Here is a 57,671-nt window from a genome sequence, read left to right on the forward strand (position 1 = left end):
TAATCCTTTTCTTTTAAAAACTTTCTAACAACACTTGCGGATATTATTTCCCCATCTACTCTGTATCTTTCAATTTCCACAACTTCTACTCCATACATAGGAAGTATACTTTTCATTTTGTCATTATATTCTTTGGTAACTATATCAGTAACTTCAGTCCCCACAAATCTCTTTTTAATATTTAAAGCCTCTACAAAGTACTTGGCAAAAATAGTAATATCCAAAGAAGTGTAGCTTTCTATTATTGTTTGAGTATCCTTATAAAAATAAGTTGGAAAAGTATTTTTAGATATAATGTATTCATTTCCTCTGTGTAAAACTACATTTTTTAAATGAGCAGTAGCATTTTTAACTACATTGTACCTAAACTCATAAGGAAAATCACTTTTATCTTCAATTACCATAAATAAATTAAGTCGTTTAACTTGACTTGCCGCCTCTTCAATAAGTTTTAAATGTCCCAAAGTCATGGGATTTGCATTTAAAACTATAACACCTGACTCCAAATTCTCAGGGTTGGTATTTTTTAAATCTTCAACTATTTTATAAAGTTCATCTATTTTATTATCTAAAAGAGCTACTTCCTCCACTTCTGCAACTAATTTAAATCCGAAGTCCGTAAATATTTTCTTATTACCTGGTTTAGTGAAAATAAATAAATGGGTTATTCCTCTATTGTATTGGTATTCTATTAATTTGGAGACTATGGTATTTGTAATAGCCATATTCCTATATTCTTCATCTATGGCAAAACACTTAAGAACATTACCGCTTACAGAACCTGTTGCAACTATTCTTGAATTTTCCTCAGCTATTACAGTATATTCTACGTCTTTTTCCAGTGTTAAATTATTTTCGTTTAAAAAGGATTCAATTCTCTTTCTATCTATTAAATAAACAGCTTCTTTATACTCAATCATAGTATTCCTCCAAAAAATAAAAATATAAAGTCAATGCTAAATAGTCAGCACATCCTCCGGGACTAATGTTTCTTAAAATAAATTGATCATTCATTTCGTAGATATACTTCCTTCCCTCTTCCGTATGCATTCCACCTAAAGATATGGCTTTATCTGCACTGTTTTTTACATATTCCAGACCTTTTAAAGAAGAACGTTTAATAGTATTTGAATCATCTATTTCTCTTAGAAAGTACATCAACACCTCTACAAGACTGTCATTTAAATCCAAAGTTTCTAAACATCTCTTTAAATTTTTTAGGCCAATGGTTACAGCTTTTCTAAAACCTTCTTCAGCCTCGCCTCTAATACCTTTTAAACCATACTTTCCATATTGTATCTGTCCCTGTGTCTTTAATGTATTATTTTCCAATTCCGAACTAATACCGCTACAAATTCTTTTTACTTCTTCAGTTATTGTTAATGGATTAAATTCAATATCCGAACTTTTTACAACTGCTGTTGAATAAACAATCATTCCAAGAGAAAAAATTGCCCCCTTATGAGTATTTACACCCTTTGTAGCATTAAACATTCTAGCTTCATACTCCATTCCAATTTCTCTTAACCTCTTAAAATTCTTTTCATTGTTCCCTTTCTTCCCTAACATATAAACTTCTTCAAAATAATCGGGAAGTGAAAGTGCACTATTTATGAAAGTAAAATAATTCATATCAGTATGGCTTCCATTATCTTTTAAATCTACTAAACCCGGTTTAGGAGTTACTGAGACTTCATATATTAAGGCATAAAATGCCATCCTTTTAACAATTTCTGTAGTTAATTTACTCATAAAATCTCCGAATAATCAGTTTAAAAAATAAAAGTTCCTTTAAGGAACTTTTATTTAATTATAATCTTACACTTTTTGTAACTATGCTTCTTTGAAAATTAGAATCATGCTCAACAAAAATTAAAGTCGGTTTATATTCCAACAACAAATCTTCTATTTGCATACGCGAAAAAATATCTATATAGTTTAGCGGTTCATCCCAGATATATATATGTGCTCTTTCACTTAAACTGGCACCTATTAAAACCTTTTTCTTTTGACCGCTGGAAAACTCAGCAATATCTTTTTCAAATTGTACTCTATCAAAACCCATTTTCCTCAAGATTGTTTTAAATAGACTTTCATCAATATTCCGACTTGCTGCATATTCAGTTAATGTTCCCTTTAAATTTGAAGTATCCTGAGCAACGTAAGAAATTTTTAAATTAGAAGCTTTAATAATTTCTCCGCTGTATTCTATTTCACTTCCTACTAATAAATTTAATAACGAAGACTTTCCACTTCCATTAGGTCCTATAATATTAACTCTATCTCCCTGTGTTACGTTGAAACTAACAGGACCACAAACTTTTTTATTGGAATAAAACAGCTCTATATTTTCTAAAGTAAATAGCATACTTGAATGGTGAGCTAAAGGTTTAATAATTAAATCTTCATTTACTTCTATATTTTTTAATAATTTAGATTTTTCATCAATGGATTTTAATTGTCTCAACTCTAAAGATTTGGACCTTTTCATCATTTTTGCAGCCTTATGTCCTACATAGCCCTTATCTTGTTTGTTACCTGAGACCTTTACATTTTTACTTTTTTCAACTTTGTCAGACCATCTTGATGTTCTATCAACTGAATCCTTTAACCTGCTAATATCTTCTTTTAATTCTCGATTTTTTCTCAGTTCAAATTCATCTATCCTCTTTTTATTTTCCCACCAAGTAGAAAAATTTCCTTTTTGAACTTCTATATTAGACTTATTTATTGATAGTATATGATCTACACAATTATCTAAAAAATCTCTATCATGCGACACTAAAATAAAACTTTTTTTGTTTTTCAAATAATCAGCCACAATCTTTCTACCTTCTAAATCTAAGTGATTAGTAGGCTCATCTATCAGAAGAAAATGACCTTCATTTAAAAACAAAGCTGCTAAAAGAGCTTTGGTTTGTTCTCCTTTTGATAGAGTCTTAAAAGGTCTATATAATATTTCACAATCCACATTTAAAAGAGACAATTCTTTTATAAATTCCCAATCTTCAGACTGTGGCGAGATTTCCTGTAAAACATCTAAAGTAAAAACACTTGTATCACTTACTTTAAAAGGAAAATAATCAAAGATTACTGAGGAATTAATTTCTCCACTATATTCATAGTTACTTAAAAGTAAATTTAGAAAAGTGGTTTTCCCTCTACCGTTTCTTCCAATGAAGCCCAACTTCCAATCAGTATCTATTTGAAAACTTACATTTTCAAATATTTTATCGTAACTTCCATCATAGGAAAAGTTTAAATCCTTAACCTGTATCAACGACATAATATCACTCCTTAATATTCAATTTTAGTAACTACTGCCTAGGAGTAATAATTACATCTTAACACCTCCAAACTCCTTATTTCTGCTATTATTATAACATATTTCACAATAAAAAATAACCACTGTCAGTGGTTATTCAGTGGTTTTATTCATTGGCTAATATAGATATAGCACATTCTATTCTCTTTTTTTCCATTTCACATCCTACGGCATAAGGCTTTTGAATGTTCCCGTTTGAATAATAAGCATTTGCATGGCAACCACCGCTACAATAATATCTTGCCCAACAATTATAGCAGTCTTCTTTTGTAAATACATTGGAACATTTAAAATTTTCTCTTAAATCATAATTCTCAATGCCGCTAAAAACATCTCCCAGTTTAAATTCCACTTCCCCTACAAATTGGTGACAAGGATATATATCACCTTCAGGTGTAACAGCAACGTACTCGGAGCCAGCTCCACATCCCACTGTTCTTTTTATTATGCAAGGACCTTGAGTTAAATCAATCATAAAATGGAAAAAGAGAAAGTCTCTGTCTTTTTTGCGAATTTTAATATAATCCTTACTCATTTTTTCATATTCATTTAAAATTTCTTCAAGATGTTCCTCTCTAATGGCATATTCTTCTTTTTCATCAGTAACGACAGGCTCAATAGATGTCATTTTAAATCCAAGATTGTAATACTCCAATAAATCTTTAGAGAAATCCAAATTCTTATTAGTAAAGGTGCCTCGGATATAATAGTCCTTATCCCCTCTTTTATCTACTAACTCTTTAAATTTAGGCACTATTATGTCATAGGAACCCTTACCGTTAGTAGCAGGTCTCATATAGTCGTTTATCTCCCTTCTGCCGTCAAGAGATAAAACTACATTGTCCATATTTTCATTTATATAATCTATTATTTCATCATTTAATAAAACGCCGTTAGTAGTTATGGTAAACCTAAAATGTTTATTATATTTTTTTTCTTCTTCTCTTCCATATTCAACTAATTTTTTAACTAATTCAAAATTCATAAGAGGTTCTCCACCAAAGAAATCCACTTCTAAATTTCTTCTGTTTCCTGAGTTTTGAAGCAGAAAGTCCAAAGCTTTCTTTCCCACCTCTTCATCCATTAAAAGCCTTTGACCTTTAAAGTCCCCCTGTGACGCAAAACAGTACCTGCATCTTAAATTACAATCATGAGCCACATGTAAACACATAGCCTTAATTATGTTTTCAGGATTATAAGAAGGCTTTAACAGCCTTTCATCCTTAGTGTATAACATACCCTCATCTTTTAATTCTTCTATTTCAGAAAGAGCTTCTTCTATAATATCTTTATTATACTTTGAAGAGTATTTTCTAATTATTTCCTCCCTAGTAAAATTTAAATAATCATCTACTAAGTCATAAATAATTTCATCAACAACGTGGACAGAGCCACTGGCTATATCCAATACAATATATTTGCCATTTAAATAAAATTTATGAATTTCCGACATCTTTATTCTCCCATTAATAAAATAAAAGGGTGGATATACCAACCCTCTTACTTATAATTACTTTCACATTTTTGATTTCCCACTGTACAGGATGTTTTACAAGCAGATTGACAAGATGTTTGACATTCTCCACATCCGCCCTTTGCATAAGTATCTTTTAATCTCTTATTTGTAAGAGTCTTTATATGTTTCATGTCTACCTCCTAATCCTTTAAATCTTCAGTTTTTTTAACTACAGAGTTAATTCCCCATTTCATTATATCAATTCTAGACTTCTCCCCTGAAGTTTCAAGACATACATAATCATCTTTAATAATTACAATTTTACCCATGATACCACCAATAGTTATTACATTGTCTCCAACTTTTAAATTGGCAATCATGTCCTTAATCTGTGCTTCTTTTTTCTTTTGTGGTCTTATCATTAAAAAGTACATAACTGCAAATAAAATGATAATAGGTACAAAAGTAGCAAGCATTGAAGTTGTATTAGCGTCCATAAAAACTCTCCTTTCTTAACTATTATAACCATATTTGCTATAAAAGTCATCTTTAAATTCCAAGAAATTGTCATTTCTAATGGAAGTTCGTATATTTTCCATTAATTTTAAAAGAAAATATAAATTATGAATTGTAGCAAGTCTTAATCCTAAAATTTCATCTACATTAAATAAATGTCTAATATACGCTCTTGAATAATTTTTACATACATAACAATCGCATTCCTCATCAAGAGGTTTAAAGTCGGCCTTGTACTTTCCATTTTTAATGACAAGTCTACCCTTAGATGTCATAACAGTTCCATTTCGTGCAATTCTTGTAGGTAGTACACAGTCTGCCATATCTATTCCTCGCTCAACTGCTTCAAATAAATAATCAAGAGTTCCCACACCCATTAGGTATCTTGGCTTATCCTTTGGCATAAAATCTGTAGTATAATCTAAAATTTCATTCATTAAATCCAAAGGCTCACCAACACTTAAACCTCCCACTGCATATCCTGGAAAATCCAGTTCAACTAAGGCCTTTGCGCTTTCCTCTCTTAAATCCTTAAACATTCCGCCTTGAATAATTCCAAATAAAGCTTGATTATCAGTGTTTTTATGGTGTTCTTTACATCTTTTTGCCCATCTTGTAGTTCGATTCATAGAGTGTTCAATATATTCATAAGTTGCAGGATAAGGGGCACATTCATCAAAACACATAATAATATCTGAGCCTAGGATATTTTGAATATCTATAGAAACTTCTGGTGATAAAAACTTTTTAGAACCGTCAATATGAGATCGGAATTCAACTCCCTCTTCAGTGATTTTTCTATTGTCACTTAAGCTGAAAACTTGAAACCCGCCACTGTCAGTTAAAATAGGCTTATCCCAATTCATAAACTTATGAAGTCCCCCGGCTTCCTTTATTATATCTGTTCCGGGTTTTAAAAATAAATGATAGGTGTTAGACAGTATAATTTGTGCTCCAATGACCTTTAACTCCTCAGGAGCCATTGTTTTAACTGTAGCTCTAGTCCCCACAGGCATAAAAATAGGCGTTTCAATTTCTCCATGATTTGTCTTTATCTCCCCCAATCTAGCCTTACACTCTTTAGATTCTTTTAATAGTTCAAATTCAAACATAATTTCTCCCATCTATATTTATAAGTAAAGATTTTAAAATTAACAAAGACGCAATGAGTTAATACAAAAACATTGCATCTCCAAAACTAAAAAATCTATATCTTTTCTCTACTGCTTCTTTATAGGCATTTAAAACCATATCTCTAGAAGCAAAGGCCGACACTAACATTATAAGTGTGGATTCAGGTAAGTGAAAATTTGTTATTAAAGCATCTACACATTTAAAATTATATCCGGGATATATAAAAATATCCGTCCACCCCTTTGATTCTTTTACAAATCCATTTTCATCTGAGGCTGTTTCAATTGTCCTAACTGAAGTAGTACCTACTGAAATAACTCTTCGATTCTCACTTTTTGCTTTATTAATCTTACTTGCAGCATCATTGTTAATAATATAAAATTCTGAGTGCATATTGTGATTTTTTACATCATCTACTTTAACCGGTCTGAAAGTTCCCAAACCCACATGTAAAGTAATATACGCGATTTCAATACCTTTGTCTTCAATTTTTTCAAGAAGCTCCTTTGTAAAATGTAAACCAGCTGTAGGAGCTGCGGCCGAACCTTCAATTTTAGAATAGACAGTTTGATACCTCTCTTTGTCCTTAAGCTTTTCCGTAATATAGGGAGGTAGTGGCATTTCACCTAATTCATCTAACAACTCCTCAAATATTCCGTTATAGGAAAATTCAATAAATCTATTGCCTTCTTCTGAAATTTCCACTACTTCAGCCTTTAATTTATCTGAAAAAAATACTTTCGTACCAATTTTTGCTTTTTTACCGGGTTTACATAGACATTCCCAAATATCCCCCTCTACTCTTTTTAAAAGTAAGAATTCAATACTCTCTTCTTTTCCCTCCCTACTTCCAAATAGCCTTGCAGGAATAACTCTTGTATCATTTAACACCAATAGGTCTCCCTTGTTTAAATAATCAAGAATATTATAAAAATGACTATGTTCTACTTCTCCCGTTCTTTTATTTAATAATAAAAGTTTAGATTCTGTTCTATCTTCCAAAGGATGTTGTGCTATTAAGTCCTTTGGAAGATTGTAATTGAAATCACTTGTATTCATTAACTTACCTTCTACATTATTTATTTAAAATTACACCCGGAAAATAAAATGAAATTATATCGTTAGCGGTTTTCCCGGTTTTCGCCATTTCCACAGCTCCTAACTGACTCATTCCCACTCCGTGTCCAAAGCCTTTCCCTTTAAATATCACTTGATCGTCCTCAATAGTAATATTAAATAAAGTGCTTTTTAGTTTCATGTTACCGAAAATATTTCTAAAATTATTTCCAGTCACTGCGACAGTATTCTCTGTGCCAATTAATTCTATAGTTTTAATTCTTCCTGAACTGTCAATTTCCTTAATATTAAAGTTTAGAAAATCTCCTATCTCATGACTAGCAGATTTTATTGCCTTATTTACTTCTTCAACACTTAACTTATGCTCCCAAGTGTAGTTATTTGAATAGGGATCTTCAAGGGTTTTTAAATATTCAACAGCATCTCCGCTCCATACATCATCTGCATTGGCAGTAACTCCTCCCGAAGATGCCCCATAAATAGTATTGGCTATTTTCCCGTTATAAAGAGCATATATCCCCTTCGTCTCATCTACAGCCTGATTGGTTTTTTCATTTTCTATGGTCTTTCCCTCATAGGCTTGGCAATTAGTAGTATCATCTAAATTGTAACCGTATTTTTCATATTTATTTATATTTTTTAAAGCAAAACTTCTTGAACAAATTGCTTGGGCCTTTAAAGCCTCTATAGGATAACTAGGTGATAGCTCTCTTGGTACTACTCCCTTTAAATAATCTTCAAGTTCCAAAGAATTTATTACCAAGAGTTTATTTTCCACTACTCTAAAAGAAATGTAACCTCTATATTCATTTTTCAATTTTAAGTATCCATCTGTAGCTAAAAGCATACTACCATCTTGAGGAAAATCAGTGGAATGAGTCTGGCTTTGACCTTTTAACTCTATCTTTCCCTCTTTTAAAGTTACATCTACTGAGCTGGTATTAAGATCCAAAACCTTATTATAATCAGCGTCAACCAGATAAATATTTTTTGTAGATACTATGCTTACAACTTCATTTTCACCATAGGACTTTCCAATTTTTACATCTAAGTAAGTCTGGCCTTCCTGTGCATAATTTTTAATTGGAAGTATTAATGAAATAGCTATCAATGCTAAAAAAAATATCTTTTTCATAAAAAATTCTCCTGCTCTCTATATTCTATACCAAAGTGTTTATATGCGGCTTCCGTTGCAATTCTTCCCCTAGGCGTTCTGTTTATAAAGCCTATTTGCATTAAGTAAGGCTCATAGACGTCCTCTATTGTTATTCTCTCTTCTCCTACAGATGCAGCAATGGCATCTATACCCACAGGTCGCCCTGAAAAGTTTTCAATCATTGTCAAAATAATTCTTCTGTCTAAATTATCTAATCCAAGCTTATCAATTTCCAACAAATTAAGTCCATTTATGGCAACTTTTTTAGTTATTACTCCATTTTCTTTTACTTCAGCATAATCTCTAACTCTTTTTAAAAGTCTGTTTGCTATTCTTGGAGTCCCTCTGGATCTTTTAGCAATTTCAAAAGCGCCTTCTCTTTCAATTCCAATATTTAAAATTTTAGCTGACCTCATAATTATCTCTGTTAGACTTTCAATATCATAGAGTTCTAAATTTAAAATAACTCCAAATCTATCTCTTAAAGGAGAAGTCAGTTGTCCTGAACGAGTGGTAGCTCCTATTAAAGTAAATTTCTCAAGATCCAATCTAATTGATCTTGCCGAAGGCCCTTTACCGATTATTATATCTAAAGCATAATCCTCCATAGCAGGATATAAAACCTCTTCAACAGACCTATTAATTCGATGAATTTCATCTATAAATAAAACATCATCAGAATTTAAATTGGACAATATACTGGCTAAATCTCCAGGTCTTTCAATAGCAGGTCCGCTAGTTACTTTTACATTTACTCCCATCTCATTAGCTATTATATAGCTTAAGGTAGTCTTTCCAAGTCCCGGAGGCCCATTTAAAAGACAATGGTCCAAAGGTTCATGTCTGTTTTTAGCCGCTTCAATAAATATTTTTAATTTTTCAACAGCCTTATCCTGTCCTATATATTCACTTAACCACTTAGGCCTTAGATTATTGTTATCAAAAGAGTTATCAAAAGAAGTCAAACTTGGTTCTACAATTCTTTCTTCATCCAAATATACTACCTCCCAAGATTTTTCAAAGCTTCTTTAATTTTCTGCGATATATCTAATTCCTCATCTACTCCAACTAAAGCTTTTTTAGCTTCATACATATTGTAACCTAAAGTCATAAGCGCTTCAATAGCCGGCGAATCATCAAGAACTTCTTCAACTTTTACACTACTTGTCAATTGAACTTTTGAATCAAAGGAATACTTTGATATCTTGTCCTTTAACTCTAAAATAATTCTTTCCGCCGTTTTTTTCCCAACACCAGGCGCAGCAGTTAAAACTTTGTAATTTTCTTCAGTTATAGCTGCTATTATCTCTGAATTTAATAGAGCGGATAAAATTCCCAAACCTACCTTTGGACCTACTCCACTTACAGTTGTAAGCAAATCAAATAAAACTCTGCTGTCCTTATGGATAAAACCATACAAAGATACATCGTCTTCTCTCAATATCATTTTAGTCATTATTCTTACTTCTTCTGAAATTTTCAATTCTTCAATTTCTTTTGAAGACATATTAATTTTATAACCTATGTTGTTATTTTCAATTACTATAAAATTATCTGAAATATGATTAACAATGCCATATATAAAATCTATCATAATTATTTCATCCTAAAATTATCTTTAAATTTAATACTTGAACCGTGAGTAATGGCAACTGCTAAAGCATCCGCTACATCATCAGGCTTAGGTATATCATTTAAATTTAATATTATTTTCACCATTTCTTGAACTTGCCTTTTTTCAGCTCTTCCATATCCCACTACAGCTTGCTTAATCTGTAATGGAGTGTATTCAAATATTTCCTTATTGTTTATTTTAGCACAAAGCACCTCAACACCTCTAGCATGAGATACATTTATAGCTGTCTTAACATTTTTATTAAAAAACAACTCTTCAAAAGCAATATCCTCCGGATTATATTTTTCAATTAACTGATTTAAATCCCTATAGATTTTTTCCAATCTATTTGGCAACTTCATTTTTGAATCCGTAAGTATGGCCCCATAATCTAATACTCTGTACTTGTTTCCAACTAATTCTACAAATCCATAACCCACTATTGCAAGGCCCGGATCTATTCCACAAATTACCATATTTCCCCTTAAAAAAAACTAAGATGTAATCTTAGTTTTATTTATATCTCTTCATTAGTTTATCATTAATTCCGTCCCAAAAGGCATTTTCAAAAATTTTCATACCATCTAAGTATAAAAATCTCACAATTTTTTTATTTAAACCATGTAATTCCTCTTTACTCAAGTGAGAATTAGTAACTACAAATTGTTCACCTTTATTCTTTTCATCTTCATCTAAATTCAACATTAACTGTTTATCAATATGCGAATTCAAATTGTATATTTTACGCTTAAGTAGACGTAAGTTAAAACGAAAAACCACATTATGAATATATTTTTTTACTTTTCTATCTCTTCTAATTTCCTTAAGCAAATTTTCCTTTAACCTTAAGATATCAGTCTTACTTATATCTGTATTAAACATTTTTTTTCGTATATATAAATCTTCTATGTCATAGTACTTAAAAGTCAACATTTCAAGCTTATTAACGCTTTTATTGGCATTTAAACCGGCTCTATAACCCTCTAAATACAAAAGTAACTCAAATCTATTTACATCATCATGAATTAAATTACTGAGATTATAAGCTATTAATTCCTTACCTTCTTTATTTTTTAAAAACTTAATAATGTCTTTTTTCAAATGTTTTAAAGATAGGTATGTAGGATAAATATTTTCTACAGAATCTTCAAAATTATAAATGTTCAATAATATATTTATTGATTCCGGATCATTATCATATAGAAACTTTTCAATTAAGAATCTTTTTATGTCTTTAAAGCAAAAGTTTAAATCTTCAGTCTTATTCTTTTTTGCCATTGCTTCCATAATCAATTCCTCCGTATCTAATAGTTTTATTATACTATATTTTGTAACCAATTTGTTAAAAATATAAAAGTTTAATTAATTTTATAGTAAAAATATTTCCTTCTCTTCACATTCTCTTATAGTATCTTCATCCCATACAGAAGCCTGAACTTCGCCAATATGTCTCTTTTCCAAGAAGAACATACACAACCTTGATTGGCCGATTCCTCCCCCAATAGTTGGTGGCAATTCACCTTTCATCAATTTTTGATGGTAAGGCAGACTCAGTCTATCCATCTTATCCGATTCTTCCAGTTGCTTCATTAAACTATCACTATTTACTCTAATACCCATACTTGAAAGTTCAATTGCATTGTCAATCATCTCATCCCAAAATAGAATATCTCCATTTAAATCCCAATCGTCATAGTCAGGGCTCCTTACATCGTGAGGTATTCCCGACTTTAAATTTCTCCCAATCTTCATAATGAAAACCGCTTTTTTTTCTTTGGCAATTTCCCTTTCCCTTTCTTTTGCAGTTAAATTAGGGTATAGATCTTCTAAATCCTGAGCTGTTATCATAAAAATATCCTCAGGTAATTTTTTACTAAGAGCATGGGGATATACTTGGTTAATATATTCCTCGGCTCTTTTAAAAACTTCAAAAATCTCTCTTACAATTAATTTTAAAAATTCTTCAGTTCTATCTTCTTCTTTTATAATTACTTCCCAGTCCCATTGATCTACATAGACCGAATGAATATTATCCAACACTTCGTCAGGTCTGATAGCATTCATATCCGCATAAAGTCCTTCGTAGGATTTAAAATTATATTCCTTTAAAGCATTTCTCTTCCATTTAGCCAAAGATTGTACTATCTCTACATTTATTCCGTAGTTTCTAATATCAAAATTCACAGCTCTTTCCGAGCCGCTTAGATTATCATTTAAACCTGTTTCAGGTCTCACCATTAGAGGTGCTGAAATTCTAGCTAAATTTAAAGTATTGGCTAAATCTCTTTGAAAATAATCCTTTAATGACTTAATAGCCATTTGAGTTTCTTTTAAATTTAGTTTGTTAACTTCTGAGTTGTTTCTCATTACTTCCTCCTATAATTAAAAATTCTCTCATCAAATGATGAGAGAACTTAAATTTCAAACTTTAATTAAATTGATATTCCACTTCTTCAGAATAATACAAGATCATTTCAATAATAAATAAAGCTACGTTAGAGCTTAATTTTAAAGCATAATCTAAATCACTGGAAAAGGACTTTTCATCTTCCATGTATTTTTCTACTACATAGTTAATGTATTCCTTTACTATATCTGCTAATTTTTTAGAATCATCACCGTATAGATTTAAATTCTCAATATTTAAATTTTTGTCCTCAAATTTATGACTTGGAGCGTATTCATTTAAATCAGATTCATACTTAATATGACTTTTCATATCATCCATAAAAGTAACTCTGTAAGCATGTGGATAACAAGTGTAGTCACAAAGATAGTGAGATATAATTCCCATTTTTTTACTCAACTGCTTAACAAAAAAAGATTTTTTGTTATTTAAGTTGGAATATCTGCCTAAAAAAATTAAATTAACTATCTCTTTTGATATAAAGTCTATGCTCTCATCTTTATAGTGACGCTTAAGTTTATAATAGGGTAATATATCAGGTGCAATACTTCCCCATTGTAATTTATCTATATCTAAATCAACGTTATATTCTAAAACAATTTTTTTATGAATTTCTCGTGCAATTATTTTATGTGTTTCTGTTAAAATTTTGAACACCTCTTTTAAAACTCAAAGTTAACTAAATATTAACTCATTCTAATTGCTTTGTCAATAAGAACCGACTAATTATAAGCAGATATTGTATTATCTAAAGTACTCCAAATATCATCTGTTTCAAATCCCTTTCTCCAACTTGCAACACCTGCTAAATTATATTTATTTACCAGTGAAGTCTTCCACTCTATTGAATCGGAATCTTCTATCCAGATTTTATATTTTTTATTATTTTCAGAATATTCTGCGTAATTTTGTTTTGACTCCTCATCCCATTTCGGATTTAAGGATTTTGTAGCTAATAAGTTTTCAGTTTGGTACATGGAAAGTACCGATGATTTAACCTCACCTGAACTTTCACTCCAAAGTCTTGTATATAAGGGTACTCCTAAAATCATTTTTTCATGTGGTATTTGTTTAAATAAAACATTTAAGTTCCCTTCAACCCATTTATATTGAGCTACAGAGCCTGCCTTATCTGAAGAAGACCAATGTTGATCATATGCCATTAACATAACATAGTCACATACGTCAGCCAAAGCCTTTCTATCATATAATTCATTTTTTACATTACTTGAAATTTGAGGAGTAACATCTACAGATACTAACAGATTTTCTTGTTTAAAAACTCCGGAAAGTTCTCTTACAAATTGAGTAATATTATCTCTGTCATCTACAGTAGTGTTTTCAAAATCTATATTAATTCCCTTAAGCCCGTATTTCTTCGTTAGCTCCAAAGTTTTTTTAATTATTATGTCCCTTGATGAGCTTTTAGATAATACCTTCTGTGTTAGTTCCGGATCAAAAGAATTATCCAAGTAAGCCCATACATCAATTCCCAAACTATTGTATCTATTTACATATTCCTGATTTCCTCTATCTATTATATTTAAATCAGTATCCTTAATAGAAAACCAAGTTGGACATATTACATCTAAACCCTTAACATTGCCAATAGCTTCTATACTTTCCTCACTTTGAGGCCCATAAGTATAGTCCCATGTTAAATTGAGAGGCTTTTTAGCCTCTCTTTTTTCACTTTCATTTTTGACTTTTAATCTTTCTTGCGGAAATTCCACATCAAGTAAATCTTTTTTAATGTATCCTGCATAACCTTCTATTTCTCTTACCTTATAGAAGTCTCCCTTTTCACCATAGACATAAACTTTTGAATCTTTGTTTAAAATAGAAACTATTGGCGAATTTAAACTCGCAGTTTCACGCATGTTTAACCCATCACCTGTGGAAACTCCCACAGCATAATCAACATCTGTATAGTCCATTAAAAGAAGTTTCTTATCTTGAATGTAAGTCAATTCAACAGGATAATCATAGATAAATATCTCAGAAGGAATTAAAATTTTTCCGTTTTTTTCAACTATGGGATCTCTTATCCCAAATTTTTTAGTATTAATAACTCCTTCAGTTTCTCCCACTTTAGCTCTTCTTGTACCTTTATCATTAGTAAAAATAACTGTCTTTTCAGCTTTATCATAGGCAACTGTATCATCAATGTGTTCTTTTATAAAATCTAATGAAAGATAGTACTGACCGTCAATTCTATCAAAATCATCTTTATCTATATCCTTATCTTCACTTATAAAGCTAAATTCATTGTACTTAGTGGAAGTTTCACTTGAACCTCTATGTTTAAATAAATAAAATCCGCCAACTCCAACTGCCAATATTACTAATGCTAAAAACCCTATAATAAATTTTTTCATTACACCATCCTCGTCAATTTTAATATATACATTATATAATCTGTATAAAAAAATTGAAAGTCATTTCAAAAAAAATAGGACTTTTAAAGTCCCATAATTTTAATAATCTGCTTTTTCTCTTACCTTAGCAGCTTTACCTTGTCTATCTCTTAAGTAGAAAAGTTTAGAACGTCTAACTTTACCCTTACGAGTAACTACTAATTTAGCAATTCTTGGAGAGTTTAAAAGAAAAGTTCTTTCAACTCCAATTCCGTAAGACAATCTTCTAACTGTAAAAGTTTTTCTTGAACCAGTACCTTGAACCTTTATAACAGTTCCTTCAAAAACTTGAATTCTTTCTCTAGTTCCTTCTATAATTCTATAGTGAACCTGTACTGTATCCCCTGCACTTACCACTGGTAAGTCTTTATTTATTTGCTCTTCTTCAAGCGCTTTAATTATATCCACTTTAAGTTACCCCCTTTCGCTTTCTAGGTATTTTAAATATTCTTTTTCAATATCTGTTAATTTTGACTTGTCAATTAAGTCAGGTCTGTTTTCCAATGTTAATTTAATAGATTGGAAAATTCTATATTGACGAATTTTCTCATGGTTTCCACTTAATAAAATCTCAGGCACTTCCAACCCATTAAATCTTTGAGGCCTAGTGTACTGTGGATATTCTAACAAACCACTGTAATGCGACTCAATGCTATAGGACTCTTCAGATGATAATACACCCGGAATTAATCTTGTAATGCCGTCTATTAAGACCATGGAAGGTATTTCTGCCCCTGTTAGGACATAATCTCCTATGGAAATCTCCTCATCTATATAATTTTCAACTACTCTATTGTCAATTCCCTCATAGTGTCCGTTTAATAAAATCAGATGATTTTCCCTTGAAAGCTCAATTAATTTTTTTTGGTTAAGAACCTTCCCTTTGGGAGATAGATATATGACCTTTGAATTATCATTTCTAACAGATTCAATAGATCTATATATCGGTCCAACTTGCATAACCATCCCCGGACCTCCGCCATAGGGATAATCATCAACCTGTCCATGTTTGTTTTCTGAAAATTCTCTAATATTTACAGTTTCTAACTCTATTATTGATTCTTTAATTGCTCTACCTACTATACTATAGTCTATCAAACAATTAAAAAACTCAGGAAAAAGTGTGAGAATACTAAATTTCAATTAATCAACCCCTCTATAGGATCAATTATAATAAATTTACTATCTATATTTATTTCTTTTATAAATTGCCTAATCGCAGGTATTAAATGCTGTCCATTTTCATTTTCCATAGCATATAAATCATGTACCGGGTTTTCAATTACATCTACTACCTTCCCCAGTAAAACATTTTCTGTATTATATACACTACAACCTATAATGTCACTAATGAAATAAGTTCCCTCTTCAAGTTTAATCCTATCACTATCTTTTACATATAAGTACTGATCTTTAAACTTTAAAACATCGTTTATATTATTAAACTCTTTAAGCTTTAAATACACGAATTTTGACTCATATATAACTTTTTCTACACTACAGGCTTCCAAGCTTTCTCCCACAAATACAGTTTTTAATTGCGAAAATCTCTCAATTGAACCTGTCATTGGAAAAATTTTCAATTCTCCCTTAATACCTCTAGTATTAATGATTTTACCAATTATGGTATGTTCACTTGATTTCTTCAATTTCTAAATTAACCTTTATATTTTCTTTAAGAGAAATTGCTTTTAAAATAGATCGAATAGCTTTTGCAATCCTGCCTTGTTTACCAATGATTTTCCCCATGTCGCTTTGCGCAACTTTAAGATAAATATTTAACTCATCGTTTTCTTTTTCTGATGAAATAGATACCAAATCAGGATTATCAACTAAAGATTTAGCAATATATTCAACTAATTCAACCATTTGATTCCTCCATACAAAAGACGATTAGTTTTCCACATCTTCTGTTTTTACTTCTTCCACTGTTTCTTTTTCAACTTTATATACGTTGTTTTCTCTAAATAATCTATCAACTGTATCTGTAGGCTTAGCTCCATTTTTAATCCAATTATTAGCTTTTTCTGAATCTACAACTACTTTTTTAGGTTCAGTTAACGGATCATAGTAACCAATCTCCTCAATGAATTTTCCATCTCTAGGGCTACGAGAATCAGCTACAACTATTCTATAAAAAGGGTTTTTCTTAGCACCCATTCTTCTAAGTCTAATTTTTACTGCCAATTTATTCACCTCCACATATATATTAATTTATATAAAATAAATTTTAACTAATTAAAAAGGAAAGGGCATTTTAAATTTCTTTTTATTCATTTTACCCATATTCCCAAACTGCTTCATCATTTTTCTCAATTCTTTAAATTGCTTTAAAAGTTTATTTACTTCAACTGGTGTAGTACCACTTCCATTGGCAATTCTCTTCCTTCTTGAGATATCAATTATTTCCGGTTTTTGTCTTTCTTCCTTAGTCATCGATCTAATAATTGCTTCCAGTCTTGCAAATTCTTTTTCATCGACATTTATACCCTTTAACATTTTGTTGTTCATTCCGGGAAGCATTCCTAAAATATCTTCAAGAGGTCCGAGATTTTTCATCTGTTCCAGTTGATCTAAAAAATCATCAAAGGTAAAACTTTGAGTTCTAAGCTTTTTCTCAAGCTCTATGGCCTTCTGTTCATCTACTGCCGATTGTGCCTTTTCAATTAAACTTAAAACGTCTCCCATGCCAAGAATACGTGATGCCATCCTATCTGGATGAAAAACTTCAATTTGATCCAGTTTTTCCCCCATTGCGGTAAATTTTATTGGAACATTTGTAACTGCTCTTATGGAAAGTGCAGCACCACCTCTTGCATCACCGTCTAACTTTGTAAGTATTACTCCCGTTAATTTTAATCTCTCATCAAAAGCAGCTGCTACATTTACTGCATCTTGACCCGTCATTGCATCTAAAACTAAAAGTATTTCTGAAATATCTAAGGCATCATTAATTTCTATTAACTCTTCCATTAAATTTTCGTCAATATGAAGTCTACCAGCAGTATCTATTAAAACTACATCGTTACCGTTCTTTTTGGCGTGTTCCACAGATGCTTTCGCTATATCTACGGGCTTTATCTTATCTCCCATAGTAAATACAGGCACATCAATACTTTCTCCTACAACCTGCAACTGCTTAATGGCTGCTGGTCTATAGACGTCACAAGCCACTAATAAAGGTCTTTTACCCTCTTTTTTCATTAGATTTGCAAGTTTTCCTGAGGTAGTAGTCTTACCTGCCCCTTGAAGTCCACACATCATAATTACTGTAGGTTTTTTAGAATAATCAATTTTAACTTCACCAGTTCCCATTAAACTGGTTAATTCCTCATTAACTATTTTAATAACTTGTTGTCCAGGTGTAAGACTGTTTAAGACTTCAGATCCTAGTGATCTTTCCTTTACAGTATTTATAAAATTTTTTACTACTTTAAAGTTTACATCTGCTTCAAGTAAAGCGAGTTTTACCTCTCGCATAGCAAGGTCAATATCCTTCTCAGACAACTTACCCTTACCACGTAACATCGACAGTGTACTTTGTAATTTATCCGATAGAGATTCAAATATCATAATAAACCTCCTCTTCATTAAAAATAATGGAATATATCTTTCTCAATGTAATATCATCTAATTCTTTTGAATTGCTTTTTAAACTTTTAAACAAATTTTTTAAATCTTCAGATTTCTTTTTGTTTTCTCTATTTAACTCAATTAATCCAAGTTTATTTTCAAATTCATTTAAGTTTATCTCCGCCCTCTTTAAATTGTTGGAAACGGCTTGCTTTGAAATATTTAACTCCTCAGCAATTTCATTTAATGAATAATCATACTTATAGTACATTTCCATGGCTTTTAATTGTTTTTCAGATAACAACTTGCCATAAAAATCTAAAAGCATATTCATTTTTATTACATTTTCAATCATATCATCACCATATTCTAGTGTCAATCTTTTTCATTGACCTTGATTATTATACTTACTAAATTTATGAAAGTCAATAAAAAAAGAATAAAAACCAACGTTTTTATTCTAAATTTATATCATATATACTTTCAACTTGAGAGTTTTTAATGTAGACTCTTGGCAATCTCATTGAAAAGTGACAGGAAAAAGACGTATCGACTTCTCCGGCCTTTTCTGCTAACTCTCCAATTGAAATTTCCTCTTCACCTTGTTTCCCTAAGAGAACAGCCTCATCTCCTATTTTACAGTTGACCTTAGATACATCAATCATCATTTGATCCATACATATTCTTCCTATTTGGGGACATCGCTTACCTCCAATAAGTACATCTATTTTTCCGCTTAACTGTCTTATTATTCCATCAGCATAGCCTATGGGAAGAGTTGCCACCCTTATGTCGTCTTCGGCTTCATAAGTAAGTCCATACCCCACTTTTTCACCTTTTTTAACTATCTTTAAATGAGAAATTTCGGCTTTTATTTCTCCAATATATTCTACGTTAAAATTCTCATACCTGCTAGCCACTCCCTCAGTAGATCCATATTGAACTATGCCGGGTCTTACTCCGTCTAAGCTGTATTCTCTATAATTAATAACACCTTGTGAGTTGTTAATGTGTCTAATACCCACATCAACTCCCTTGTCCTCCACTGACTTAACAAAAAAAATAAAATTTCTATATTGGCTTTCAGTATAGTCAAAATTACTATCTGCAGCGGCAAAATGAGAAAAGATTCCTTCAATTTTTACATTGTTTAATTTGCTTATTTCTACTACCTCATTAATACTGTCCTCGTTTACTTTAAAACCTATTCGGTTCATTCCGCTATCAACGACTAAGTGTATTCTTGCAACTTTATTTAATGAAACAGCTATCTTACTTAATATTTCAGCCGTTTCTAAACTATAGGTAGCCATGATAATATTATTTTCTATTGCATCAGCCATAACATATTCGGGAGTATAACCTAAAATTAATATATCAATGTCTTTAAATTTTCTTCTAATTTTTATAGCTTCACTATTAGTTGCAACTGCAAAGAAATTAATTCCCTCTTCTCGTAAAGTTTCAACTATTTTTAATGAACCGAATCCATAGGCATTACTCTTTACTACAGATATAATTTTTACATTCTTATCTAAAATACTCCTTATTTGCTCTATATTGTAAACTAATTTATCTAGGTTTACTTCCAGCCAAGAAGATCTTGTCAGCTTCATCCTGTTCCCCCTAGTCAAAAATTGCATCTATAAAGGAATCCATATTAAATTCCTGAAGGTCGTCAATTCCCTCTCCCACACCAACTAATTTTATTGGTATTTGAAGTTCACTTTGTAATGCTATTACTACACCGCCCTTAGCTGTACCATCTAGCTTTGTAAGCACTATTCCCGAAAGTTCTGTAACTTCCATAAAAGTCTTAGCCTGATTCATGGCATTTTGACCAGTTGTAGCATCTAGAACCAAGAGAGTTTCCCTATTTGCCTCAGAATATTCCCTATCTATAATTCTGTTAATCTTTTCCAGCTCCTGCATTAAATTAACTTTGTTATGCAAACGACCTGCCGTATCGCAAATTAATATGTCACAATTTCTAGATTTTGCAGCAGAAATTCCGTCAAAAATTACTGCTGCCGGATCAGCGCCTTCCTTATGGGATATAACATCTACCCCGGCCCTATCTCCCCAAGTCTTAAGTTGATCTATAGCCGCGGCTCTAAAAGTATCTCCTGCTGCTATAATAACCTTTTTATCCTTCATCTTTAATTTGTTTGACAGCTTACCTATTGTTGTAGTTTTACCAACTCCATTTACACCTACAACTAATATAACAGTAGGCTTTTCTTCTGAGATTTCGGTAGGCAAATCTTCATTCATAAGTTTTTTAACTTCTTTTTTTAATAGATCCTTAACTAGAGAAGGGTCATTTATTTTTTCTTCAATTATTGTATCTCTTAAATTATCAATTAATTGCATAGTAGTCTTCATACCAATATCAGCAGAAATAAGAATGTCCTCTAAATCTTCAAGCATTTCATCGTCAATTTTAACGTAAGCGCCCAGAACTGTATTTATTTTTACGCCCATCTCATGTCTGGTCTTACTTAAGCCCTGTTTCAACCTTTGAAATAAAGATACTTTCTCCTCTGCCTTATCTTCTTTTTCTTCCACTACCTCTTCAACTGATTCTACTTTTACTTTATCAAAATCATCTTTTAAATCTTCCTCAGTTGTAGTCGTCTCTACTTCTTCCTCAATTTCTTCCAAGTCATTTTCCCGTAACTCTACGTCCTCAGAAATACTCTCTTCTATATTTTCTACTACATCTTCTTTTTCACCTTCAATTATTTCTTCACTTTTATTTTCTTCCACTGAAGGCGTTTCTTCTGTACCATTTTTAGCTATTTTGTCTTTAAACCACTTGAACACTTAAATCCCCCTTAACTTTTTAATTCTACAGATATAATTTTGCTAACTCCTCTTTCCTCCATAGTAACACCATAGAGAACATTTGCTATTTCCATAGTCAACTTTCTATGGGTGATTATTATAAATTGAATATCATTAATGCTCTTTAAATAATCAGCATATCTTTTAATATTTGCATCGTCTAGAGCTGCATCTATCTCGTCAAGAATACAGAAAGGAGCCGGCCTTACTTTTAATAATGCAAAGAGTAAAGCAACTGCAGTAAGGGACCTTTCACCTCCTGAAAGAAGAGATAAGGACTGAAATCTTTTACCCGGAGGTTGTGCTTTAATTTCAATTCCGCTATTTAAAACATCCTCACCATCTATTTCAATTTCCGCTCTACCGCCATTAAATAAAATTTTAAATATTTCATCAAAGTACTTTGATATTTTAGAAAAAGACTCTTTAAATCTAACTTTCATTTCATCATTTAACTTTTTTAAAATAGATTTAATTTCTTCTCTGGAATTTAATAAGTCCTCTTTCTGTTCTAAATTAAATTTTAACCTCTCACTAACTGTCCTATATTCATCAATGGAAAATAAATTTACTTCACCAAGTTTATATATTTCAGTTTTCAAATTCTTAATTCTGTCTGTTAACTCTTTATTAGTAATGTTTTCAATTAAATTTGAAATTTCAGACTTACTTACTCCATATTCAAGGTTCATTCTATCAACAATTGAATCAATATTAAAACTGATTTTTTCCATATCTGATTTTACTTTGGTAATCTTATTTTCCAATTCATAGTTTGTATTTTGAATTTGATAGGATTCTTCTAAATACTTAGAATGTAAAGATTTCTTCTCATCTTTAATTTTCTTTTTTTCTGACAATTCATTAGAGAAATTATCAATTTTACTGTGAATTTCCGATAGTTTTTTTTCAAGTTCCACTTTACCTATTTGTAAATCTTCAATGCTAACTAAAATTGTTTCATTTTCCTTTAAAGCACTTTCAATCCTTTCGCCATCAGCTAAATTACTATCTTCAATTCTCTTTATTTCCTTTTCAATGTTCAATATTTCATTTTGAATTTTTACAATCTCTAACTTTTCATCATTATTTTTTTCAATTTTATTATCTATCTCATTTTTTAACTCATTTAACTGTTCTTCAATTTCATCATTTTTATTACTAACATTTAATAACGCTTCTTCTACTTTTTTTAATTTTTCGGTATTTTCAGCTAAGGATATTCTATCTTCTTTCATAGAACCTTCAATACCTATTCTATCTTCATTGTATTTTTCCATATAGGAATCATTATTTTTCATTGAGTTATTAATATTCTCAACAGTTCGCTCTAAACTTAATATTTCCTCTGAAGTTTTAAAAATCTTTTCATCTGTTGAGACTAAATCTGATTTTAACTTTTCCAGTTTAGATTTGCTTTCATTAAAAATTTCCAAACTTCTATTGTAGAGGTTTTGTATTCGCCTTACTTCTTTCTTAGCAGCTTCTATTTCATTTTTTCTTCCCAAAATATCAGTGTTGTTTTTAGGTAGATTACCTCCCGTTATAGATCCTCCAATATTTAAGCTGTCTCCTTTAAGTGTAACTATTCTATAACTGTTTTTTAACTTTTTAGACAAACTTAAAGCACTATCAAAGTCAACTGCTACTATAGTTCTTCCCAAAAGGCTTTTAAAAATATTTTTATATTTAAAATCATAATCTATTAGTTCATCTCCATAGCCTAAAATCCCCTGATCTTTATACTTTGACAAATCTAAATTCGTCTTTTTAAATTCAATTTTCCCAATGGGTAAAAAGGTTATTCTGCCAAGTTTTTCTCTGTTTAATAGGTTAATCATTTCCTTTGCATCATTTTCATCTTCCACAATTATGTTTTGCGAAGAGCTACCCAATGCTACGCTTATAGCTTTTTCATATTTACTGTCCACTTTAATATTATCGGCAACAGGCCCTATTAATCCATCGGAAAATAAATTTCTCTTCTTTGTAAAATTCATAAAAGATTTTACACTTTTATTATATCCTTCAAAATTATCAGCTAAGTTTTTTAAAGCTATGTACTTAGCATTTTCTTTTTCAAAATTAGATTTATAGCTCTGTAACTGTTCCTCAACAGTATTAACTTCATTTTGTAATTCTTCTACAGCTTTAGTTAAGTTAATTTTTTCAGTTTTTAATAGTTTAGATGTTTCATATACCTTAGCTTTTTTTTCATCTGTTTGTCTTAGTGATCTTTCAATTTCTAAATTATTTTCTTCTAAAATCGCTAAATTTTTATTTATACTTTTTAATCTATCTTCTTTTTCTTCTATTAAAGAAGTTTTAATTGAAATCCTAGATTCTATTTCAGATTTTTCTCTATGCAGTTCAATAAGCCTTGAATTATCCAAATCCAATTTTTTTTCTATTTCATTACGACGTTCGACGCTTATCTCTAAGCTGTCTTTTAACTTATTTAAGTTAATATTTTTTTCTTCCTCTAAGTCCCTAATATTTTTTAATTTATCAATTAAATTATTCTTCTCAGCTTCACGATTTTTAATAATTGCTTTTAACTCATCTATAGTATTAAAATTTCTATTTAAATTTTGTTCTAATGTTTCTTTTTTCTCGACAATTAAATTTAACTGAGAAATTTCTCTCTCATATAATTTATTATCTTCTAATTCTTCTTTTTGAAGTTTTTCAATTTCCAATTCAATTTCATCTATTTCTTTGGAAATCAAAGACTTTTGAACTTCTAACTCCTCTAACTTAATCTTTAATTTTCCAACTTCAGTTAAAAATTCCTCTTCTCTTAATATATATTTTTCATTATTTTTAATATGTTTTTCAATTTCATTAAATGCATTAGTTATTTCCAATGATTTAAGCTCTTCAAAGAGGTTCTTATACTTAATTGCATTTTCAGATTCTATCCTTAAGACTTTTTCTCTCTGCTCTATCTCTGAAATTATATCGTTTAACCTTACAATGTTTTCCTCTGTTTTTTTTAGCTTGTTTTCAGATTCAAGTTTACGCATCTTATATTTTGAAATACCTGCAGCTTCTTCAAAGACAGCTCTTCTCTGTTCAGGTCTATTACTTAAAATACTTTCAACTTTACCTTGTCCTATCAAAGAATATCCATCTTTTCCGATACCAGTATCCATAAATAACTCTTTAATATCTTTTAATCTACATTTTACACTGTTAATTAAAAATTCACTTTCCAGAGATCTATACATCCTTCTGGTAACAGATACTTCATTGTATTCTAAAGGTAAGGTTCTATCTGAATTATCAAAAACAATAGTAACTTCAGCAAAGCCAAGCGGTCTTTTCTTATCTGTTCCGGAAAATATTACATCTTCCATTTTAGTTCCTCTTAAAGTTTTTACACTTGTTTCGCCAAGTACCCACATAATAGCATCAGAAATATTACTTTTACCACTACCGTTAGGTCCTACAATTCCTGTTATTTTATGGTTAAATTCAATTTTAGTTTTTTGTGCAAAGGACTTAAATCCCTGAATGTAAAGTGTTTTTAAATACATGTTCTCTCCAAAGTAATAAAATCTAATATTTTTATTTCTTTTTCTAAATTATTGTAATTCAATATTAAATTTTCATTTCCAATATTTTTTTCTCTTAATTTTAATCTCTTTAAATTAAGGGCATCTGTTATTTTTCTCTTAATAGTTCCCTTTTGGCCGGATAAACTTGAAATATTTTTCCCCGAGGCAAAAATACTTAGTACTCCATCTTCTACTTTTAAATCATTAAAATAATTTTTCAATACTTCAAAAAGTATTTCACCTTCAACTAATTGTCTTATAGAAGGATGAAAAGGTCCTGTTACCACATCCTTATTTAGTTGTATATTATCTGTAGGTTGTAGACCTATTCTAATTACGGGAATGTTATTAATAATATAGACTTTAAGTACTTCCTTAGACATATTAACCGCTTCTTCTAAAGTTAAAGCACTATAAAGTCCATTTTCCAAATCCTTTAATAGCTGTGTTTCTTTTATAACTAATGTTGGGTAAATCCTTACAAAATCAGGATCAATTTTTATAAATTCTCTTGCAGTATATAAAGACTTTTCTAACGTATCTCCCGGCAATCCCAACATTTGTTGCAATCCTAAATTAAATCCATATTCTTTTATTAATTTTGAAGCCCTGTAAACACAACTTGAATCATGACCTCTATTTGACCTGTTTAAAACATTTTCATCTAAACTTTGAACACCAAGTTCAATAGTATCAACTAAGTAAAATTTCAATATATCTAAAACTTCATTATCTATGCAATCAGGTCTGGTGGAGATTCTTATTTCACTGATTATTTTCTTTTTTTTGTATTCTTTTATTACAGTTAACAGTTCTCTTTGTATATTTTGATCGATGGCAGTAAAACTACCTCCATAAAAAGCAACTTCTATATTTTTCTTATCTTTAAAATATCCCAAGTATTCCTCAATGATACTATAGACATCTTCAGTGCTTACATTAGTAGAAACAGCTGTTATTTTCTTTTGATTGCAAAATACGCAATCATTTGGACAACCTAAATGAGGGACAAAGATTGGAATTATATTTTTCTTAGACATCTTCTTCTCCTAATTTAACTAAAGCCTCTTTGGCAGCCATTTGTTCGGAAAGTTTTTTTGTACTTCCACTTCCTCTGCCTAATATCTCTCCATTTACTCTGACCTCAGAATAAAAAACCTTGTCATTATCCGGTCCTGTTTCATTGTACAAATTGTAATTTAAAGTGACTCCATTAGTTTTTTGTAATATCTCTTGAAGTCTTGATTTATAATCTCCGTTCAATTTAAATTCCTTGGCTTCAATTAACTTTTCTTTAAAAATATTTAAAACCACTTTTTTAGTTGCCTCATATCCTCCATCTATAAAGACTGCTCCTATTATAGCTTCTAAACAATCGGCAATTATAGATTTCCTTTTCTTACCTCCAAATTTTAACTCGCCTTTACCAAATCTCATATAATCTCCTATAGAAAATTTAACTCCTATTTCAAAAAGAGTTTCCTCATTTACTACAGAAGATCTTAACTTTGAAAGCTTGCCTTCAGAAGTATTTTTTAAATTGTAAAAAAAATATTCACCTACAATTAAATCTAAAACGGCATCACCAAGAAATTCAAGTCTTTCATTACTGATGCCGTTTTTATTATTATGCTCATTTACATAGGATGAATGAGTCAAAGCAGTCTTTAAAATATTTATATCATTAAACTCATATTTTAAATTTCCACTTAACCTTAATATGTCCTTAAACATAATAAACCTACTCTAATTCTTCAATATAATCAATTACATCTCCAATAGTAGACATTTTTTCTATTACTTCATCGTCAATTTCCAAATCAAGTTCATCTTCAATGGTCATTACAAATTCTACTATATCAATGGAATCAGCATTTAAATCATCTACAAAAGACATATCTTCATCTAATTCTTCAACTTCTCTATTAAATTGAGTAGCTATCAATTCCAATATTCTTTCTTTCATTAATTGTCCTCCTTAAATACTTTTTCTATCTTATCAATTATATTATTTCCAATAGCATCTATTGCCACTTTAGTTGCATTTTTAATAGCTTTTGAGTTGGAATTTCCATGTGCTTTTATTACAACTTCATTAAGCCCCAATAAAAGTGCCCCTCCAACTTCATTTGCATCAAGTCCCTTTGAAGCATTGTTTAAAAGCTTACTTATATTTAACTTTATCTCATCATCTATATCTGAATTTTTTATAAATTCACTGAAGTACTTAACAACAAAGTAGGCTACACCTTCAGTATTCTTTAATATGACATTTCCTACAAATCCATCACATATAACTAAATCACAATCGCTTAATGTAACGTCTCTAGCTTCAATATTACCCATAAAATTAAGTTCTGATTTTTCAAGGAGTTCATAGGTTTCTTTAACTAAAGAATTACCCTTGCCTTTTTCACTGCCAATATTTAAAAGTCCAATTTTCGGATTTCCCACTTTAAAGATTTCTTCTAAATAGACTTTGCCCATTTTCGCAAATTGAAGTAACATCTCAGAAGTGCAATCTACATTTGCTCCTGAATCAATTACCATGGTCTTTCCTTTTAATCCAGGTAATGACGTAGGTAAAACCGCTCTTTTTATATTTTTAATTCTACCAATTATAAATAAGCCTCCTGCCAAAAGAGCGCCTGTGCTTCCGGCAGATATAAAAGCATCATATTCTTTAGCTTTTAAAGCACTTAACCCCATTACTGTTGAAGAATTCTTCTTTTTTCTTAAAGCAAAAGCAGGTTCTTCATTATTTTCAATTTTTTCTTGAGCATCTATTATTTCAAGACCACCTTTAAAATCAAGTTCTAAAGCAGTTCTTTCAATTTCTTCTTTTTTACCGACAAAAGCTATTTCAATGCCGTGCTCTTCTCTTGCGTCAAAGGCACCCTTCATAATTTCCAAAGGTGCATTATCTCCGCCAGACGTATCAAATAATATCTTCATTAAGAAGCCCCCTTTATCTTAAATAAATATATAGTATATCTTTAAAAAAATCAATAAATAAGTTGTTTTCTACAAACAAAAAAGTAGTTAAGAAACCTCAACTACTTTTAAAATCATTATGGGGTGGATAGTGGGATTCGAACCCACGACCTCAAGAGCCACAATCTTGCGCCCTAACCAACTAGGCCATACCCACCATGCAATAAAACATTGTATTAATAATAACAGAATCTTTGTAAAATGTCAATGTCCTATTTTATTTTCAAACCACTCTATCATATATAACACTTGTTTTATCTTCCGTAAGTCCCTTTCCTATAAAGCCCTGTGAAATTAATTCACGTTGTTTCTCAATATCTAATCTGTTAACTTCTAAATTAATGTTTTCCATTTTAAGGTTGGATTTTTCATCTAAATAATTAATATATCTCCAATATCCTTGCGGTTCCTTTTCATCGGGGTACTTTTTTTCCAAACCTCTAATTTTTAAACCGCCCCTTAGTGCATTTTCAATGCTGAATAAATTATAGGGTGAAATTGTAGATATATATTTATAATAATTTTTTTCATTCATTAATTTTCTTAATACTTCAAAAGTTCTATATTGAAGTTTGTTTCCTGTGTAGTTTCTATCAACTAAAATGGATTTTAAATATATAATACCTTTTCTTTCCTCCAAAGGTAAATTTATATCGTCCATTAAATCTGAATTATAACAGTCTAAAAACACTATATACCTTTGAGCTACAAGATTTTCATCTTCATCAAACAACCCTAAAATCTCGCCGCCCTTGTAATAAGGCTTAAAGGTATCTTCCTTAGATTGAAGTAAAAAGGTTTCTTTGTTTTCCAGTAAACTATAACTTTTTAAAATAAACTCATATACTAAATCAAGTTCACTGTCTTTTATCCATCTTAACTTTAATTGCTTCTTTACTTTAATGCCCTCTTCAAGCTTATAAGCCTCCATATAGCCTAAAGTCATAAGTTCCTCCAGTTAGTTATTGCCATACTTATTAATTAAAAATTCTTTTAGCTTGTCAACAGCTCTTTTCCTATGGCTTATTTTATTTTTTTCTTCAAAACTCATTTCTCCAAAGGTCTTATCATAGCCTTTTGGAATAAAGATACAGTCATAGCCGAAACTCTTATCTCCCCGTTCCTCTTTTGAAATTTCTCCGTCACATATTCCCTCAAATATATTTTCTACTCCAAATTCATCTATATAGACTATAACTGTTTTAAAATAGGCACTTCTATTATTTACTCTATCTAATTTTTCTAATAGCAACTCTCTGTTTTTCTTGTCGTCATGTTCTCCTGCATATCTGGCTGAGTGAACTCCGGGTTCGCCTTTTAAAGCTTCTACAAATAAACCTGTATCATCTGCAAGAACACCAAAATCTGTCCTTTCTTTTATGGCTAAAACTTTTAATCTCGCATTTCCTTCTAAAGTATCTAAATTTTCATCTACTTCCACACCAAAAATACCTGCCTGACTTTTAGATAGAACTTTTAAGGGAATATCAGATAAAATCTCCTTAATTTCATCAACTTTATGTTTATTGTCTGTAGATAGAATAATAATATCTTCAGTTTGAAATATTTTTTTCTGACTTTTAAAAATTTCCTCAATTCCTACTTCTGCTAGATCTAAAAGTTCATTTAAATCTTTTCTGGAATATAATTTTCCTTCAGCTGTACCTTGAATTTCCACAATTTCTTTTTTAGAGTTCATTACTACATTTAAATCCACATCAGCCATAAAATCTTCTGAAAAATCTAAATCAAGTAACTTTTCTCCTTTTACAATTCCCACACTTATAGCTGCAATATCATTTATTATTGGATTCTTTTCAATTTTATTAGCCTTTAATTCTCTTTCAACTGCCAATTTTAAGGCTATAAATGCACCATTTATACTGGCGGTCCTCGTTCCTCCATCTGCTGAAATTACATCGCAATCTATCCAAATGGTCCTTTCACCTAAAAGTTTTAAATTTATAGCAGCCCTTAAACTTCTACCTATTAATCTTTGAATTTCTTGACTTCTTCCATCAATTTTCCCCTTTGAAATATCTCTAACTTTTCTATTTTTAGTTGAACTTGGCAACATTGAATACTCACAGGAAAGCCATCCGCTATTAGTTCCTTTTAAGAAAAACGGAACCTTGTCTTCAATCATAGCTGTACATATTACCTTTGTATTTCCACATTCAATTAGAACAGATCCATTGGGATTTGGCGTATAATCAATTTGAACTTCAATTTCTCTAATTTCATTTTCTTTTCTGTTTTTTCTCATATAATCTCCAACTATAAAGAAAAGAGGCCTAGCCCCTTTAATTTATTATCACATAATTATCTATATAATTTACTAAGCCATTATACAGTCCATTAACTAATTTTTCAATAAAATTATCATTTTTTATTGATTTTAAATCTTCTTCATTTGAAATAAATCCCAGTTCCGCTAAAGCAGAGACATTTTTTGTCTTGCTCAATACCACTAAATCAGACCTATTTTTAACACCTCTACTGTTTAAACCAGTCTCTTTTGTCAATGATTTTAATAATTCATTTGCCAGTGTTTTTTGTTTAACCGTCTTTATTAATACGTCATCTTCAGAAGCATAAAGTACCTCAATACCCTTTGCATCTTCAATTTCAGAACTATTAAAGTGAATAGATAAAAATATTTCCGCATCACTATTGTTAGACTCGCTAGCTCTATCAAGAAGTTTTACATACTCATCAGAAGTTCTAGTTAAAGTTACATTGTATCCGTTAGCTTTTAATTTATCATATAGCTCCTTAGAAACTTTTAAATTCAACTCTTTTTCATAAGTTCCGTCTAATGCTGTCGCACCATTATCCTTTCCACCGTGTCCCGGATCTATAACTATATTTAATGGTCCTTCAGCAGTTATTTTATCAGTTACTTCAACGGTTCTCTTCTCTTCTTCAATTGTTACGTCTAAACCTGCAGCGGTGTAGACGTCATCTTTATCTCTTTTTCCAATATTTTCAGCTTCTTCTTTTTCAAAATTGGAAAAGTAGGAATTATTATCAGTTGAAATAGATTCTGTCTTTACGGTTTCCTCCATATCTTTCTCAATTTTTAAATCCTCTTCTTTCTCCAAGGATTTTCCCTCTTCAGTAATAATGCTAGCCAAGTTCGATTTGGATTCCCATAAAACCTCATATCCAAAGGCTTCGGATATAAATCTCAAAGGTACCATTGTCTTTGTTTCACTATTTGGAAGAGTATAGGATACAAATTTAGGTATTGAATTATCATCTATTTTAGATTTAGTACCGTCAACATAGATAATGTTGCTATCTATTTTTAATTTAATTTCTTTTTCATCTAATTTAATAGTTGCACTTTTAACTTTATTGTCCCAGTCAACTGTGGCTCCTAAACTTTCACTTATTTCTCTAATAGGTACAAATGTCCTTCCATTTACTACATAAGGAGCAAAATCACTTATTAAAGGTTCATTGTCTATACTTACTTTCACCATATTAACAGTAGTATTTTTCCCATCTAATTTCACATTAAAGGACGAATTTGCCTCTACAACACCGTTAAGAAGAAAGAACAGTGTCATAAATATAAATAAGAATTTTTTCATAACTTCCTCCTTGAAGTAAATCATAATGCAGAGTTAAATTATACGACTTTATACAATTCATCAACAGTAGTATTTGTAATTTCCTCCAAGGCGCCATCTTTTACAAAAAAGCCGCTACCCTCTTTTATTTCACCTATTTTCGTTATTTCAATACCTTCCAAAGCACTTTTTTTCCTAAATTCCTCATAATCATTTTTATTTAATATAAACACCATACTACCACTTGAAATCAATCTATATACATCTAATCCGTAAAAATCAGCAATTTTTCCAGTTACCTTTTTTATAGGTACTAATTCCTTATCCACTATAATTTTCTTATTTACAACCTGTGCACTTTCCCAAAGAGCACCATACAATCCACCTTCGGTAATATCATGCATATATTTAACATTGTACTTTTTGGCAATTTGTGCTTCCTTTACCACAGATAACATATTAGAAAAATTATTTACTTCACTTTTCTCCTCTAAAGAAAGAACTCCTTCCAACTCATTCATTTTCTCTTTATAGATAATGGAAGATCCCTCTATTCCAATAGATTTAGAAATGGCAACTATATCATCGTCATTAATATCCTTGATTTTAGGCAGTTCATTTTCGCTTACTCTTCCTATTACTGTAGTAGTAACTACTATTCTATTAACAGCATCAGTAATTTCTGTATGGCCACCAACAATATCCAAGTTTAACCTGTCACATTCTTCTTCCGCATCTCTCATAATCTCATCTAATTCATCTAAAGTTGCAGTGGGCGGCAACAAAATACTCATAAGCATTGCCACCGGCTCTGCACCTCCACATACCACATCATTACAGGATATATTTACAGAAAGCTTTCCCAAATCCTTAGTTGAACCAGTAATTGGATCTATGGAAATTACAACTAAATCATCATCTAAATCTAAAACAGCCGTATCTATTCCTATTTCAGAACTTACTAATACTTCTTTTCTCTTATTTATAATATTTTTAAAAACGTGATTTCTCAATTCCTCATTTGATATCTTTCCTATCTTCAACTCTTAGCTCCTAACTCAATTAAAATTTTAAAGTTTATAATTCCGTCTATTGAATTATTTTCTATTATTTTACTTTTATAGTTAATTTCTTCTAATATTTTATTTACTACTTCCAAGTCTTTTGATAATCCCATAATATATAGGTTAGGATTTTCAAATATATAGTCGGTAAACAAAACATTTTCATTTACTTTAGACTCCATATCTAAAAAAATCTTTTCAAACATTTTTAAGTTATTAGAAATTTCCGTAAGTCGTCTTTCTTTTTCCAAGTTCAACTTTATCTTATTATTATCCTCAATAATCCTATTAAAATCAAGTTCTTTAATCTTTAAATCAATATTAATTTCTTCAGACTTAAGACTTTCAAATTCATCTTTTCCCATATTAACTTTATAATTTAAATCCTTATAAACTAGAAAATTAAAAATTAAAAAGGCTAGGACTACAAATAAAATTTTATAATCTACTTTATTTTTATTTGATTTTTTAGTTTCAAAAAAATTTAAATCTTTATTTAATTTTAAAGTTTCATAATCCATATTAAAATATAATTCTCTGTTGTCAAAGTTTCTTTGCAAATCCTCTTTAATTTTATCTGTTATAAGATTTCCTTCAAATAAAATTGAACCTTCTGCTAAATCTCTTTCTACAATAGAAAATCTTTCCATTCTATTTAGAATTTCAAACTTTTTAAATTTCTCTTTAATTTCTGAACTTGTATTATCATATTTCCCATCTAATATATTTAAAGCGTTGTAGTATTCTAAATTATGATTGTTTAAAAAACTTAAATAATCATTTAAAAAATAATTTTTTATTTTAAAACTGTTTTCTTTTTGATTTAAAATGGAAAGAGTATTAAAACTAAATAATACAATATTTTCACATTTCATATTTTCCGCTAAGACTGAATTTAAATAGTATAGACCGGAAATTTTCAAATTTAAGTTTTTAAATATGCTAAGATACTCTTCAATTAATAATTTAGGTACTAAAAATACATTTATATTATAATTTTCTCCATTATAGAACTTGTTAAATCTAATATAAAAATTATCATAATTTTCAGACAATGATATTCTCAACTGATATTCAACGGCGCTTTCTATTTCCCTTTCCTGTAATTTAGGCAAGTTAATATTTAGTGTTAAAATTTTTGAACTGTTAAAGAAAACTACAATATCAGTTTTCAATGAAATTTCCTCAACCTTTAAAAATTTTTTTAATAAATAAAATATATGATGGTAATCCTTTATTTCACCATCTGTAATTATATTTTTAGGAATATTAAATTCTCTTACTTCTTCTCCTCTTATAAATTTTATAACGTAATCATCTAAAATTAAAAATATTTCCTTTTTTGATTTTAATTTTTTTATTTTCACAATATCTCCTTAATTATCCCAATTACTATGTATGGTGCAAAGGCAATTGCATCTTCTTTCTTTTTTCTTTTTAAAATCAGTAAGATTATAGCCACTAAAGCAGCAATTATGAAACTATTTCTAAATAAGATAAAGCCTTCATATAAATTATTTGTAAAAAAACCAGATATTGCACCAAGATAAATATCTCCCTCTCCAATACCTCCACTAATAAAATATATTAATAAAAAAATTACCAGTAACATTACCATTGGATACAATCCCTTAAAAACATTTTGATTTTTCATATATTTATAAATAACTTCCGAAATTAACAGCAAAACTAAATCAAAGGTGTAAATATATTGTATTTTTAAGTCAGTAAAAGCTATTGTCAAAAGTATGGTTATTTGAATTGCTCTAAGAAAAAACTCTATAGATAAGCCCTTATTTATAAATACAATTAAAAATAAGGATCCCATAGTGATTTCATAAAATAAATTATAAATCGGAATTTTTTCTTTACAATTATGACACTTACCCCTTAGAAATATATATGAGAAAATAGGAATATTATAATATATTGGTATGTAACTCTTACAATTTACACAATAAGATCTTCCCAATAAAAATTCTATTAATCTACCTCTTCTTTCTATAAAGGCTCCCATCAAGGAGCCTATTATCGAACCAAAGTAAAACACTGAAAAACCAATTAACATTTTATTTTTGACCTTCAACAAGTTTAATTTCATTTCCTACAACTTCTACAATTCCCGGTGTAACTTTTATATTTCCTGATGTATCCACTGACACTTCAAAGTTTTCTCCCATACTTTTAGCCGGTTTCGGAAACTCATTGTCAAAATAATCTTTTAAATCTGCCATACTTATTGCCGTTATTTTTTCCCTTTGTTTATCTGTCATATACATTATGGCTGCATTTTTAACTTCTCTTACATTTACATTATGGGCAGTAGCTTGAGCTGATAAATTTGATTTACCAAATCTTGGTATTGCAATAGCTACTAAAATTGCAAGGATTGCAATAACAATTACTAATTCAATTAAAGTAAAGCCTTTATTTTTCCTTTTCATTTTACACCTCATATTCTATTTGTAATATCAAACATAGGTACTGCTATAGATATGACTACATAACCTACAATTATAGATAATATCACTATAGTTATCGGTTCAATTAATTGGATTAACCTGTTTTCTTTTAATCTTATCTCATGTTCATAATATTCTACCAAGGATTTTAGGATTTCTTCAAAATTTGACGATTCTTCCCCTACTTGCAACATTGAAATTACCATATTAGGGAAAATTTTTAAATTTTTAAAAGTAGTGGAGAGTTCCACTCCCTTCTTTAAATCATCCATAGAAGATTTTAATTTTTCCTCAATAATTACATTTTCTACAGACTTACTTACTATATTTAGTGTGCTTGAAACAGTAGCTTTGGACTTAATTAAGAAATACATCATATTCAATATTTTGTTTCCAAGTATTAACCTATAAAAGGAACTTTTAAGCTTTACGCTATCCCTTTTTCTCTTTCCAAGTTCACTTTTAAAAAAGATAATTAAAACTATTAATATAGATATAATTATTAATAAAATGATAATAATATTTGCGTTTATAAATTTTGAAATATTGATTAAAAAAGTTGTCATCTTAGGCAGGTCCACATCCGAGTTGTTAAAAATATTCTCAAAAGTTGGAAGTATGTTAAATACTAAAAAATTGACTATTATAACTGTAACTAAAATTAAAATGATAGGATATATTAAGGCACCTTGAATTTTTTTATTTAACATGCCTTCTTTAATATAATAATTAGATAGGTTTTTGAAAATTATTGAAATGTCAGAGGAATTTTCTCCTATTGAAACCATATTTACAATAAAACTGGGAAATAGTTTTGATTTTTGCATAGATTCACTTAGAGGTATCCCCCTATTTAAATCTTCGTAAATGGAAATTAAAGATTCTCTCTTCTTACCCTTTTCCTGTAATGAAAGTATTTTAAATGATTTGGGTATTGGTATTTTTGATTTTGTCATAACGTAAAGTTCATATAATAATATTTGAATATCCTCACCTGAAAATATTTTTTTAGATATTTTAAGCTCTCTATTCCCGTAACTTTCTCTTTCTATAGTTATCGGTTTTAAATTTCTATCTCTTAAAATTTCTAAAACCAACTCTTTGGAATCTGTTTCTATAAATTCTTCAACCACTTCGTTAAACTTATTTATGACCTTACACTTATAAATCATACACTACACTCCTATAGTAATTAAATTTTTATATATTTCTTCTACAGAAGTTTCGCCTTTTAATAAAAGGACTTTCATCGCATCTTTCAAAGTTACCATACCTCCTTTTTCAGCAATGGATTTTAATTCACTTAGGGAAGACCCTTTGTTTATAGCCTGTCTTAACTCTTCATTAACTACTAAGATTTCAAAGACGGCTCTTCTTCCACTATAGCCATTGTAACAACTTGAACACCCTACTGGCTCACAAACATCTAAATATTCTCCATACAAATCCACATAGGTTTTCACTCTCCTTTTACAATTACAAAGCTTCCTAACTAACCTTTGAGATACTATACCTATTACGCCTGCAGATAGCAGGTAGTTGTCAATACCCATATCTAACAATCTATAAATTGCTGATACACTACTATTGGCATGAATCGTACTAAATACAAGTCTGCCGCTTATTGAAGATTTTATTGCAATATCCGCAGTTTCTAAACTTCTAATCTCCCCAACCATAATTATATCGGGATCCAATCTTAATATGGCTCTTAATCCGCTTTCAAAATCCAATCCTACCTTTTCTTCTATTTCAATTTGATTTATTCCCTCAATTTTATATTCCACAGGATCTTCTACAGTCATAATATTTATCTCATCTGATTTAAGAGATTTAAGTAAGGCGTAAAGCGTTGAAGTTTTTCCACTATTTGTGGGGCCGCAAATTAATAACAGTCCACTTGGCTGAGAAGTTAACTGTTCCATTAGATATAAGTCATTTCCCTCCAATCCTATTCCACTCTTGCTATAATCAATACTTTCTTTATTTAATATTCTAAAAACAATTTTCCCACCACTGGAAGTTGGCGTTATTGCAACACGAATATCTATATTTTTCCCCATGTATTTATATGTAAATCTTCCATCTTGAGGAATGTTTTTAACTGTGTAATCCAAGTTGCATAGAACTTTTGTCCTAATATGTATTCTTTGATTTGCCCACTGAGGAACAGGACATAAGTCCATTAAAACTCCGTCAATTCTAATTCTAATAAGAGCTCCTTCTTCGTCACTGTCAATATGTACATCTGAACCGTTGTTCTCTATTGCATAATTTAAAATTAAATTTAAAAATCGTACAATTGGAGAATCTGTTAAATCTTCCACATAGTCATCTTCTAAAGAAATGTCCCTTTCTAAGTTGTTCAATTCATTTATAATAGAAGATTTATCTTTTTTCCCATAGACTTTATTTCTATATGCTACAATTTCTTCACTACTGCAAATTTTAAAGACTATGTTTTTTCCGGTAATTATTCTCAATAAAACAGAAGTATTTTGATCGTCTTCCAACGACCAAAATACTATACTGTCTTCGTCTTCACTTATAGGTACAACATCATACTTCATAGATAGGTCTATATTGATAACTTCTAAGGTTTTCTTCCTTAAAATTTCACACATTTTAATCCCCTTCTACTTCTTCTCTATAGCTACAAGTTTTATTATTACATTTTAATATGTGTTCTTTTCTGTTATTAACCTCAACTAAAATTTCATTACACTCCGGACACTTCTTATCAACAGGTTTGTTCCATGTTACAAAGTCACATTCCGGATAGTTGCTACATCCATAAAACTTTCTTCCTTTTTTACTTCTCTTAACAACTATATCTCCATCACACTTAGGGCATTTTACATTTATCTTTTCTACTAAAGGTTTTGCATTTCTACATTCAGGAAAACCTGGACACGCTAAAAATTTACCATATCTTCCCATTTTTATAACCATATTTCGTCCGCATTTTTCACATTTTATGTCTGTTACTTCATCACGAATCTCAACTTTTTTTATTTTTTCTTCAGCCACAAGTAACTCTTTTTCAAATTTATCATAAAATTCAGAAATTATACTTTTCCATTGAATCTCACCTTCTGCAACCTTATCTAATTCATCTTCCATTTCTGCCGTAAATTTTTCATTTACTATATCAGGAAAATTTTCAACTAGAATTTCATTTACAGTAATACCAAGTTCTGTAGGGATTAACTTCTTTTCCTCTAAAACCACATAATACCTTGAAAGTAAAGTACTTACTATGGGCGAATAAGTTGAAGGTCTTCCTATTCCCCATTCTTCAAGGAGTTTTATTAAACTTGCTTCGTTATATCTTGCCGGAGGCTGAGTGAAATGCTGGTTTTTCTCTATGGATTTCAATTTCAACAAATCATTTAATTCCAAATCCGGCAGAATATTATCTTTTTCTGAATCTATTTCATAAACCTTTAAAAATCCATCAAAACTAATTTGAGAGCCTGATGCTTTAAATATTTCATCATTTGAATTAACACTTAAGTTAATAGTATCATAAATTGCAGGCTGCATTTGAGAAGCTACGAACCTTCTCCAAATTAAATTATAAAGCCTAAACTCATCTCTGCTTAATGAATCTTTTAAAGAAAAAGGAGTTCTGTTTACATCGGTAGGTCTAATACATTCATGGGCATCTTGAACGTTACCCTTTTGTTTTGACCTTGTATTCTGTTTTGAGTATTCCTTTCCGTAATTACTATCTATATAGGATAAAAGCGTCTCTAAAGCTTCAGGAGAGATTCTGGTGGAATCAGTTCTCATATAGGTGATTAAACCTACTGAACCTTCTTTTGGCACTTCAATTCCCTCATAAAGTCTTTGGGCAAGCATCATAGTCTTTTTCGTGGAAAAATTCAATTTTTTTGAGGCTTCCTGCTGAAGCGTAGAGGTAGTGAAAGGTTGATTTGGATTTTTCTTCCTTAATCCTTTTTTTATCTCTGACACTTTAAAGTTATTTTCATCAACCTTATTTAGTATTTCATCTGCCTGTTTTTCGTTTTTTATATCTACTTTTTTAACTTTACCATTTTCTAAAGTTCCATAGTACTTAGTAAGGAAACTTTTTCTGGATTTTTTTAATGTAGCTTCTATACTCCAATACTCTTCTGATATAAAATCTTCAATTTCCTGTTCTCTATCACAGATAATTTTTAATACTACTGATTGTACTCTACCGGCAGATAGACCGCTTTTCACCTTTTTCCATAATAAAGGACTTATTTTATAGCCCACTAGTCTATCAAGAACACGTCTTGCCTGTTGAGCATCTACTAAGTTCATATCTATGCTTCTTGGAGATTTTATCTGTTTCTTTACAGTATCCTTAGTAATTTCATTAAAGGTTACCCTTGCCTTAGCTGTAGGCTCTATATCCAAAATATGTGACAAGTGCCAGGATATTGCCTCTCCTTCCCTGTCCGGGTCAGTAGCTAAAAAAACTTTATTCGCTGCCTTGGCATCTTTTTTTAAGCTTTTAATTATATCGCCTTTCCCCCTAATATTTATATACTTAGGTTCAAAGTTATTTTCTATATCTATTCCCAATGTGCTTTTCGGAAGATCTCTTATATGTCCAACAGAGGCCACCACTTTATAATTACTTCCCAACATTTTTTTAATAGTTTTTGCCTTAGTAGGTGACTCAACTATCACTAAATTTTTAGCCAAACTTACACTTCCTTTATTTTAACGTAATAATAGTAATTAATTTCTTATATAATAACAGTAATTTAAAATCTCTTCAACATTTAAAACATACCCCTATAATAACATAAAAAAACTTTCCCTATTTATTTATAGAGAAAGTTCTGAATTTAATACTATTATAAAACTCTAGTGGCATTGTTATATCTGGCATCATAATAATCTTCATTTAGTGAAGAAATAACTACTTTGCCCTGTCCGCTTGAAGCGTGTACAAAATTATCGCCACCCATATAGATACCAACATGTGAAACTCCTCCACCAGCAGTATTAAAGAATACTAAATCTCCTGGCTCTAAATTATTTCTTGACACTTGAGTTCCATAAGTTGATTGCTCAGATGAAGATCTTGGAAGATTTATACCTAATTTGTTCTTATACACAGCATATATTAAACCAGAACAATCAAATCCGCCATCACCTGTTGCTCCATATACGTACTTTGTTCCCATATGTTCTAGGGCTAAATCTATAGCCTCACTAGCTTTTGCATTATCTGTAGAAGGTACATATTCATCTACTTCAATATTAGCACCTTGCTTAGCTATTTTTTCAATTTCCTCTTCTTCTTTTTCCAACTGTTCAATATCTATAGATTGAACATTATTATCTAAGTTTACAGGCTCATCGTACTTAATAGTTTCAGTTCCCACAAGTTCAAGATTTGCCTTTGCAACTTGTCCTTTTATATTATCATCACTTTTAATTACTAAATTCTCACCTAAATCATCAACTAATACTACTTCTTCACCTAAAAATAAATTTCTTAAAATTTGATCTTCAGAATCTTTAATCGAAGTATTTTTAATTACTTTATAAGTAGTAATTTCAGATTCAGTCAATTTAACTTTTTCAACCGGTACTGTTACTTTAGCCTTACCCTTAGATACTATGTATCCGTCATTTGACTCATCTATTATATTAGCTACTTCTCCCACTTCAAAATATACTTTATTTCCACTATAGGTAGTTTGAACGTGTTCATTAATAAAAATTCCAGTATCCTTAAGACCGAACAATGACACTACACAAAGCGCTGCCAAACCATAAGGCACCTTATTTTTTATATTTATATTAAACAAATCGTAACACTCCTTAACTTAATTTCTAAATCAATTCTATTAAAGTATAACAAAGCGGTTACAAAAAAGCAATAAAAGATTACAATTTTATTAAACATTTTAATAAATTTGTAATCTTTTATTAGTTTGACAAGTAAATCTATAAGCTGTGTTCTGTTTAATCAATCATCTATCTATATTTTATCGTCACCGATAAACTTTAGCGACCTACCTACCGGCAGATGCGAGCAACATCTGTTATTCCTATTTTGGTCTTGCTCCGAATGGGGTTTACATGGCATTATTATTACTAATAATCCGGTGAGCTCTTACCTCGCCTTTCCACCCTTACCGTAATGGCGGTATATTTCTGTTGCACTTTCCTTAGGGTCGCCCCCACCGGCCGTTAGCCGGCATCCTGCTCTATGGAGCACAGACTTTCCTCATCATTGCGATGCGATTGACCAATTTACTTGTCTTAAGACATTTTAACACTAATCTCAAATATCATCAACATCTATTTCATAACTATTTTTTAAAGTTGTATAAATATTTAATTTAAAGTCTTTTAACAATTTTTCTTTAATCTTCTCAACTATAATTTTTTCACTGTTATAATGACCAATATCAACTATGATTAAATTGTTTTCATAGGCTAATTGTCCCTCATGATGCTTAACGTCTCCAGTAAAATAAATATCTGATTTTTCGTCAATTGCATTTCTAATAAAATCAGCCCCTGCCCCTCCACAAAGAGAAACTTTTTTCACTGATTCTTTTAATTTACCATATATTCTTAAGTTATTTATATTAAATTGTAATTTTAAAAATTCTATAAATTCTTCTAAAGGCATCTCCTTTTCCAGCAATCCTGTCCTGCCTATATAATATCCCTTTTCAGTCTTATATAGACCTTTTACCTCTCTTAAATTTAAGAGCTTACTGATTGTGTCATTAACTCCTTCTTCAGCTATATCTAAAGTAGTATGTGCGCTGTATACGGTAATTTTATTTTCAATCAACCTTATTACATTCTTTCCAATATACTCATCACTTCTTATAGACTTTAAGCCGTTAAAAAACATTGGATGATGTGTAATAATCAATTTTACATTTTTTTCAATAGCCATATCTACCACTTCATCAGTTAAATCCAATGCTACTACAATATTTTCAATTTCACTATTTTCAAATAATATTTGAACTCCGGAGTTGTCCCAATCTTCTTCATATTCCGGTTTGGCCCAATTTTCCATAAATCTTATTATTTCTTCTACTTTATAGTGCATAATAACTCCTTATATCTATTATTTATCTTAGATAATTCCTCAACTCTGTCTCTTACTTTTTCGCTCTTATAATCTTTAATTTCATCAATTATAGAATTATTATATTTTATTTTCTCTGTAAGAAAATCTTTTAATATAGGATCTTTTCTATCTAAAAGTATTTTGGGAATCTCATAAAAAATTTTATTGACACTTCTAATAATTCCATCATATTTTGTAACTATAATTTCAAAATAGCTGCCATCTTCATAGACTATCAGTTCATCAACTATATTAAATCCATTTTCATAGAGAAATTTTCTTAATAATTCCTGCCCTTGCATAGGTTGAAGAATAATTTTATCCAGTTCTTTAACTAATTCAATCTCACTTTTAAGTATTTTAGAAATTAATTGTCCACCCATACCTGCAATTATTACGGTGTCTACCTCACCCTTATTTAAAACGCTTAAGCCATCACCTACTCTTGTCTTTATATGTTTTTCATTTCCCATACTCTCAATTAAGGAAATACTTTTTTGTAGCGACTCTTCACTGATATCCGAGCAGATTACATAATTAGAAATATTATTTTCCACTAAAAAATTTGGCACAAATCCATGATCTGTGCCAATATCCGCTACTTTTGAATTTTTACTAACTAAATTTGACAAAGTTTTTAGCCTTTTTGATATTTTCATCATTCTAAAAAATCCTTTAATTTTTTGCTTCTACTTGGGTGTCTGAGCTTTCGTAATGCCTTAGCTTCAATCTGTCTTATTCTTTCTCTTGTGACGTCAAATTCTTTGCCTACTTCTTCAAGAGTTCTCGCTCTACCATCATCTAAACCAAATCGAAGAGTTAAAACTTTTTTCTCTCTATCAGTTAAAGTTTCTAAAACGTCACTTAACTGCTCCTTTAAAAGAGCAAAGGTAGCTGCATCAGAAGGAGATAATATATCATCATCAGGAATGAAATCTCCTAAATGAGAGTCCTCCTCTTCTCCTATTGGAGTTTCTAAGGATACGGGCTCTTGGGCTATTTTTTGTATTTCTCTAACCTTTTCCACTTCTAAGTTCATTTCCTTGGCGATTTCTTCAGGAGACGGATCTCTACCAAGTTCTTGAACCAATTGTCTTTGAACTCTAACTAATTTATTTATAGTTTCAACCATGTGAACTGGAATTCTAATAGTTCGAGCTTGATCAGCTATGGCTCTGGTAATTGCCTGTCTAATCCACCATGTAGCATAAGTAGAAAACTTAAATCCCTTGGTATAGTCAAATTTCTCAACTGCCTTCATTAAACCCAAGTTTCCCTCTTGGATTAAATCCAAAAAGTTCATACCTCGTCCCACATATCTTTTTGCAATTGAAACCACAAGTCTTAAATTCGCCTCTGCCAACTCCTGTTTAGCAAACTCATCTCCTGCTTCCATTCTCTTTGCAATTTCAACTTCTTCTTCTCCGGTTAAAAGCGGTATCTTACCTATTTCCTTTAAATACATTCTAACAGGATCATCTACACTAATACCTTTCGGAACTGATAAATCTTCTTTTTCTTCGTCAGTTACTTCTTCTTCAATTTTTTTGTCATCTAAAACTTCAATGCCATCTTTTTCAAAATCTTGATAAAGTAAATCTATTTCATCACTTTCCGTTTCAACTTCTCCAAGCGCATTGATAATCTCACTATAAGTTAAATTACCCTTCTTTCTACCTGCACTTTTTAAGTTATCAATAATATTTTCTTTTGTTTCAACCTTTTCCCCACTAAACGTAAGGTTATTATCATCGACCATATTATTCCTCCTTATTGAGAAAGATTCAGTTTTTCATTTATTGCATTGAGTTCACTTATTAAAGACTCCAATTTCAAAAGATCTTCTTTAGCTAAATTTCCATTATCAAATTTTTTAATTTCATTTAATAAATCTTTTTTTTCATTTTCTAAATCATCTTTTCTCAACGTGCTAATAAGTTCTCTCATCACTTGATGTGAATTATAATTGTCAATATCTATGTTTCCTAACTCATAAATAAAAGCTTCATCTATTATGTTTTTATCTTTTAAACTCTGTAAAAAAACTTTTTCATCATACTTCTCAGTTTTATACTGCTCTATTAATTCTTCATATATAATTCTATAATTTATATTTTTAAATTCGTAGGCCATTAAATTTTCACTTAAAAATCTATATTCATCTTCTCCCATTATTGAATACTTTATTAAAAGCAACTCCGCTTTCTTTCTGGCGTCCTCTAATAATACTTTTTTAATTTCCTTTTGAGGTACTATCTTTTTTTCAATCTTATTGGACTTTCTTCTATAAAGTTGTCTAATATAACTATTAATAGCTTCCTTAGAAACGGAATATTCACGAGCTATTTTATCCGTATAAACATCTCTTTCAATGGGATTCTTCACTCTTGACAAGACCTGTGCAACTTCACTGGTAAATCCGGTAAGACCTTCTGAGGACTCCAAATTATAATTTTCTTTGATTTTTAAAATCTTATAATCAAAATAGGATAGACTTTTTTTCATCTCCAATTCAAAATTTAATTTCCCAAATTTGGAAAGGTAATCATCAGGATCTAAATTATCGGGTAAAATAATAATTTTAGGACTAATGTTCTCATTAATCAATATATCTATAGCCCTGCTTGTCGCTTTAGCTCCAGCTGAATCTCCATCATAACATATATATATTTCCTTTCCATACCTTTTTAAAATTTTACTTTGGGATTGTGTAAGTGATGTCCCAAGACTGGCCACACTATAATTTATACCACTTTTATACAGGGATATAACATCCATATAGCCCTCTACCAGTATAATAGCCTCTCTATCCGACTCCGAAGCAATTATATTTAAACCGAAAAGATTTTCTCCCTTGTTAAACACAATTGTATCTCTTGTATTTAAATACTTTGGAAGTGTATCATCTAGGACTCTTCCCCCAAAACCTATAACTCTCTTTTGAGTGTCAATAATTGGAAACATTATCCTATTTCTAAATCTGTCAATATAGTTTCCCTTTTTAGTTTTTGTAGTTAAATTAAATTCTTCCAACTCTTCATCAGTAAAATCTTTTGCTCTTAGGTATTTATATAGACCATCCCACTCATTGGGTGCATAACCTATTCCAAATTTTTTAATTACATCCACATTTATATTTCTATTAATTAAATAATTAAAAGCAATTTTAGATTCACTTAATTTCTCCAAATAATACTTTGCTGCTTCTCTATTGGCAAGATAAGCTCTTTTTTTCTTATCACCTAAGCTATTATTATATTTACCCTCTTTTAAAGGAACATTGTACTTTTCTGCTAAAAATTTAACAGCTTCTCTAAAACCCAGGTTTTCTCTTTTCATTATAAAGGTAATTTGATCTCCTCCGACACCACAACCAAAACAATGAAAAATCCCCTTACTTGGCGACACAGAAAAAGAAGGGGTCTTCTCCCCATGAAATGGACACAACCCCATATAATTAGCTCCGCTTTTCTTTAAATTTACGTAACTAGAGATTACATCAACTATATCTGCTCTGTCTCTAATTTCATTTAAAGTATCTTCATCTATAATGTAAGACATAAAATCACCTACTTACTCCATCCCTTAGGTATATAAATGGATTTATATAAGTTTATCACATATATATCTGTCATTCCGGCAATATAGTCACAAATAATATCTTCCTTAGTGTGTTCAATATTATTATAAACTTTTAAATTTTCCTTTGGAATTTTATCAATATTCTTTTTATAATATGAAAAAAGCGAACTGATTAAATGTAATATTTTATCATCTTCTGATTTGACAGTACTATTATTGTATACCCTTTCAAACATAAATTGACGCAATTTTAAAGTTGCATCTCCAACTGTTTTTCCCATTTTTATAAAATCCTTATGATAACTTTCCTTTACCAGGGAATTTATCATGGTGTTAATTCTCTGAGAATGGTCTTTTCCTAAAATTTCTACAAGTTCTTTAGGCAAGTCCTCAATACTTATAATACCAGCTCTAATAGCATCGTCAATATCATGATTTATATAAGCTATTCTATCAGCATACTTTAAAATTTGACCTTCCAATGTACTGGCATTTGCACATCCACTGTGATTTAAAATTCCGTCTCTTACTTCATAGGTTAAATTTAGACCTATACGATTACTGTCAATTTCTAAAAAGTCCACAACTCTAAGAGATTGGACATTATGCTTAAAACCCTTTGGATTTAATTCATTTAAAATTTTCTCTCCACTATGCCCAAAGGGTGTATGACCTAAATCATGACCGAGGGCCATAGCTTCAATTAAATCTTCATTTAATTCCAAAGCCCTTGCAATAGTTCTTCCAATTTGTGATACTTCCAAAGTATGAGTTAGTCTCGTTCTAAAGTGATCTCCTTCCGGTGAAATAAAAACCTGAGTTTTGTGTTTCAACCTTCTAAAAGACTTTGAATGCAGTATTCTATCTCTATCTCTTTGAAATTCAGTTCTTAAATTACATTTTTCCTCGCTTACTTTTCTTCCCTTTGTAGTATCAGAAAAGCTTGCACTTTTAAACAAAATTTTATGTTCCAATTGCTCGCGAATTTCACGTTGAACCATTTCATCACTTCCTAAGAAAATGTTCCCTCAATATGTTCAATTATAATTTCTGCTGTTTCCTCAATTGCCCTACTTGTAACATCTATTACTATACAGCCCAATTCCTCCATAATTTGCTTCGAATACTTTAATTCCTCTTTTATTCTGTCAATATGAGCATATTTTGCCCCACTTGAAAGACCGAGAGCCTTTAGCCTCTCTTCTCTAATGGAAATGAGCTTTTCCGGATTACAGGTTAAACCGATAACTTTTCTAACGTCTTTTTCATACACTTCATCAGGTACAGGAACTTCCGGTACCAACGGTATATTTGCAACTTTATAATTTTTGTTAGCCAAGTACATTGAAAGCGGCGTCTTTGAAGTTCTAGAAATACCCACTAAACACAAATCAGCTTTTTTTACTCCGCGAGGATCCTTTCCATCATCATACTTAACGGCAAATTCAATAGCCTCTACCTTTTTAAAGTAATTATCGTCTAATCGTCTTATTAAACCCGGTTCTCTTAGAGGAGGATATCCCAAGATTTCTTCAATTTGGTCCATTGGAGAACCCATTACATCTACAGTATGTAGATTAAGTTCCTCTGTCTTTTTTCTAATGAAGTCTCTCGTGCTTTGAACTACATTAGTGTATATTACCAAACTTTTAGGCGTTTGCGCCGCCTCTTCAAGTATAGGTTCAATTTGCTCAATACTGTTGTGATATGGATATCTTTTTATTTCAAAATTTTCTGATTCAAATTGTCTAATGCTACCCTTGGCAATAAGTTCACCAGTTTCTCCAATGGAGTCGGAAATTACATATATATTCATTGTACTATCAGTCATGATTACCTCCATTAAAAATTCTCTCTAGCAAGCTCTACAAAAATCCTATTTACATTGGTCTTCGTAAATCTCCCCACAACTTTTAACTTTTTTAAATCCTCATCTACAACTCTCACCACCGGAAGGGAATCAACTCCCTTATCCTCAATTTTTATAGCCGCATCAAGTACGCTGTCTTCTTCCGTTACACAGACTATATTAGGCATACGAGTCATTATCAATCCAATTGGAGTGTTGTTTAAATCCATTTTTCCCATAGCCGTTCTCAAGAGATCCTTTCTGGAAACCACTCCAGCTAAAAATCCATCATTAGTTATAAAAACCGAACTCATATCTTCCAAAAAAAGTCCCACTATTACGTCGTAAATACTGCTATTTTCATCCATTACTATTGGAAGGGACATTGTGTCCTTTACTTTTATACTGCTTACTTTCTTAGAAAATACAGTCATTCCTGATTTCCCTGTATAAAAATAACCTACCTTAGGTCTAGCTCCCAATATATTTAACATAGTAAGTATTGTTAAATCAGGTCTAATAGTCGCTCTGGAAAGTGATAATTTACCGGCAATTTCATCTCCTGTTATTGGCCCAAATTCCTTTACAATCTCAATTATTTTAATTTGTCTCTTAGTAAATTCCAATTTTTCACCAACTTAACTTGTAACTATTTTTTCAACATCAAAAATTCTATTTGCTATATCATCTACTTCCTTAATTAAAGCTAATCTATTATTCTTTATTTTTTCATCTTCAACTAATATCATTATATTGTCAAAGAAATTATTTATAGGAGACACTAGTTCATTGAGATTATCCAAAGCTAAATTATATTGCCCTTGGTTTATTTTTTCAGTTACCTTTGGCAATATTTCAGATTTCGCCTTAAATAATTCCTTCTCTTCTTTTTCAAGTAACAACTCTTCCTTTAAAACTCCATCTTCAAAGTTTTTAGAAATATTATGCACTCTAACTAGAGCATCTACTAAATCATCTCTATCCACTGAAAAATATTCGTTTAATATTAGTGATTTTTCAAATATATCAACTATAGTGCTTTCTTCCGAATTTATTATTGAGTCAATAATGTCGTATCTAATATTGCGCTCCTGAAGCATGGTCTTTATTCTTCCTCTAAAGAATTCCAATATACTATCCTTTACTTTACCACTGTCAAAGGCAAGTTCTTTATCTTCAATATATATATACATTGAGTAGTCAATAATTTCATCTAGAGAAAGTTCCCATTTGTTATCTTCAATTATATTTATAATACCTATGGCGCTTCTTCTAAGTCCAAAGGGATCCTGAGACCCTGTCGGTATTAAATCTATGGAAAATAATCCCACAATAGTATCTAACTTATCTGCAATTGCCAAAATTGAACCTGTCGTTGATTTTGGTAGTTCATCATGAGAATATCTAGGCAGATATTGTTCAAATATAGCTTGACACACTATATCGGATTCCCCCGACTTCTCGGCGTAAATTGAACCCATTCTACCTTGAAGCTCTGTAAATTCCTGAACCATTTTAGTAGTTAAATCAGCCTTGGACAATTTAGATGCTCTCTTTAAAGTTTCAAAGGCTTCATTGGCAATCTCAAGATCCTGACCTATCTTTTCAGACAGTTTTCCTATTCTAATGGACTTATCATACATAGTTCCCAATTTATCTTGAAACATAACTCCCTTTAAAGCATCTATATAATCTTCAAGAGGTTTTGAAATATCTTCATTATAAAAGAATTTAGCATCTTCCAATCTTGCATCAAGAACCTTTTCATTTCCTGCCACAACGATTTCTTTATAGTCGTCATTTCCATTTCTTATGGTGATAAAATAAGGCAGCAATTCCCCATTTGAATCATAAACAGGCATATATCTTTGATGGTCTCTCATAGGAGTGGTAATTACCTCTTTAGGTAATTGAAGATATTCTTCCTTAATACTTCCCACAATTGGATTTGGATACTCTACAATGTAGGTAAGTTCCTCTAATAAAGCAGGATCTTCATGAATTTCTCCACCAAGAGATCTTGCAAGTTTTTTGGAATCGTATTTTATAATTTCTTTTCTTTCTTCCTGATTTAAAATTACAAAATTTTCTTTTAATTTAGCTTCATAATTATCCACACTGTCAATTACTATATTTGACTTTCCTAAAAATCTATGACCTCTTGTAACATTTGATACAGGAATATTTTCAAAATCAAACTCCACTACTTCATCATTTAATAAAGAAACTATCCATCTAATCGGTCTTGCAAACTTAATGTTTTTTCCTCCCCATTTCATGTTTTTAGGGAAGTTAATGGATTTTATTAACTCTGCTGCATTTTTATTTATAATATTTGCAAAAGATTCACCTTTTTTATGAATATTTGCATATACATATTCTTCATTTTTAAATTCTTTAAAAACTATATCCTCTAAGTTAACCCCTTGTCCTTTCATAAAGCCAAGTAGAGGTTTAGTAGGATTTCCCTCCTCATCAAAGGAAAGTTTTTTAGAAGGTCCCTTTACTTCAAGATTTATATCTTCTTGGTACAATTTTACATCGTCTATAATTAAACTTAAACGACGAGGTGTTGCATAAACTTCAAGTTCTTTAAAGTCAATTTGATTTTCCTTTAAAAGTTTTTCTGCCTTCTGTTTTAATTGTTCTATTGCAAGTTCTACAAATCTTGCAGGAAGTTCTTCAACTCCAATTTCAAGTAAGTATTTATTCATTGTTATTACCTCCTGTCTTTAATAGAGGAAATCCCATTTCTTCTCTTTCCTTTAAATATTGAAGTGCAACGGCTTTGGCAATATTTCTAACTCTGGAAATATAATTAGTTCTTTCAGAAACAGAAATAGCACCTCTTGAATCCAATACGTTAAATGCATGTGAACACTTTAAACAGTAGTCATAAGCAGGTAGGACCAATTCGTTTTCTATTATTCTAATTGCTTCCTTTTCATATATGCTAAAGAGATTTTTAAGCATATCAATATCAGCCAATTCAAAACTATATAGAGAGTTTTCATACTCGGACATTTTAAATACGTCACCGTAAGTTAAGTATTCATTCCATTTAATATCATAAACTGAATTTACATCTTGTAAGTACATTGATATTCTCTCCAAGCCATATGTCAATTCCGCAGATTCCAATTCACAGTTTACACTACCCACTTGTTGAAAATAAGTAAATTGAGTTATTTCCATTCCATCAAGCCAGACTTCCCAACCAAGACCCCAGGCTCCTAAAGTTGGTGACTCCCAGTTATCCTCAACAAACCTAATATCATGTTTTAAAGGATCAATGCCTATTGCCTCTAAACTCTCAAGATAAAGTTCCTGAATGTTTTCTGGTGACGGTTTTAAAATTACTTGCATTTGATGGTGCTGGTACAGTCTATTGGGATTTTCTCCATATCTACCATCAGCAGGTCTTCTAGATGGTTCAACGTAACACGTCCTCCATGGTTCAGGGCCTAGCGCCTTTAAAAAAGTAGACGGATTCATAGTTCCCGCACCCTTTTCAATATCATAGGGCTGCATTATGACACAACCCTTATCTTTCCAATAACTCTGTAAACTCTGTATTAAATCTTGGAAATACATTTGTCTCCTCCTTATTATATTAATGAAAGCGAATTAAACTCGCTAATATCAAGATTGTACTTTATATATTCTAATAAAATATTTTGTAAATTAATTAATTCTTTGGAATTCTCTTCTTTTATTTCATCTAAAGAAGTATATAATAATTTTTTTAAATAGTAAATATCTTTCTTGGTCACAAAGTATGTTTTTTCCTTGTACACACTTGGTTTTTCAACTATGCCTCCATCTAGTATGGAAAAGACATTTTCATCATATTCCCTAAGTATGGGACGGTATCCCAAAAAAGACATATACTTAAGTTCAAAAGCCATTATTAAAGGTAAAATATTATCTTCCTTAGAGATTAAAGTCAAGGTTTTCTTCAATAAATCAAATACCTTAGTATTCGGTTCTTCGTCTAAGAAAGATTTATCTACTAACTCCAATAGGAAACTTCCCAAAATTAAATTTTCATAATTCCTTCGAATTTCAAAATTGGAATTAATTAAAACTGCACCTTCAATATAATAAAAGGACTTCCCTTTTACAATTGTAGCTTTTGAATTAGTAAATAATTGTGTTGTAGATGTTAAGGAGGATTTGGCTCCCAAGGCTCCTTTAGCTAAAATAGAAACCTTTCCCAACTCTCTAGTAAACACTCTTAGAATTTTACTTGTTTCTTTATACTTTTGTTCACTAATGACTATTAATTCAGTAACCGTCTTTTTCATCACTTATAACCGAAATACTTTACTTTATTTTCCTTATCGCGCCAATTTTTTTCCACTTTAACCCATAATTTCAAATTTACTTTCTCATCAAGTAAAATTTCAATTTCTTTTCTTGCACTGGTACCTATTTTCTTTAACATAGATCCGGCTTTTCCTATTATTATCCCCTTATGGGATTCCCTCTCTACATAAATAGTTGCTTCAATATCCATAATTTTATTATTGCGCTCTTTCATACTTTCAATGGAAACAGCTACACCGTGAGGTATTTCCTCATTTAAAAATCTTAAGGCCTTTTCTCTGATTATTTCAGCTACTATGAACTTCTCTGTCTTATCAGTAATCATATCTTCCGGATAAAACATCGGTCCCTCTGACAAGTAACTCTTCAACACCTCCAGATATTCTTCTATACCATCTGCTTTTAATGCAGAGATTGGAATTATTTCATTGAAAATATTTAACTCATCGTACATTTTAATAAGTTCAAAAAGTTTTTCCTTTTGAATTTCATCTATTTTATTTATTAAAAGTATTATTGGTTTATTAGGATTCTTCTCCTTGTGCTCAGTTAAAAAGTTTATAATATAACTATCCATTTTCCCGATTTTTTCAGAACAATCTACTAAATATGTTATTACATCAACTTCAGTCAATGTTTCTTCAGAAGTTTTTAACATAAAACTCCCCAGTTTATTCTTTGGTTTCTGAATACCGGGAGTGTCTAAGAAAATTATCTGAGCTTCTTCATCGGTATAAATGAAAGTTATTCTATCTCTAGTTGTTTGAGGTTTATTGGAAATAGCAGATATTTTTTGACCTATTATGGAATTTAAAAGTGTACTTTTACCCACATTTGGTCTCCCGATAATAGTGACATAACCCGATTTAAACATCTTGTTTCACCTCTTTTAAATCTTCTGGTCCAAAACTATGAGGAAGCAGATCTTCAAGTTTGTAAACCCTATAATCTTCTGTTGTATTTGCAATTATAATTTCAGGATTTTCCCCAAATTCCCTAATAACCTGTCTACATACGCCACAGGGATAAGTATAGTCATTGTCTCCCACCACTGCTATTCTCTTTATTTTCCTTTTCCCCTCTGATACGGCTTTAAAAATTGCCGTTCTCTCTGCGCAATTTGTAGGTGAATAGGAGGCAATTTCAATATTACCGCCACTATAGGTACTCCCGTCTTCCATTTCTACAGCTGCTCCCACCTTAAATTTAGAATAGGGAGTGTAAGTAGAATTATCTCTTGCATAAATTGCAAGCTCTATTAATTCATTGTATTTCATAAATTCTCCTAACCTATTACTTTGAAAACTATAAAAGCAACTAATATGCCCATAATTGCCCCACTAACAACTTCGCTTATTTTATGAATTCCGCCCTCTATCCGACTTTCTCCAACTAAGAATGCAATGCCATAAGCCGCCAATGAAACTAATATATTTTCACTTACAAAAGCTATTATCGTAGCAGCACAAAATGCCAAAGACGTATGGCCTGATATGGCACCACCTTGAAAGTAAGTTCCACCATTTTTTTTCGCCCAAAGATACTTTCCTCCAACAGTTAATATCAAAACTAATAATATGGATATAAAACTTAAGTGTTGTACTGAATTTTTCAACTTTACAAGTAGTAAATCTCCCACATTTGACAACCTATCGTAAAAAAGCAAGTATGCCACCACTAATGCATTTACTGCAGATATTAAAACCGCTCCTGCAGATACATCCTTTACATACTTTGCAATGGGATTGTAATCTTGAACCACTAGGTCCACAGTTCGTTCAATAGCCGTATTTATCATTTCAGCCGTTACTACAAAAGTAATTGCAAAAATTAACAACATAAATTCCATTCTAGAAAAATCCATAAACAAACTGATAATTATTATTCCAAGAGCTGCCAAGTAGTGAAACTTCATATTTTTTTCCGTTTTTAGGGCGGATATTATCCCCTGTACGGCATAATTAAAAGATGATATAAAGTTACTTTTTTTCATTTGATCACCTATAAAGCTCCAACTTGTCCATTACAAGTTTTTCTCTTTCCCTCATTAAGATTTTATCTGATTCTTCTTCGTGGTCATAGCCTAGGAGATGTAAAACTGAATGGACTGTTAAATAGGAAAGTTCTCTTTCATTTGAATGTCCCAATTCTTCAGCTTGCTCTATTACTCTTTGTGTATTAATTACAACATCGCCTAAAATTCTTTCCTCTAATTGAAACTCATCATCTATAGGAAAGGATAAAACGTCTGTTGAGCTGTCAACACCTCTAAACTCCCTGTTTAATTTATGAATTTCATCACTATTAACAAAGGAAACACTTACCATTATATTATCTTCTAAATCCTCAACTTCCACTACAGCTTTAATGGAGTTTTTAACAAGTTCAATTAAATACTCATCAATAAAAATTTCATCTTGTCTGTTGTCAAATAGAACATTCATATCTTTCACTAACCTTTACTAGTTTCTTTATTCCTAGATTCATACTTATCATAGGCATTTAGTATTTTTTGGACTAGAGAATTTCTGACTATGTCATTGTTTCCCAAGTATACTATTCCAATTCCCTTAATGCCCTTTAATATCCTAAGCACCTTATTTAAACCTGATTGTTTCCCTTTCGGCAAGTCTGTCTGCGTAATATCTCCTGTAATAATGGCTTTTGAACCGTGTCCCAATCTGGTTAAAAACATTTTCATCTGTTCATTTGTCGTGTTTTGTGCCTCATCTAAAATTATATAGGCGCTATCTAAAGTTCTTCCCCTCATATATGCCAAAGGAGCAACTTCAATAAGTCCTTTTTCTACATACTTTGTATAATTATCTGAACCCAATATTTCAAAAAGAGCATCATATAAAGGTCTTAAGTAAGGATCTACTTTCATTTGTAAATCCCCCGGTAGAAAACCCAAGCTTTCACCTGCTTCAACAGCAGGTCTTGTAAGTATAATTCTATTTACTTCTTTATTTTTAAAAGCTCTAACTGCCATTGCCATTGCCAAGTATGTCTTTCCAGTTCCTGCAGGACCGATACTGAAAACTATATCATTTTCCTTCATAGAATCTAAATATCTCTTCTGCCCCAAAGTTTTAGCCTTTATGGGCTTTCCCATTGAAGTATATACAATAGTTTCATCAAGTAATTCAGAAATTGGAACCGTATTTCCGGATTTAATTAAATTTATAGAATATTCCAAATCCGTTATTTCTAAGCGTTTCTGCCTTTTTAAAAGCTCGAATAAGTTACTAAACAAGACTGAAGACTTTTCCAAATCCTCTTCTATACCTTTTACTTTTAAATAATCACTTTCCAATTTTATTTTTACCTTGAAACTTTTTTCTATTAATTTTAAATTCTCATCAAGTTTTCCCACTAATTGCATTCGTCTCTCTGCATTTAAGCTGGAAATATCAATTAAAATTTCAGCCATTAACTACCTCCGTAAATATATATAATAGCATAAAAACACTTAATATTGTAGTATAAATAGGGAGGCCAATCGCCTCCCCATTACTAGCTTAATGATTTTGGTTTATCTAAAATTTCTTTCATAATCATTATTCTCGCAAGATTTTCACTGTTTAGTTCGTTTTTCAGCTCAAAGTCATCTTTAAGCTTAAATTTTCCAATATCTTTTTCACTAAATCCTTTTGACAATAACTCTCTTTCAGCGTCAATTCCAAGCTTAACCAAGTCGCCGGAGGAAACAGTTCCCTTTAGAGTTTTAAGTACTTTTTCAACTTTGTCATCCTCTAATTTCAACTCTTCACTTAGATAGTTTTTAAAATTTATGTCTGTTTTATCCATTACCTCTGTTAAAGGTGTGCTTTTAATGTCTTCGATTTCCAATTCTTCACTATCTGTTTTTTTATTTTCTAAAATATCACGCATTTTCTTAAATTGTTCATTGTCGGATAAAGTTCTTTTTAAATTGTCATAATTTCTAGATTTTTTAACTTTCTTTTTCTTACTTTGACCTAATGAGAGTCTGAGAATGATTAAAATAACCCCCAAGCTATAATATCCAGAACCAAAGGCCAAAATAATAAGCATTAAATAAATTAAATTAATCATAATATCACTTATCTATATTTTTTTTATCGTTACTATCTGTAACTTTTGAAATTGCCTCTCTCATTTCAGTATCGGAATTTAAATTTCTAAGTTTATAATAATCTAAAACTCCTAAATTCCCCTGTTTTAATGCTTCTGCCATTGCAAGAGGTACTTGAGCTTCCGCTTCTACAACTTTCGCCCTCATCTCTTGCTCTTTAGCCAATGCCATAGCACGTCTTTCAGAAGCTTTCGCCTCTGCAATTCGTTTGTCTGCTTCCGCTTGATCTGTTTGAAGTCTTGCACCAATATTTCTAGCCACGTCTACGTCTGCAATATCTATAGACAGTATTTCAAAAGCTGTTCCTGAGTCAAGTCCCTTATCTAAAACCACTCTTGAAATAGAGTCCGGATTTTCAAGTACCGCCTTATAAGTTTCGGAAGAACCCACTGTAGTAACTATTCCTTCCCCAACTCTTGCTATAATAGTTTCTTCTCCCGCTCCACCTACTAATCTATCTATGTTTGCTCTTACGGTTACCTTAGCCTTTACTACTACTTCTATACCATCTTGAGCAACAGCGGAAATATTTGGAGTTTCTATGACCTTTGGATTTACAGACACTTGAACTGCCTCTAAAACATTTCTTCCAGCTAAATCTATTGCAGCACCTCTTTCAAATTGAAGAGGAATATTTGCACGCTCAGCTGCAATTAAGGCATCCACTAAGGTGTTTACATTTCCTCCAGCTAAATAATGGGCTTCCATACCTTCAATATCCAAATTTAATCCTGCCTTCGTTGCTTTAATCATTGGGTTTACAATTCTTCCCGGTTTAACTCTTCTCAGCTTCATACCTATTAAAGTTGAAATTTTAACCTTAACACCTGAAAAGTAAGCCGTAACCCACAGTCCCACAGGCACAAAAGAGAAAAATAAAACTATTAATAATATGACTAAAATTATAAATCCACCACTTATAATATTACTTAACATTATCCACCCTCCTTACATAAACTTTAAAAGCTTCTATTTTATTCACTTCAACTTCCACATCTTTTTCTAGAAATCCGTCGTAGGCAATTGCCTCATATCTCTTTCCATCCACTTCAATAAAACCTGTAGGTCTTAAAATACTTAAGGTTTTTCCACGTTGCCCTACTTTTAAATCAGTAGATTCAACACTTATATACCCTTTTTCCGAATCAGTACTGTGTAAATTAGTAATTTTATTTACAAATTTCAATTTTGAACCCTTCTTAATAAAATAAACTGTAACTATAATTGAAATAATTAAAGCTATTGCCACACTTGTAAGTGCCACTTGAAGAGATTCCATAGCTAAAATAACCCCACCAAATACACAGACTATTCCGCCTATACCCGCTATCCCGAATCCTGGTACTATAAGCTCAACTATAAGAAGTACAACTCCCAGTACGAATATTAAAATTGCATACCAATTTGAACTTCCTCCTAAAGTATTTCCTATGAAAAATAATCCAAAGGAAATTATTGATAATATTCCGCCAACCCCAAAACCCGGAGTGAATATTTCAATTACA

59 protein-coding genes, 1 tRNA gene and 1 other RNA gene (2 of these 61 running past the window's edge) are annotated in these 57,671 nt (G+C 30.7%); all 61 read right to left on the reverse strand.

Going from position 1 to position 57,671, the window contains the following annotated elements; all coding sequences use genetic code 11:
* Positions 1–920, reverse strand: partial view of a [citrate (pro-3S)-lyase] ligase gene (gene citC / locus EF514_RS03075; protein WP_127723725.1) — the 5' portion only. Its footprint begins 85 nt before the window's first position; 920 of the gene's 1,005 nt are visible here — the first part of the coding sequence; the start codon lies at positions 918–920; the stop codon falls past the left edge of the window.
* A complete protein-coding gene (gene citG, locus EF514_RS03080; protein ID WP_127723727.1) occupies positions 913–1,752 on the reverse strand; it encodes a triphosphoribosyl-dephospho-CoA synthase CitG in 840 nt (279 codons plus the stop codon). Before citG ends, citC begins: the two co-directional genes overlap by 8 nt.
* Before the next feature lie 58 nt (positions 1,753–1,810).
* Entirely contained in the window at positions 1,811–3,286 is a 1,476-nt protein-coding gene (gene abc-f / locus EF514_RS03085) for a ribosomal protection-like ABC-F family protein (RefSeq protein ID WP_127723729.1), read from the reverse strand.
* 145 nt (positions 3,287–3,431) lie between these two features.
* Positions 3,432–4,778, reverse strand: coding sequence for a thioether cross-link-forming SCIFF peptide maturase (gene scfB, locus EF514_RS03090; protein WP_127723731.1), 1,347 nt, complete (start codon positions 4,776–4,778; stop codon positions 3,432–3,434).
* Positions 4,779–4,825: 47 nt separating this feature from the next.
* Entirely contained in the window at positions 4,826–4,972 is a 147-nt protein-coding gene (gene scfA, locus EF514_RS03095; RefSeq protein WP_127723733.1) for a six-cysteine ranthipeptide SCIFF, read from the reverse strand.
* 9 nt (positions 4,973–4,981) lie between these two features.
* On the reverse strand, positions 4,982–5,278 hold the full coding sequence (gene yajC, locus EF514_RS03100) for a preprotein translocase subunit YajC (RefSeq protein ID WP_127723735.1): 297 nt from the start codon (positions 5,276–5,278) through the stop codon (positions 4,982–4,984).
* 15 nt (positions 5,279–5,293) lie between these two features.
* Entirely contained in the window at positions 5,294–6,409 is a 1,116-nt protein-coding gene (gene tgt, locus EF514_RS03105) for a tRNA guanosine(34) transglycosylase Tgt (protein ID WP_127723737.1), read from the reverse strand.
* A 58-nt stretch (positions 6,410–6,467) separates the two neighbouring features.
* Entirely contained in the window at positions 6,468–7,490 is a 1,023-nt protein-coding gene (gene queA / locus EF514_RS03110; protein ID WP_127723739.1) for a tRNA preQ1(34) S-adenosylmethionine ribosyltransferase-isomerase QueA, read from the reverse strand.
* Positions 7,491–7,506: 16 nt separating this feature from the next.
* Positions 7,507–8,643, reverse strand: a complete 1,137-nt coding sequence (locus tag EF514_RS03115; protein ID WP_127723741.1) for a SpoIID/LytB domain-containing protein — start codon at positions 8,641–8,643, stop codon at positions 7,507–7,509.
* Positions 8,640–9,659, reverse strand: coding sequence for a Holliday junction branch migration DNA helicase RuvB (gene ruvB, locus EF514_RS03120; protein ID WP_127723743.1), 1,020 nt, complete (start codon positions 9,657–9,659; stop codon positions 8,640–8,642). The genes EF514_RS03115 and ruvB overlap by 4 nt, the downstream gene beginning before the upstream one ends.
* A gap of 5 nt (positions 9,660–9,664) precedes the next feature.
* Positions 9,665–10,258 carry a Holliday junction branch migration protein RuvA gene (gene ruvA, locus EF514_RS03125; protein WP_127723745.1) on the reverse strand — a complete coding sequence of 198 codons (594 nt, stop codon included), beginning with the start codon at positions 10,256–10,258 and terminating at the stop codon, positions 9,665–9,667.
* Between the two features lie 2 nt (positions 10,259–10,260).
* Positions 10,261–10,755, reverse strand: a complete 495-nt coding sequence (gene ruvC, locus EF514_RS03130; protein ID WP_127723747.1) for a crossover junction endodeoxyribonuclease RuvC — start codon at positions 10,753–10,755, stop codon at positions 10,261–10,263.
* A gap of 37 nt (positions 10,756–10,792) precedes the next feature.
* Positions 10,793–11,566 carry a hypothetical protein gene (locus EF514_RS03135; RefSeq protein WP_127723749.1) on the reverse strand — a complete coding sequence of 258 codons (774 nt, stop codon included), beginning with the start codon at positions 11,564–11,566 and terminating at the stop codon, positions 10,793–10,795.
* 81 nt (positions 11,567–11,647) lie between these two features.
* The gene (gene asnA, locus EF514_RS03140; RefSeq protein ID WP_127723751.1) at positions 11,648–12,646 is read right to left on the reverse strand and encodes an aspartate--ammonia ligase; all 999 of its coding nucleotides are present in this window, start codon (positions 12,644–12,646) and stop codon (positions 11,648–11,650) included.
* A 61-nt stretch (positions 12,647–12,707) separates the two neighbouring features.
* Positions 12,708–13,343, reverse strand: coding sequence for a zinc dependent phospholipase C family protein (locus EF514_RS03145; protein WP_127723753.1), 636 nt, complete (start codon positions 13,341–13,343; stop codon positions 12,708–12,710).
* Between the two features lie 65 nt (positions 13,344–13,408).
* Complete coding sequence (locus EF514_RS03150) at positions 13,409–15,064, reverse strand: glycosyl hydrolase family 18 protein (protein ID WP_127723755.1); 1,656 nt, start codon at positions 15,062–15,064, stop codon at positions 13,409–13,411.
* A gap of 99 nt (positions 15,065–15,163) precedes the next feature.
* The gene (gene rplS / locus EF514_RS03155) at positions 15,164–15,511 is read right to left on the reverse strand and encodes a 50S ribosomal protein L19 (protein ID WP_127723757.1); all 348 of its coding nucleotides are present in this window, start codon (positions 15,509–15,511) and stop codon (positions 15,164–15,166) included.
* 6 nt (positions 15,512–15,517) lie between these two features.
* Complete coding sequence (gene trmD, locus EF514_RS03160) at positions 15,518–16,246, reverse strand: tRNA (guanosine(37)-N1)-methyltransferase TrmD (RefSeq protein WP_127723759.1); 729 nt, start codon at positions 16,244–16,246, stop codon at positions 15,518–15,520.
* The gene (gene rimM, locus EF514_RS03165; RefSeq protein ID WP_127723761.1) at positions 16,243–16,752 is read right to left on the reverse strand and encodes a ribosome maturation factor RimM; all 510 of its coding nucleotides are present in this window, start codon (positions 16,750–16,752) and stop codon (positions 16,243–16,245) included. Before rimM ends, trmD begins: the two co-directional genes overlap by 4 nt.
* Positions 16,736–16,972 carry a KH domain-containing protein gene (locus EF514_RS03170; protein ID WP_127723763.1) on the reverse strand — a complete coding sequence of 79 codons (237 nt, stop codon included), beginning with the start codon at positions 16,970–16,972 and terminating at the stop codon, positions 16,736–16,738. The genes rimM and EF514_RS03170 overlap by 17 nt, the downstream gene beginning before the upstream one ends.
* Before the next feature lie 24 nt (positions 16,973–16,996).
* Positions 16,997–17,290 (reverse strand): 30S ribosomal protein S16, encoded by a 294-nt coding sequence (rpsP, locus tag EF514_RS03175; protein WP_127723765.1) that lies wholly within the window; start codon positions 17,288–17,290, stop codon positions 16,997–16,999.
* A gap of 51 nt (positions 17,291–17,341) precedes the next feature.
* A complete protein-coding gene (gene ffh / locus EF514_RS03180) occupies positions 17,342–18,676 on the reverse strand; it encodes a signal recognition particle protein (protein WP_127723767.1) in 1,335 nt (444 codons plus the stop codon).
* Positions 18,666–19,055, reverse strand: coding sequence for a YlxM family DNA-binding protein (ylxM, locus tag EF514_RS03185; RefSeq protein ID WP_240648992.1), 390 nt, complete (start codon positions 19,053–19,055; stop codon positions 18,666–18,668). The genes ffh and ylxM overlap by 11 nt, the downstream gene beginning before the upstream one ends.
* A 76-nt stretch (positions 19,056–19,131) precedes the next feature.
* Positions 19,132–20,292 carry an alanine racemase gene (gene alr, locus EF514_RS03190; RefSeq protein WP_127723771.1) on the reverse strand — a complete coding sequence of 387 codons (1,161 nt, stop codon included), beginning with the start codon at positions 20,290–20,292 and terminating at the stop codon, positions 19,132–19,134.
* 10 nt (positions 20,293–20,302) lie between these two features.
* The gene (gene ftsY, locus EF514_RS03195; protein ID WP_127723773.1) at positions 20,303–21,502 is read right to left on the reverse strand and encodes a signal recognition particle-docking protein FtsY; all 1,200 of its coding nucleotides are present in this window, start codon (positions 21,500–21,502) and stop codon (positions 20,303–20,305) included.
* An 11-nt stretch (positions 21,503–21,513) separates the two neighbouring features.
* A complete protein-coding gene (gene smc / locus EF514_RS03200; RefSeq protein WP_127723775.1) occupies positions 21,514–25,062 on the reverse strand; it encodes a chromosome segregation protein SMC in 3,549 nt (1,182 codons plus the stop codon).
* The gene (locus EF514_RS03205) at positions 25,053–26,123 is read right to left on the reverse strand and encodes an elongator complex protein 3 (protein ID WP_127723777.1); all 1,071 of its coding nucleotides are present in this window, start codon (positions 26,121–26,123) and stop codon (positions 25,053–25,055) included. Before EF514_RS03205 ends, smc begins: the two co-directional genes overlap by 10 nt.
* Complete coding sequence (gene rnc, locus EF514_RS03210; RefSeq protein WP_127723779.1) at positions 26,116–26,817, reverse strand: ribonuclease III; 702 nt, start codon at positions 26,815–26,817, stop codon at positions 26,116–26,118. The genes EF514_RS03205 and rnc overlap by 8 nt, the downstream gene beginning before the upstream one ends.
* 7 nt (positions 26,818–26,824) lie before the next feature.
* Positions 26,825–27,049: an acyl carrier protein gene (locus EF514_RS03215; RefSeq protein WP_127723781.1), complete on the reverse strand. Its 225-nt coding sequence runs from the start codon at positions 27,047–27,049 to the stop codon at positions 26,825–26,827.
* Positions 27,049–28,038, reverse strand: coding sequence for a phosphate acyltransferase PlsX (plsX, locus tag EF514_RS03220; protein ID WP_127723783.1), 990 nt, complete (start codon positions 28,036–28,038; stop codon positions 27,049–27,051). Before plsX ends, EF514_RS03215 begins: the two co-directional genes overlap by 1 nt.
* Positions 28,039–28,157: 119 nt before the next feature.
* A tRNA-His gene (locus EF514_RS03225) sits at positions 28,158–28,234 on the reverse strand.
* Positions 28,235–28,300: 66 nt separating this feature from the next.
* On the reverse strand, positions 28,301–29,023 hold the full coding sequence (locus EF514_RS03230; protein WP_127723785.1) for a hypothetical protein: 723 nt from the start codon (positions 29,021–29,023) through the stop codon (positions 28,301–28,303).
* A gap of 12 nt (positions 29,024–29,035) precedes the next feature.
* Complete coding sequence (rph, locus tag EF514_RS11010) at positions 29,036–30,343, reverse strand: ribonuclease PH (protein ID WP_127723787.1); 1,308 nt, start codon at positions 30,341–30,343, stop codon at positions 29,036–29,038.
* Positions 30,344–30,380: 37 nt separating this feature from the next.
* Positions 30,381–31,676, reverse strand: coding sequence for an N-acetylmuramoyl-L-alanine amidase (locus EF514_RS03240; RefSeq protein WP_127723789.1), 1,296 nt, complete (start codon positions 31,674–31,676; stop codon positions 30,381–30,383).
* A 38-nt stretch (positions 31,677–31,714) separates the two neighbouring features.
* Entirely contained in the window at positions 31,715–32,698 is a 984-nt protein-coding gene (locus EF514_RS03245) for an AIR synthase family protein (RefSeq protein ID WP_127723791.1), read from the reverse strand.
* Complete coding sequence (locus tag EF514_RS03250) at positions 32,695–34,086, reverse strand: type IV pilus biogenesis protein PilM (protein ID WP_127723793.1); 1,392 nt, start codon at positions 34,084–34,086, stop codon at positions 32,695–32,697. Before EF514_RS03250 ends, EF514_RS03245 begins: the two co-directional genes overlap by 4 nt.
* A complete protein-coding gene (locus tag EF514_RS03255; protein WP_164845531.1) occupies positions 34,083–34,805 on the reverse strand; it encodes a prepilin peptidase in 723 nt (240 codons plus the stop codon). Before EF514_RS03255 ends, EF514_RS03250 begins: the two co-directional genes overlap by 4 nt.
* Positions 34,789–35,163: a type II secretion system protein gene (locus EF514_RS10970; protein WP_127723797.1), complete on the reverse strand. Its 375-nt coding sequence runs from the start codon at positions 35,161–35,163 to the stop codon at positions 34,789–34,791. The genes EF514_RS03255 and EF514_RS10970 overlap by 17 nt, the downstream gene beginning before the upstream one ends.
* Positions 35,164–35,171: 8 nt before the next feature.
* Complete coding sequence (locus EF514_RS03265; protein ID WP_127723799.1) at positions 35,172–36,353, reverse strand: type II secretion system F family protein; 1,182 nt, start codon at positions 36,351–36,353, stop codon at positions 35,172–35,174.
* Positions 36,354–36,356: 3 nt separating this feature from the next.
* The gene (locus EF514_RS03270) at positions 36,357–37,805 is read right to left on the reverse strand and encodes a GspE/PulE family protein (RefSeq protein ID WP_127723801.1); all 1,449 of its coding nucleotides are present in this window, start codon (positions 37,803–37,805) and stop codon (positions 36,357–36,359) included.
* 1 nt (position 37,806) lies between these two features.
* On the reverse strand, positions 37,807–39,882 hold the full coding sequence (gene topA, locus EF514_RS03275; RefSeq protein ID WP_127723803.1) for a type I DNA topoisomerase: 2,076 nt from the start codon (positions 39,880–39,882) through the stop codon (positions 37,807–37,809).
* 155 nt (positions 39,883–40,037) lie between these two features.
* The gene (locus tag EF514_RS03280; protein ID WP_240648993.1) at positions 40,038–41,000 is read right to left on the reverse strand and encodes a C40 family peptidase; all 963 of its coding nucleotides are present in this window, start codon (positions 40,998–41,000) and stop codon (positions 40,038–40,040) included.
* Positions 41,001–41,126: 126 nt separating this feature from the next.
* An RNA gene (gene rnpB, locus EF514_RS03285) (RNase P RNA component class A) lies at positions 41,127–41,455 on the reverse strand.
* A gap of 24 nt (positions 41,456–41,479) precedes the next feature.
* Positions 41,480–42,268 carry a Nif3-like dinuclear metal center hexameric protein gene (locus EF514_RS03290; RefSeq protein WP_127723805.1) on the reverse strand — a complete coding sequence of 263 codons (789 nt, stop codon included), beginning with the start codon at positions 42,266–42,268 and terminating at the stop codon, positions 41,480–41,482.
* Positions 42,253–42,951: a tRNA (adenine(22)-N(1))-methyltransferase gene (locus tag EF514_RS03295; RefSeq protein ID WP_127723807.1), complete on the reverse strand. Its 699-nt coding sequence runs from the start codon at positions 42,949–42,951 to the stop codon at positions 42,253–42,255. The genes EF514_RS03290 and EF514_RS03295 overlap by 16 nt, the downstream gene beginning before the upstream one ends.
* Positions 42,948–44,048, reverse strand: a complete 1,101-nt coding sequence (gene rpoD / locus EF514_RS03300; protein ID WP_127723809.1) for an RNA polymerase sigma factor RpoD — start codon at positions 44,046–44,048, stop codon at positions 42,948–42,950. Before rpoD ends, EF514_RS03295 begins: the two co-directional genes overlap by 4 nt.
* 11 nt (positions 44,049–44,059) lie before the next feature.
* Positions 44,060–45,850 carry a DNA primase gene (dnaG, locus tag EF514_RS03305; protein ID WP_127723811.1) on the reverse strand — a complete coding sequence of 597 codons (1,791 nt, stop codon included), beginning with the start codon at positions 45,848–45,850 and terminating at the stop codon, positions 44,060–44,062.
* An 8-nt stretch (positions 45,851–45,858) separates the two neighbouring features.
* Positions 45,859–46,872 (reverse strand): deoxyguanosinetriphosphate triphosphohydrolase, encoded by a 1,014-nt coding sequence (locus EF514_RS03310; protein WP_127723813.1) that lies wholly within the window; start codon positions 46,870–46,872, stop codon positions 45,859–45,861.
* A gap of 11 nt (positions 46,873–46,883) precedes the next feature.
* Entirely contained in the window at positions 46,884–47,702 is an 819-nt protein-coding gene (locus tag EF514_RS03315) for a pyruvate, water dikinase regulatory protein (RefSeq protein WP_127723815.1), read from the reverse strand.
* Between the two features lie 11 nt (positions 47,703–47,713).
* Entirely contained in the window at positions 47,714–48,346 is a 633-nt protein-coding gene (gene ccpN / locus EF514_RS03320) for a transcriptional regulator CcpN (protein WP_127723817.1), read from the reverse strand.
* Positions 48,347–48,358: 12 nt separating this feature from the next.
* Entirely contained in the window at positions 48,359–50,434 is a 2,076-nt protein-coding gene (gene glyS / locus EF514_RS03325; protein WP_127723819.1) for a glycine--tRNA ligase subunit beta, read from the reverse strand.
* Positions 50,427–51,314 (reverse strand): glycine--tRNA ligase subunit alpha, encoded by an 888-nt coding sequence (gene glyQ / locus EF514_RS03330; RefSeq protein ID WP_127723821.1) that lies wholly within the window; start codon positions 51,312–51,314, stop codon positions 50,427–50,429. Before glyQ ends, glyS begins: the two co-directional genes overlap by 8 nt.
* 14 nt (positions 51,315–51,328) lie before the next feature.
* Positions 51,329–52,027, reverse strand: coding sequence for a DNA repair protein RecO (recO, locus tag EF514_RS03335; protein ID WP_127723823.1), 699 nt, complete (start codon positions 52,025–52,027; stop codon positions 51,329–51,331).
* Complete coding sequence (gene era, locus EF514_RS03340; protein ID WP_127723825.1) at positions 52,027–52,923, reverse strand: GTPase Era; 897 nt, start codon at positions 52,921–52,923, stop codon at positions 52,027–52,029. The genes recO and era overlap by 1 nt, the downstream gene beginning before the upstream one ends.
* The gene (locus EF514_RS03345; RefSeq protein ID WP_127723827.1) at positions 52,916–53,326 is read right to left on the reverse strand and encodes a cytidine deaminase; all 411 of its coding nucleotides are present in this window, start codon (positions 53,324–53,326) and stop codon (positions 52,916–52,918) included. The genes era and EF514_RS03345 overlap by 8 nt, the downstream gene beginning before the upstream one ends.
* An 8-nt stretch (positions 53,327–53,334) precedes the next feature.
* Positions 53,335–54,042: a diacylglycerol kinase gene (locus EF514_RS03350; RefSeq protein ID WP_127723829.1), complete on the reverse strand. Its 708-nt coding sequence runs from the start codon at positions 54,040–54,042 to the stop codon at positions 53,335–53,337.
* Positions 54,043–54,046: 4 nt separating this feature from the next.
* Entirely contained in the window at positions 54,047–54,493 is a 447-nt protein-coding gene (gene ybeY, locus EF514_RS03355) for an rRNA maturation RNase YbeY (RefSeq protein WP_127723962.1), read from the reverse strand.
* An 8-nt stretch (positions 54,494–54,501) separates the two neighbouring features.
* Positions 54,502–55,482 (reverse strand): PhoH family protein, encoded by a 981-nt coding sequence (locus EF514_RS03360; RefSeq protein ID WP_127723831.1) that lies wholly within the window; start codon positions 55,480–55,482, stop codon positions 54,502–54,504.
* A gap of 83 nt (positions 55,483–55,565) precedes the next feature.
* Complete coding sequence (locus tag EF514_RS03365) at positions 55,566–56,126, reverse strand: hypothetical protein (RefSeq protein WP_127723833.1); 561 nt, start codon at positions 56,124–56,126, stop codon at positions 55,566–55,568.
* Positions 56,127–56,130: 4 nt separating this feature from the next.
* Positions 56,131–57,102: a flotillin-like protein FloA gene (gene floA / locus EF514_RS03370; protein WP_127723835.1), complete on the reverse strand. Its 972-nt coding sequence runs from the start codon at positions 57,100–57,102 to the stop codon at positions 56,131–56,133.
* Positions 57,092–57,671: the end of an NfeD family protein gene (locus tag EF514_RS03375; protein ID WP_127723837.1), read on the reverse strand. 710 nt of this gene lie beyond the right edge of the window; the window shows 580 of its 1,290 coding nt (coding positions 711–1,290); its start codon lies beyond the right edge, outside the window — the gene reads right to left on this strand; the stop codon is at positions 57,092–57,094. Before EF514_RS03375 ends, floA begins: the two co-directional genes overlap by 11 nt.

The sequence above is a fragment of the Anaerosphaera multitolerans genome, assembly GCF_004006535.1.
Classification (GTDB): Bacteria; Bacillota; Clostridia; order Tissierellales; family Peptoniphilaceae; genus Anaerosphaera; species Anaerosphaera multitolerans.

Coding starts and splice junctions, on each gene's coding strand:
- rph (WP_127723787.1), bottom strand. CDS start 30,343: ATGAGAAAAAACAGAAAAGAAAATGAAATTAGAGAAATTGAAGTTCAA.
- EF514_RS10970 (WP_127723797.1), bottom strand. CDS start 35,163: ATGAAAAGGAAAAATAAAGGCTTTACTTTAATTGAATTAGTAATTGTT.
- smc (WP_127723775.1), bottom strand. CDS start 25,062: ATGTATTTAAAAACACTTTACATTCAGGGATTTAAGTCCTTTGCACAA.
- rpoD (WP_127723809.1), bottom strand. CDS start 44,048: ATGGTCGATGATAATAACCTTACGTTTAGTGGGGAAAAGGTTGAAACA.
- plsX (WP_127723783.1), bottom strand. CDS start 28,038: ATGAAGATATTATTTGATACGTCTGGCGGAGATAATGCACCTTTGGAA.
- scfA (WP_127723733.1), bottom strand. CDS start 4,972: ATGAAACATATAAAGACTCTTACAAATAAGAGATTAAAAGATACTTAT.
- glyS (WP_127723819.1), bottom strand. CDS start 50,434: ATGAATAAATACTTACTTGAAATTGGAGTTGAAGAACTTCCTGCAAGA.
- EF514_RS03115 (WP_127723741.1), bottom strand. CDS start 8,643: ATGAAAAAGATATTTTTTTTAGCATTGATAGCTATTTCATTAATACTT.
- EF514_RS03360 (WP_127723831.1), bottom strand. CDS start 55,482: ATGGCTGAAATTTTAATTGATATTTCCAGCTTAAATGCAGAGAGACGA.
- EF514_RS03315 (WP_127723815.1), bottom strand. CDS start 47,702: ATGACTGATAGTACAATGAATATATATGTAATTTCCGACTCCATTGGA.
- EF514_RS03350 (WP_127723829.1), bottom strand. CDS start 54,042: ATGAAAAAAAGTAACTTTATATCATCTTTTAATTATGCCGTACAGGGG.
- ybeY (WP_127723962.1), bottom strand. CDS start 54,493: ATGAATGTTCTATTTGACAACAGACAAGATGAAATTTTTATTGATGAG.
- yajC (WP_127723735.1), bottom strand. CDS start 5,278: ATGGACGCTAATACAACTTCAATGCTTGCTACTTTTGTACCTATTATC.
- EF514_RS03205 (WP_127723777.1), bottom strand. CDS start 26,123: ATGTCTAAGAAAAATATAATTCCAATCTTTGTCCCTCATTTAGGTTGT.
- ruvA (WP_127723745.1), bottom strand. CDS start 10,258: ATGATAGATTTTATATATGGCATTGTTAATCATATTTCAGATAATTTT.
- EF514_RS03290 (WP_127723805.1), bottom strand. CDS start 42,268: ATGCACTATAAAGTAGAAGAAATAATAAGATTTATGGAAAATTGGGCC.
- recO (WP_127723823.1), bottom strand. CDS start 52,027: ATGAAAAAGACGGTTACTGAATTAATAGTCATTAGTGAACAAAAGTAT.
- scfB (WP_127723731.1), bottom strand. CDS start 4,778: ATGTCGGAAATTCATAAATTTTATTTAAATGGCAAATATATTGTATTG.
- citG (WP_127723727.1), bottom strand. CDS start 1,752: ATGAGTAAATTAACTACAGAAATTGTTAAAAGGATGGCATTTTATGCC.
- queA (WP_127723739.1), bottom strand. CDS start 7,490: ATGAATACAAGTGATTTCAATTACAATCTTCCAAAGGACTTAATAGCA.
- EF514_RS03365 (WP_127723833.1), bottom strand. CDS start 56,126: ATGATTAATTTAATTTATTTAATGCTTATTATTTTGGCCTTTGGTTCT.
- dnaG (WP_127723811.1), bottom strand. CDS start 45,850: ATGTCTTACATTATAGATGAAGATACTTTAAATGAAATTAGAGACAGA.
- glyQ (WP_127723821.1), bottom strand. CDS start 51,314: ATGTATTTCCAAGATTTAATACAGAGTTTACAGAGTTATTGGAAAGAT.
- EF514_RS03295 (WP_127723807.1), bottom strand. CDS start 42,951: ATGATGAAAATATCAAAAAGGCTAAAAACTTTGTCAAATTTAGTTAGT.
- EF514_RS03310 (WP_127723813.1), bottom strand. CDS start 46,872: ATGGTTCAACGTGAAATTCGCGAGCAATTGGAACATAAAATTTTGTTT.
- alr (WP_127723771.1), bottom strand. CDS start 20,292: ATGAAGCTGACAAGATCTTCTTGGCTGGAAGTAAACCTAGATAAATTA.
- asnA (WP_127723751.1), bottom strand. CDS start 12,646: ATGAGAAACAACTCAGAAGTTAACAAACTAAATTTAAAAGAAACTCAA.
- EF514_RS03240 (WP_127723789.1), bottom strand. CDS start 31,676: ATGAAAAAATTCTTATTTATATTTATGACACTGTTCTTTCTTCTTAAC.
- EF514_RS03215 (WP_127723781.1), bottom strand. CDS start 27,049: ATGAAAGAAAGAATATTGGAATTGATAGCTACTCAATTTAATAGAGAA.
- ruvC (WP_127723747.1), bottom strand. CDS start 10,755: ATGGTAATTTGTGGAATAGATCCGGGCCTTGCAATAGTGGGTTATGGA.
- tgt (WP_127723737.1), bottom strand. CDS start 6,409: ATGTTTGAATTTGAACTATTAAAAGAATCTAAAGAGTGTAAGGCTAGA.
- EF514_RS03270 (WP_127723801.1), bottom strand. CDS start 37,805: ATGTGTGAAATTTTAAGGAAGAAAACCTTAGAAGTTATCAATATAGAC.
- EF514_RS03230 (WP_127723785.1), bottom strand. CDS start 29,023: ATGACTTTAGGCTATATGGAGGCTTATAAGCTTGAAGAGGGCATTAAA.
- rnc (WP_127723779.1), bottom strand. CDS start 26,817: ATGTTTAAGGACATATTAAGGTTAAGTGGAAATTTAAAATATGAGTTT.
- EF514_RS03265 (WP_127723799.1), bottom strand. CDS start 36,353: ATGATTTATAAGTGTAAGGTCATAAATAAGTTTAACGAAGTGGTTGAA.
- ffh (WP_127723767.1), bottom strand. CDS start 18,676: ATGATATTTGAATCTCTATCGGATAAATTACAAAGTACACTGTCGATG.
- EF514_RS03135 (WP_127723749.1), bottom strand. CDS start 11,566: ATGGAAGCAATGGCAAAAAAGAATAAGACTGAAGATTTAAACTTTTGC.
- EF514_RS03345 (WP_127723827.1), bottom strand. CDS start 53,326: ATGAAATACAATGAATTAATAGAGCTTGCAATTTATGCAAGAGATAAT.
- EF514_RS03150 (WP_127723755.1), bottom strand. CDS start 15,064: ATGAAAAAATTTATTATAGGGTTTTTAGCATTAGTAATATTGGCAGTT.
- EF514_RS03170 (WP_127723763.1), bottom strand. CDS start 16,972: ATGGTTGAATTAGTTGAATATATTGCTAAATCTTTAGTTGATAATCCT.
- floA (WP_127723835.1), bottom strand. CDS start 57,102: ATGTTAAGTAATATTATAAGTGGTGGATTTATAATTTTAGTCATATTA.
- era (WP_127723825.1), bottom strand. CDS start 52,923: ATGTTTAAATCGGGTTATGTCACTATTATCGGGAGACCAAATGTGGGT.
- abc-f (WP_127723729.1), bottom strand. CDS start 3,286: ATGTCGTTGATACAGGTTAAGGATTTAAACTTTTCCTATGATGGAAGT.